This is a genomic window from Paenibacillus sp. Y916 (assembly GCF_056786435.1).
Genome location: NZ_JBXCJA010000008.1, coordinates 115343 through 173013, shown reverse-complemented (window position 1 = coordinate 173013; position 57671 = coordinate 115343). Strand labels below are relative to the sequence as shown.

Sequence of the window (57671 nt, the reverse complement as noted above, 5' to 3'; positions counted from 1 at the left end):
TATTCATTTATACTCACTTTACAAATAAATATCCGAATCCTCGAACCGTTTGAATGTACCTAGGTTTAGAAGGTTCTTGTTCTAATTTACGCCTAAGTTTACTGATATGCACCTTCACGGTTTCAATATTTCCGGTCGATTCTAAGCCCCATACATGATCATATAATTGTTCAGCACTCCACACCTGATTAGGATGCTGAACGAACAGCATTAATAATTGCGTTTCTTTGACCGATAACTCTATTAGCTCCCCGTTCAACTTAACATGACAACGATTCAGATCAAATTCTAACTCACCATACTTTAGAATATCGCTAGACTGGTCAATGCCGGATCCAAACTGATCATAGCGACGCAGATTCACCTCAATGCGTGCTTTGAGTTCACTAAAATCAAATGGTTTCGTAATATAGTCATCGCCCCCCAGTTCAAAACACTTCAATTTGTCCGAAATTCCTCTTCTGCTGCTTAAATAAATAATAGGCAAAGTTAATTTAGATCTTACTTGCCTGCATAGTTCAAAACCATCCATCTTCGGCATTTCAATATCCAATAAAATAAGGTGAGGCTGTTTTTTTTCCATCATCCTTAGAGCTTCTTCTCCATTTCCAGCAGTCACAACAAGATACCCATTCTTCTCCAAATATAACTGGATGAGTTCCCTTATCCCGATCTCATCTTCAACGATAAGAATGAGTTTATTAGCCATTATTGCCTCCTTTCCAGATAGGGAGAGCTACATAGAAGGTACTTCCTTCGTTGATACGACTATCCGCCCATACTCTGCCTTGATGTTGCTGCACAATTTCTTTAGCAATAGCTAATCCCAGCCCCGTACCACTCGATGCTTTGTGAACGACTGAGGAATCTCCCCGATAGAAACGCTCAAACAAATAAGATAGTTCCTCTTGTTCAATCCCGCATCCATTATCCTTAACCATCACGATCACTTCATCATCATGAACTCGAAACTCAATGCCAATCTCACCTTCTTCGGTAGTCGTATACTTTACGGCATTCCAGACTAAATTGGAGAAGACCTGAGCTATACGATAAGTATCTATTCGGCAAAGATCATCATTCCATTGCGGTCGATCATGGTGAGACTTAACAACGAATTTCCTATTCCCATCGGTAACGTTCTGCTCACATTGATGCAGCAAGCTTTCAGCCCATTGCTCCAGGTTAACCACTTTAAAGTTCATATTCATTTGACCAGCCTCCAATTTAGACAAGTCGAATAAATCCTGCGTGAGCCGCTCCAATACCTTGACACGATCTGAAACCATATTTAAATAACGGGTGTCATCTGAAACAATGATTCCCTCTTGTACCGCCTGCACATAACCTTGAATTAATGTGATCGGTGTTCCTAACTCATGGGAAATATTTGCTAATAAGCGTCGACGTGTTTCTGTCATATCTACTAAGTTTTCATTCGCCACAGTCAAGTTTTGATTGGCTGTAGCAAGTTCATACGTCCGCTCCACTACTTTCTCCTCAAGTAATTGGTTCATCTCAACTAGTTCCAAGTTCAATTGACGAAGATGAATCAACGTTTCCACTCGCGAAACCAATTCTTTCCGATCACATGGCTTAGTCAAATAATCATTAGCACCCACTTCAAATGCTGTAACGATATCTTGTACCTGGTTTTTAGCGGTTAACATTAATATGGGGAGATCCGTAAGTGAATATTGCTCTCGCAAAGTGCGACATACCTCGTATCCAGACACTTTCGGCATCATAATATCCAAAATCAACAAATCAATAGGCTCATTCTGAACATAATCAATAACCGCACTGCCTTCTCCTACAGCAACGACTTCATACCCTTCGAGTGCTAACTGATTCGTCAACACTTGCAGATTAATCGGTTCGTCATCCGCGATCAGAATCTTCACATTTTTCTTCTCTTTAGCCGTGATAGCTGTCACCATTGTGTTTACTTCCTCATATCCTAACATCGCAGCTTGGACAGAGGTGGCGATGTCCGATTTAGCTATCGTTGCTTCATGACTCATTGGAAGAGTAAAGCTAAATATTGAACCACGGTCCGACTCTGAATTCACTTTAATTTCACCATCATGCAATTCCACTAGTTTTTTCGTAATATTCAGACCAATACCTGTGCCAGTTGTTTCCCTCGCCGCACTGGAGTCTACTTGGTGAAATGGTTCAAAGATGGTTTCAAGTTCATTTGTAGGGATACCTATACCCGTGTCTTCCACACTAACTTCGACCCTTCCTTCTTTCAATCTAGCAGAAACCACAACATAACCGCTTGGCGTATATTTAATCGCATTACCCACAAGATTATATAAAATTTGCTGCACCCGATTCTCATCAGCATGGACCGCTGGAATATCGTAATTTACTTGATTAAGTAATTCAACAGGCTTATCTTTCACCAAAGGTTTACAAATTGTAATGACAACATTTATGACATCCGCCAATTGAACAGGTACCAACTTTAATTTCAATTCATTATTTTTCAACTTTGAAATATCCAAAATATCATTAATTAAATTGGATAGACGTCTTCCACTCATAATAATCATAGACAAATGGGATTGCACATGAGCAGACACTTCACCTGCAGCCCCATCTCGTAGCGTCTCAGCAATTCCGATTATTCCATTCAGCGGTGTGCGCAGTTCATGTGAAGTATTGGTTAAAAACTCATCCTTTAGCTCATCTGTTCGTTTGAGACTTTCCAGTGAAAGCAACTGACTTTTTTGCGACTTTAGTACCGCTTCTTCTTTTTCCTCGCGCATCATATTAAAACGGTCGCCTAGAGCAAATGACAGTAATACCATCTCTAGCAACGTCGAACCCTGCCAAGCGTACTTCGTGAATAATGTAAGTGGTATGAAACCCATATCGACGAGCAAAGAAATAGTCACCCCGACTGTAAAGACGCTCCAAGCTATAAGAAAGAAGCGTGCAGAACGGTATCCCTTACGAAGTGAAATGTATCCTGTAAACAGAATTAGAACAATGGTGAGCAAGTTAAATAGTACTGCAATATATACAACGAGCATATTAAAGTAAACGGAAAATTCCGATACTGCTAAAAACTCTTGAAATCGAATGATCAAAACTACAATGTTAGCAATGATGATGATCTTCATCAATCGATCGATTCGTGACATATATTTTTTCACTTCTAAAAAACTTATAGCGAACAGTAATCCCCCGATATTACCTAAAAACATAAAATTACTCACCGAACGACCATTCCAAAGGACTAGATCTGGCCATATGAATTGATATGCTAATCCTGTATCCGCCAAATAAAGCAATGTATTGAACGTAACAAACAACACATAATATAAATAACTTCGATTCCTTATCGAAAAGTAAAGAAATAAATTATACATGCCCATAATGATCGATACGCCAAACATGGTGCCGAATAGAGCATATTCAATGATTGATTTTTCACTATGGGCAGAAGGAGTCCATAATGTTAGCGGAATTTGCTTGGAACTCCCAGTTCCTACCAGGAGGTATATCATCTGTTCTTCGTTGTAATCCATTGGAACTTGAAATACAAAATTTCGGTGACGAATATCTCTTTCCTCAAAAGGCACAGAATTTCCAGTCGTTACCTTTCGCCAATGACCATCTGCTCCATCAGGAAGATAAAGTTGCAGCCGGTTGGTTTTGGGAGCATCAAGTTCCAATAGCCAATCTTGCTTATTCGATTGATTATGCACTTGAAAGCGAATCCAATAATCTGAAACGGAATAACCTAGATTTGGCCGACCATTGCCTTCGTATTTTTTAAATTGTGTGGAGAGAGACCCCTTGCTCACATCTTCGATTGTCCATTCTTTCGATTTATCCTCTAATATTTCGATATAAGAATCCAAAACAACTTTTTCTGTCGATTCATCCAAAGTGATTATTTCCTGCTGCGAAGCAATTGCAATACCTTGGCCAATTAGGAACAGTGGGGTCACAATAAGAAAGAATAACATACAGATCCATCTTGATTTCTGTGAATACAAGGCGATCATCGTTCTCCCTCCTATCTAAACACATATAATAATTGGAACATCATATAGAAGATACAGCCCATTTGCATTAATTTCAAGATAATTATTGTACTCGCAGGTAATAGATCATTTTTAATATCCAGAAAAAATAATCGCTTCAGCTTCGGACGTTACCCATCCAAGATCTTTAGTATCCATGATTATCATACTAAAAACGCAGCTTATAGGCTTAACCATCACCTACAAGCTGCGTTCTTTACGTTATTACCCTTTTTCCCGATCTGTATTATTGACTTGGATATTTGCCCATCATTGGTTCGCCGATTACACTCAATACCCCGTTAGTTCTAACATAAAACTCTTTCACATTTTTAATGTCTACTTCCAAATCATAGTATTTTCCAAATTCGATATCTTTACCGTCCATTACCAGAAGCTGTCCATTACCATCCACTGCAATTACTTCGATAAACGGCGCTTTTTGCAATGCGCTTTCCTTTGAATCCTCGAGCCAAATTCTCGCTTTAAATACATCAAAGTTTTTACTGTTATCAACAATAATTGTTAGATAATAAGAATGCATAGTGTTATAGGCATAGCCATATTCAAAATCACTTTTAGGTCCTCGATTTAGAATTTTGGGCTCCGTGCTTTTCAATCGGTATGCTGTTGCTCCACTAGCGTCAACATACTCTGTAGTTACAGGAGTAAAGATCGTTCCAAGCTCGCCAATTATCTCCTCAGCAGCCTCTTCTCCGCCTAGATGGATCGTCTGTGTCTTTCCATTCCAGCCCACTTCAATTCCAGTTGCTTCAGCTACTGCTCTCAGTGGCAAATAGGTTCTACCATTGTAAGTAATCGGCAATAGCTTTTCTCCTGTGTTCTCATCAATTGCCTGAAAATTCTTTCCATTTAACAAGATCGTTAGTTCAGAATTCAAATATGCCGTAATTTTTGTTAATTGACTCGCCGCAAATACACTTCCAGTGGCACCGAATAAGAATACGACTGACAATAATACGATTAACTTTTTTTGATTAAACCATTGTTTCATTGTGATTTTCCCTCCTAGTACCTTCAATTTTTTATACATACCTATGCTACAAGTTCAAGGTTAATTCTAGGTAAAGAATTCGAACTATTTTTCAAGTAGTTTCAATATTCCCTTTGAATTTTCAATCACTTCTATATCACCCATGTCACCTGGTTCGCTCCAATTCAAAAAGTCTTCGAATTCCTTTCGTTCATCTGGATCCATCTGATTGATAAACTCATCTGATTGAATCATATCTCGCAAATTGATGGATTCTGTAAAAGGGATTTCCCTAAATCCGCTGACGGTGACAAGCCCGTTTGTTTTAGGAGCATGATAGGCGGACGATAGCGACTCCAATGTATTTACGATATCGGAAATCCGCCATACTTCATCCCTCTCTATTCATTATTAAAGTGCTCACAAGCCATCCAATTAACGACAGGACAAAGAGCCTTAAGAACCGATTGTCTTTTCCAGTTACTTCTTCTCCGAAAAGACAATCTCTACATAGCCTTGACCCTCGCCCCATTCACTGTGATCATCTCCAATACCAAATGTAAATGTACCGTGATAGGAAATCCCTGCGAACTCTACCGTCCCTATTTTAAATACTTCATTCAGTATAGTTTGGGTCTCATAGCCAAGCTCTTCGATTACTTCCTTATAGGCTAAAGCCTGTTCTCGCTCATCTCCATCGAAAGTAAAAACAGCCTCCCAGTGCATCCCTTCATCATACTCCCTAACCTCGAAGTCCTCCTCTTTCCAGCCAGCCGATACAGGAAAGGGATACGTGTCCAAATGATCAATGACTGGTGGTGTTTTATCGGATTCCTTGGACTTCGTCTTATTATTAACAATCGATGCATCACTGGTTTGCCCGACAACCACTTGCTGTAAATCCCCTTGCTTATTCTTACTGGATGAGTTTGGTTTTCCTCCGCAGCCATTTAATACTGCTATGATCAATATACACGCTAAAACCAAAAATGCTTTTCTCATATTCAATTTCCCCTTTCTACATTGACGTACATAAGGATAGTCTAACAAGGTTAAGTCTAGGTTAATTATATAGAGTAAATTCCCAATCCGACCTTTACCTACATTTAACCTTGTTCGTCTAGAATAGCTTTGTGCAACAAGTCCATTACTTCAAGCATGTAAACTAATAAAAAGGAGTGTGTATTAAACTTGAGAAACAGTATTTTTTTATTTCTATGCGTCTTATTACTATTTTCGAATCTTCCCGTTGTTCAAGCACAATCAACTTCCACCTATGTAGTTAAGCCGCAATATGAGATGGTACAAAATTATAGCGAGGGATTAGCTGCAGTATTTATGAAGGATCATTGGGGGTATATCGACAAAAAGGGAAATGAAGTGATTCCGCACAAATATGATTATGCTTTGCCGTTCCATGAGGGATTAGCCGCAGTCGCAAGCGGTGGTAGCTGGGGCTTTATTGATAAGATGGGGAAAATGATCATCGAGGCACAGTTTGATATCATTGATATTCAACCAGATGATGCCGGTGGATTTAGCGAAGGACTAGCTAGCGTATCCATTAATGATCGCTGGGGATTCATCGATAAATCAGGGAGTTTCGTCATTGAACCGCAATACGATTATGCCTTTTCTTTCAGCGAGGGACTCGCCGCAGTGTCACTAGATGATCAGTGGGGATTTATTAACAAGAAAGGCGACGTTGTCATCGAACTTATATATGAATTAGCCTCGCCATTCAGCGAAGGGGCAGCTGCAGTTTACCTTATGGAAGGCTGGGGATTTATTAACAAAGAAGGCGATGCCTTTACCGGTTTTGTGTATTCCTTACCCTCCACGTTTAAGGATGGTCTTGCCCCTGTAGACGAAGGCTTTATTAACCTTGATGGTATTCTGGCCATCGACTTTTCGAAAGTACATTATTACGATATGGCAGACTCTTTCCACGATGGAATCGCAGTTGTATATAAAATCATGCAAGGAGAATATTATTATGGGTTTATGGATCGACAAGGCAGGGAAATCATTGCCCCGCAATTCCCTTTTATAAGACAGGTACATTTTCATGAAGGAATGGGTGCTATTTATGAAAATGATCGCTGGGGGTTTATCGATCGAACTGGAAAAACGATTATTCCGCCACAATTCGAAGATATCTCAGACCAATTTAACGAAGGGCTCATTGGCGTTTTCATTGATGGTAAATGGGGCTTTATCGATGCAAGCTTCCATACTCCAGCAGCAACCGATGGGAAGATTTCTGGTTGGGCGGTAGAGGAAGTCGAGGCTGCTGAGAGATTAAATCTCATTCCTAAGGGGATGAACAACAGCTACACAACTCATATCAACCGCCAGGAATTTAGTGAATTAATTGTCAATCTGTATATTGTCCTTGCGGGATTATCGACCGAAGATTGGATGACACGAATCGGAGTAAATCTCTCAAACAACGTATTTGACGATACAGATCATCAGATGGTGCTTGCCGCGCATCATCTAGGCATCGTTAATGGCAAGGGTATCCGAACGTTTGATCCAAACGGTGAAATTACACGACAGGAGGCAGCCAATATGCTGCAACGGGCTGCGCTGAATCTAGGCGTCCGGACAGCTCCGAATTTAACTCCATACACGGATCAATCCTCTATAGCAACATGGGCGATAGATGGAGTCATGTTTGTCGCTGCGCTTCAAGATACAACCGTTGGAAAAGCGGTCATGAGCGGCGTGGCTGGCAACCGGTTTGATCCTGCGGGGAAATATACACGAGAGCAGGCATATATTACAATCAAGAGACTCTTTCATTTATTTTGAAAGATGTTCATCTCGTATATGAAATAAAAAACATGTTAGTAAAAAACAGATAGAAAATTAGAAAGACGCCTTTCGGTGTCCTTGGTCGAAGAGTTCATGTGAAGATTAGGAGAAAGGAACTGCCGAAAGAGCGAGTGTTTAAGGATCATGAAAAAAAGTTGCTAGCGTGGGTGAAAAGGTACTGTCTATGGGTTACATCCGCTCTTAAAGTCGTGTTCGTTGAATCATGTTCCTTGAATCATCTTTAGCGGATGGAAGAGTACTTTAAAGGAAGAACGCAAGCTTCTCTATCCATAGCCATTCCCTTCTCTCATGCTACTTCGTGAGACTTTCAACTTTTTCTAATAGATGTAATAAGGGCACTTAAATTCTTCATATTCCCGTGAATCCTCAATATAGAAAAAGGACCCCGTTAGGAGTCCTTAGTTAATCCACATTGAACTACCTTCGACCTCTTCTACTAATTTTACCCGAACCTATTCTTGTTTTCGGCTTACTAATCGATTTCTTATTCTTAGAAGAACCAAAAATACTAGATCCACTGCCACTATCGCTTCCCTTACTAATGCTTCCCCTACTTGGGGTGCTGCCTCGGTTGAATATAGTGTCGTCAGATCGTTTGCTACTAGATGAATTGCTAGTATTTCCACGTCGCGTGATGAGCCCTTTTTTCTCCACGGTGAGTGGAGGTGTCATTTTCTTATCACTGGTCGTTGGTTTAGAATAGCTTCCCTGATTCGGTTTGTATACGTCCTTACTAGAATATCCACGATAAGTACCACTTCGCCCTAATGAATCGAACATGTTACCTATAATACTTGCAGCGATGTATCCCTCAAGGAAGCTCGAGTCATAATTCTTCTGGACATATTCCTTTGAGTCAACTTCAATCAGCGTATCCTCAGAGTTATCTGGATCCTGTTGTAAATGGTACCATTCATCATTATAAACAAGGAACATTCGCTCCGAATCTTCTGCCGAAATCTGATCCGGCTGACGATCCTCAGATAGTTCAGCAGCAACGTCAGGTACACTCTGACCTTCTGCCCGATATACATAAGATGTGGCATTGCCATCTTTATTTACGGATTCAAGCGGATACGACTTCATCGTTGTCCCTAAATCGCCCCAGCCACCCGCACCACAACCGCTCAATAGAGATACTAATAAACCAAGAACGATCAAACACTTTATTGAAAGAACTGAATGTTTCTTCACTTGATCCACTCCTAGCTTGCCCGAATGATCTTTACATCTGCCGGTATCACACTTTCGCCTTCATACATCATGAAGCGTCCATTTTGCCATTCAATCCGCAGCAGTTGATTATCATCAGATTGATATTGCCACACATGTTGCTCCCCACCTTGCATGAATGGTGCTTTCCCAGTTACAAGTACATTCCCGTCGTACTCCTCCTCCAAATGATAGGCTACATCATCCAAATCGACGATGCTCGGAACCTCATTTGGATTGTCCAACCTTCCATCAATCGGCTTATACAACGCATACTGGATATTTTCCCGTTCCTCAATATGAAAATAAGCGATATCCTGACCATCTTGCAACGTAAGTACAACCGCGTTCCGACTACGATTATGGACTCTTCCCACCACTTCGTACGTAACTAGCGATACTTCACATATATCACCTGGTGCAAGCCCCAACACATTCTTCTCTCGTATTGGCGGTTCCGGCTTAGCAAATAGATTCCCTACTCTTTTCCAAATACTCATATTCTGCGACCCCTTATCGACGTTAGTTCAACTTACAGACAAGCTGTAATGATTAGAGCTCCTACAATATGCAATGATCCAGCAAATAGTCCATAACCTAATTTACCTTGTTGTGTTCCTAGATCAAGATCCAGCTTAGCCCATCCTCTAAGTAATATACGGACAATACTTTCCAGAATGAGTAGTACAACAAAGGATATAATTGAAACAACGATCGCTTCAAGTAATACATTGGAGGTAGATATAGATACGGAAAGAATGTAACCCTGTGCGACAAGCTTCAGAATCATCCGGGTCGTTACCGCCATATTTCCCGCTTTAACTTCTTCAAAATCCTTATACTTTGTAAATAATGAGTCCACATATAGCAGAATGAACAGTAATACCGAACCTACACCTGTCCAGACCAACACTCTTAATACATATTCAAAATCCATGACCTCTTCAACCCCATTCGGCAATAAATTTCACATTATTCTCATATCAAAACGAAGGAGTTATGATCACATATTAGCTCCTTCGCCTGTCATATTACATATGTTAACTATTTATACTTATTACTGATGACTTTTTGAACTTCTTCTACTATTCTTGTTTCCCGAATTGTTTCATAAGTGCTGCAAGTTCATCTTCAACCGCTTGGTCTTTATTTAAACTTGCAAACTCATCGTCCAAAGATTTCTCGCTAGAAGTCATTTCGTTACTTGCTTCAGCTTGCGCTTCCATGTGTAACATCTTATCTTCCATACGTTTGAGTCCACTTGCCGCAGAATCCGTACTGAAGCCTGTCATAGCCTTGTTAATCTCCGTTTGTGCCTTGGCAGCATTGTAACGCGCTACTAATGTTTCTCGTTTATTCTTCATTAACGTTAATTGCTTACGCATTTCTTCAAGCTTGCTACGTAGATTATCAGCAGATGCTTTATTCTGATCATAGTTCACTTTATATTCATTCTTCTTCAACTCCGCTGCATTCTTCTCTTCCAAAGCGCGACGGGCAAGATCAATATTCTGCGCTTGTGCAGCTGTCTGAGCTTGTAGTGTACGTTTATTCACTAACGCCTCTTGTTCTTCATAGAGTTGTTTGAATTTCTTCTCGATAGCAATTTGTGCTGCTACAGCTTTCTCAGCATCTTCAAGATCTTCATGCATATCTCTAATATACTGATCCGTCATTTTGATAGGGTCTTCCGCTTTATCGATCAAGCTGTTAATATTGGACATCGTTACATCACGTAATCTTTTGAACATGGACATAAAATTCATTCCTCCCAGGAGTATGTTTTTTCTTCATACTAAGGTGTACGTGATAAAGACATAGAACGTTTCATTTTGTTCAAATAATTATCCATTCTTTCATTCACGATGGCTACGATCGACTGAATCTCTACTTTCGTAAGTTGATCATAATGTATACCTGCGGCCACGGTGACTGTCTTATCTAGCACTTCTGCAGCTTTACGCGCCAGATCCTCACTAATTGTATACTCTTTATGTCCTGGTATACTTGACGTTTGTACCTCAATCCCATCGGAAGTTCGATAAGCCGTGGATACAGCGCCAATGTGAGCAGCCCCACCTGTGATGATCAGCATCATATCCCGTCCCACTGGAACTTCAATGATTTGGATGTCATCTGGATTAAACTCAATCATATACATCCGCCTTTCGAAAGAAATATGAATCTATTATCTATTCTATAAGATTCCGCGGATTTCGTCCAAAGACTTAATATTCTCTTCCAGCATAAATTGCTCCAAACCCTCAACCAAATCCTGACCTGCACGCAAGTTCATGAAGTTATACGTACCCACCTGCACCACAGCAGCCCCTGCCATAATAAATTCAATGATGTCCGTCGCAGACACAATGCCACCCATTCCCATAATAGGTATCTTCACATGCTGTGCGACTTGGTGTACCATACGTAATGCAATTGGTTTAATCGCAGGACCAGACAGCCCAGCATAAGAGTTACGAAAAACACTTGAACGACGACGCACATCAATCTTCATCCCGGAAATCGTATTAATGAGAGATAGGGCATCTGCCCCTTCGTTCTCACACATCAGAGCCATTTCCACCAAATTCTCCGCACCTGGAGACAACTTGACCGTCAATGGTAAGCTAGTTGCCCGCCTTACTTGTCGAACGACTTCCTGCGCTGCCACCGTCTTTACTCCATAGGCTATTCCGCCTTCTTTTACATTAGGACATGAAATATTCAATTCAATCATATCTACGGCTACTCGACCTAGCGCTTGTCTTCTATTGTGATCTTCTTGGATCAGAATGGCACCCTGTATGTAGTCATCTAAACAATTACCGCCTAGATTAGCAATTCTGACGGTATCCAGTGTCTCCCAATAGGCGCATTCATGCTCTAGGAAATAGGGTACGCCTGGATTCTCAAGCCCAACACTATTTAACATCCCTGAGGGCGTCTCAAATACACGAAGCCCTTCATTACCCGCTTTAGGATGTAATGTGAGACCTTTCCCACTAATGCCACCGATCTTAGATAGATCATATAACTTACCGTACTCTCTGCCGAATCCGAAAGTTCCTGAAGCCATCACAATTGGATTTTTAAAAGGAATTCCAGCAACTTCACATGTTAAATTAATCATGTAGACATACCTCCTCTGCAGCAAACACAGGTCCATCTGTACATGCCTTTTTACGGCCATCTTTGCACGACACACTACACACTAGACATGCCCCAATGCCACATGCCATTCGGTTCTCTAGTGAAATATAGACATCTGCTGAACATTGTGATTGCTGTTGTTTCGACTGAACAGCTTTCATCATGCCATGCGGCCCACACGATAGTATCGCATCATATTGATGGAAATCGATGTCTTCAACAATGTATCCGCCAACATTTGTATACAATTTTCCTGCTACAGTATTAAAGTGATCTAATAAGTATGACTCTTTGCTAAAACCGAGATAGATGTCCGCATTCGGGATCTGTTGTGCACAATAATAGAGCGGTGCGATTCCAATCCCACCACCAACAAGTGCGACTCTCCCTTTTACCTCGGGAAACCCATTACCATAAGGCCCTTCAAGAGATAAAGAATCTCCCGGTCGAAGTCCAGCAAGTAGTGCCGTTCCCTCCCCGACCACCTGATACAGGAATTCTATCCCTCCATCCGTTCTATTAAATATACTAATCGGTCGAGAGAGTAACGGATAATTCCCCCATGCTCGCAACATATAAAATTGACCCATCTTACCTTCATAATGCCCCTCTACGTTCATCAGATACACTTGTTCAGATACCTGTTCATTGGTTATCACTTTCCCCATCCACAAACGCCTCCTATGTACCAAAATCCATTCATAATTAATACTACATTATAATTAAGTGACTTTTTTCACTAACTTCTCTAAGAATAATATTAACACATTCAGGACATAACAACATAGTTGAATTCCTCACATATTAAATAGTTCGGAGGTTGTACATATGTTCAGAAAAATTACTTTAATCATTTTGTTCTTTCTTGTCATAGCCGGAAGGCTCTCTATCATTTCACCACATGATATTCAGGCAGCGTTATCTTCCACAGAAAGTGCAATAGCAAGCTCAAGCCCCATGTCGGAACCTGTAGTTCATTCACAGAATGATCATTCTTCTTCGAAAAATTCAAAAGAACAACAGCAAAAGAATTCTTCAGCTACATTATCTGAACTATATCGGAAATTTCCTGAAACGATGAAAACTAGAGGCCCGAGGGAAAAAAGACTCGCTCTTACCTTCGATGATGTTCCAGATCCTCGATTCACACCCGTTGTGCTAGATATATTAGCTAAATATCATGTAAAGGCTACTTTTTTTGTTGTTGGCAAACGCGCAAAAGATCATCCTGACATTGTAAGAAGAATTCAGCGTGAGGGGCATGCCATAGGTAACCATTCCTATGATCATCCCCAATTCACCAAGATCTCCTTGGAACATTTTCAAAGTCAGATTAACACAACCGAGCAAATTCTTAACGAATTAATTCACTATAAGCCAAGGCTGATCCGTCCTCCTTATGGGGAAATTACTGAAGAGCAACTGAAATGGGCTAAGAAGCAAGGCTATAAAATTATTAACTGGAATGTAGATTCTCTAGATTGGAAAGGAATTGGTAAAGACGAAGTGAAGAAGAATATTCTGTCCCAGGTCGGACCGGGTTCCATCATTCTCCAACATGCAGGCGGGGGCATCGGATCAGATCTAACAGGAACGATAGAAGCCCTTCCTGAAATTATTTTGAACCTGCGAAAGAAAGGATACTCCTTCGTAACCGTTCCCGAATTACTTCAGATAAGTGTCGAGAAGATTCCGGTCCCTAAATAACGATAAAGAAGGGTAGTTCCATAAGCCATTATCATTGGCCTATAGGACTACCCTTTAAGAGGTTGTTCAAAAAGTCATCTTTTGAACACGCACTTTACGATTCTATTCCCTATTTCACTTAGTTTATGAAATACAACTCAATCTGTTGATATCCAAATACTCTTACACTTTGTTGGCTTCCCGGAATGAATATATCTATTCGATTGCCCTTTATTGCCGAGCCTGCATCCGTTGCCGTTGCAACAAATGCATCCTTGGGAAGACCATCATGACTATGTCCAGTCACTAATACTTTTGTCCCCATTGGTATAACCTTGGGGTCTACAGCGATGGTGCCTAGTTTGAGTGGATTACCGAAGTAATCAACGGCTCCCCATTTACCATTCTCACTAGCAGCAGCAGAATAGGCTGACGCTTTGACATTTAAAGTTTTGCTATAATTAAATGTTTTTCCCCATGCTTTCACCACTTTTTGATCTTCTGTGACATTTAGAATCGAAGCAGTTGAATTTACAGATGTAGCTGACACTGTCTTCTTAGCCGTTGGTATCGTTAATTTTATTCCTGGATAGATATTGTTTTCTTTCGTATTGGCATTGGCATTGATCAATTCTTTCAGATCCACACCATACTGTTGGGATAGTTTGAAGTACGTATCGCCCTTTTTCGTTACATGAACAGCTTCTGCATGAACAGGTGCACCCTGTACCACCATAGCAATTCCTATTACTGCTGCAAACATTTTAATTGTTTTAAATTTAATATTCATTGTGTTTGTGCTCCTCCTTGTATGAAAGCCTGCAAAGTTTCGGCTCAACTAATATATCACAACTTTGTAACCTTTAAATATGTAATGTTTCCCAAGTGACACTATGAACATGATTATGACGCCTTTTATCGTAAAAAAACACGGAGGTAACAATGACTTTTTCGTCATCTTTTCCTCCGTGCTGCTCTATATATCAATTCGTTTTTTTAGGCTATTTCATTGCTACAACACTTTACTAAGGAATTCTTTCGTACGAATATTCTTCGGGTTATTAAATACCTCTTCAGGTGAACCCTCTTCCATAATACGACCTTCATCTATGAATAGAATACGATCACCCACCTCACGGGCAAACCCCATTTCATGCGTAACGATGACCATCGTCATGCCTTGCACAGCCAATTTCTTCATAACTTCCAGCACCTCTCCTACCATTTCAGGATCGAGCGCTGAAGTAGGCTCATCGAATAACATAACATGTGGCTGCATCGCTAACGCACGAGCAATAGCAACACGTTGCTTCTGTCCTCCCGATAATTGATTCGGATAGACATCCTTTTTATCAGATAGTCCTACAGTTTGCAATAGATTATTCGCGATGTAATCCGCTTCTTTTGCCGACTTCATCTGAACGGTAAGTGGAGCTAACATAATGTTCTGACCGACGGTTTTATGAGGAAACAGATTGAAGTTTTGGAACACCATCCCCATTTTCTCACGTGTAGCATTGATGTCATGATTGGAAGATGTTATCGATTTACCTTGAAATAATATTTCTCCAGAGGTTGGCTGTTCAAGCAGGTTGAGACAACGTAGAAATGTACTCTTGCCTGAACCCGAAGGACCAATCACTACGACAACCTCACCCTTAGATATCTCTACATCAATTCCTTTAAGAATGTCTAATTCCCCGTATGATTTATGAAGATCTTTAACGATGATCACTAGCACTCAACCTCCTTTCTACAACTCCCAGTACCTTGGACAATGCAAACGTCATACAGAAATAAATAACCGCTGCAATAATAAATGGACTTAGTCCTTGATACGTAATATTCTTCACAACACCAGCCTGATACATAATATCAGCCATTCCGATGATGGAGATAATCGACGATTCTTTAATAATCGTAATAAATTCATTACCAATTGCCGGTAGAACAGCCTTAAATGCTTGCGGTAATATAATATGGCGCATCGCTGTGCTTCTTTTCATCCCTAACGAGCGTGCTGCCTCCATTTGTCCACGGTCTACGCCCTGAATACCTGCTCTGAATATTTCCGCAAGATATGCTGAACTATTAATCGATAACGTTATAATACCGGATTGCAGTGGCGAGAAATTAACACCAAATGTTAAGGCTATGCCGTAATGAATAATCATAAGCTGTACAAGCATTGGTGTGCCTCGTAACACTTCAACATAAGCTGAACCTAGCCACTTCAACAACCCTATATTTGTCATACGTAGTAACGAGATGAACAGACCGATAATGAAGCCAAATAATACACCTAGTGCTGACAGCAAGAGCGTATATCCGATCCCTTGTACATAATAACTTCTGTATTTCCAAGCAATATTAAATATATTCCCTGATACCTGCTTATCAGCCGCTAGAAGACTCGCTTCTTTAACCAATCGATCGATATCACCATTACTCTTCAATCGCTCCAATGTCTCATTGATCGATTGCAGTAGCTCAACATTACCTTTCTGAATTCCAATGGCTGCCAAGGAATCAGCATTTTCTGGCACAGCAGCAGCAAGAACAATCTCCGAATCAAAATACGCCTGAGCGACTGTATCTTCCATAATGATGGCGTTGATTCGTTTCGTCCGTAACTGTAAAATAAGATCCGGTATTTTTTCCAATGAAGTCAGATGAGCATTAGGAATATCCATTCCGATTTCTTCTTGAATCGAACCTTTTTGCACCCCTATCTTCTCATTCTCAAGTTCTTTCATCGTCGGGAATCGCTCTTGATCTTCCGCTCTCACCACGACAACTTGTTGTGCCAAATAATAATCATTCGAGAAGTCAATACTTTGACGACGTTCTTCCGAAGGCGTTAAACCCGAAATAACAAAATCCACTCTCCCACTTTGCAACGCAGATAGTAGACTATCAAAGCCCATGTCTTCAATGACAAGTTCAGCCCCAAGATCTTTAGCGATTTCCTTCGCAATTTCGATATCGAAACCAACAATTTGGTCTTTTCCGTCTATCGTCTTATGAAATTCATAAGGTGGAAACTCGGCACTTGTTCCAAGAACTAGTTTTTTGGTGGTCTTCGTAGTTTCTTGTTCTGCACTTACGATTTCTGTCGTCTGCAAACCCATAACTAACAGGATGATAGCACTGAGTAGAATCGCAATGATTCGATTAAATTTCTTCAACTTCCTGTCCTCTCCTTACCATTAATAAATATGACAGATCGTTAATCCGTCACAATAAAGTATTTTACAACTGAACAATCATAAGTGAAAATGTATTATTATGCAATGACATTCATTAAATCGTTAAAATAATAACTAAGCTAAATACTGTTACTAGTGCTTGGCAAACATTAGTCTAGGATGTCGCTACGTTGACGGATTATCCTTACGATCGCTGTTACCCTCCGATTTCTTGATTTTATACCGCTTAGCGGTTGAAATCCGATGGCAAAGCATATGCTTCCGAAGTAGCTTTCCTGCGGAAAGCTTGTAGGCGAACGCTATCGCTTCTTCAGGACAATTCCGTCACCTGCGCTGCTTCATACTTCCTACTCCATCCAACCTATTCTCTCTTATTATGGCTCAAGATTATTCAACCAAATAGGGCGATTCCAATTGAACAGTCAAGCTCTGACTTTTAGGTTAAGCCGATAAATAATCACTTTGATAATGGTTTAATACTTGCTTAGTAATAACAAAAGTCACTCTGAAGAGGAGTGACTTTTGTTATTAAAATTACATATGTAATGATTTTTCTAATCCATTCGCATTTGGAGTAGCTATTCTTTTTTCCCACATTTATCCTCAAATAATTCTCTATGTTCAGCCTCATACCAACCTCTAAAACAATCTGTATTATCATCAAGTCTTCTACATCGGCATTTGTTACGTCAACCAGCACCTCCAAGTATTGATATACTTGATTATAGCTATGCCCATTTATTACATTTAATATCTTGAAATTTACGGATATTGAAGTAACCCATTATTAATAGCTTATTTGTACCAAAATCATCTTGCAAAATGTACGAAATGCGCTTCACCCATGGTATGAGGCAGTAGATGAAACCTCAGAATAGAACAAAAGAAGGGATTTGGCATGAAGCGAAAAGCTTGCGGTCCGCCTTTAAATCCGCATTCCCTTCCCACCCTCAATAGTCACTTCCGCATCACGTTTAGACCCTCGTAAATATTCATATACTCACGCGCTGAGACGTCCCAGCTATAATCGCCATGGGATGCATTCTTCATTATCCGTCCCCAAGGTTCTGGCTGATGATAGAACGACACGGCACGGCGAATCGTATGCATCATATCATGCGCATTATATGCACTGAAAGTAAATCCATTTCCTTCTCCCGTAAACTCGTTATAGGCATGAACGGTGTCATTCAAACCTCCTGTCTCACGAACCACAGGGATGCTACCATACCGTAGAGCCAAAAGTTGACTAATTCCACAAGGTTCAAACTTGGATGGCATAAGGAATAGATCACTAGCGGCATAACACTTACGTGATAACCCTTCGTTAAAGGTAATCAGTGCTGAACATTTAAGGGGATATCGCTGAGCGGCTTCCTTGAACCAACGTTCGTAATAAGGATCACCCGTACCCATCATTACCAACTGAATATCGTCATAATACAACATTTCATCTAGAATCCTTATGACTAACTCTAGCCCCTTAGAGTCCACTAGCCGAGTGACCATAGCAATCAGAGGTACCTTAGGTGCTATGGGCAGACCTAATTCCCGCTGAAGTTCAATTTTATTCTCTCTCTTCAAATCAAAGTTCAACTGATAGTTAGTGTGAATGTTGGGATCATTAGCTGGATTATAACTCTGCGTGTCAATCCCATTTACGATCCCTGTTAATTTACCCCCTAATGAAGTTAGCAACCCTTCTAGTCCATATCCGTATTGGGAGGTCTGAATTTCCTTCGCATACGTAGGGCTAACAGTTGTCACATGATCAGAGAATTGAATACCTGCTTTCATAAAGCTAGCTTGTCCGAAATACTCAACACCAAGATAGTACTGATTATCCAACTCTAATAGCTCCCCCAACATTTCATATGGGAATATCCCTTGGTACAGTAAATTATGAATAGTAAACACAGTACGCATATGTGAGTAAAAAGGATCATGTCGATACTGAGCTTGAAGTAACAATGGGATCATCGCTGTGTGCCAGTCATGACAATGTAAGACATCTGCTTGGTAATCGATCTCACGAATCACCTCAAGAACGGCCCGATTGAAAAAGGAAAAGCGCTCTCCATCATCCGTATATCCATATACATTATCTCGTCCAAAATAATATTCATTATCAATAAAATAAATTGGAATACCATCCTGAATCATGACTTCAATCCCGCAATACTGATTTCTCCAACCCATCTGCACGACGATTTCACTCACAGGTATCATGCTATCACGGTATTTTTGATGGATTCCCCGGTATTTGGGTACAATAACAGCAACCTCTACCCCTTGTTGATGGAGTGCCTTAGGAAGAGAGCCAATGACGTCTGCCAATCCCCCTGTTTTGATAAAGGGTACCGCTTCCGCTGCAGCGAATAACACTTTCACAATTCATCTCTCCTTCTAACTTCTCTTTTATAAATAAGCATACTGAGCGACGGAATCGTAATGGTAAAACTCTGTTTCTGATGATGCCAAGGAACATTCTTTGTCTTCACCCAATATTCAATCTCTTCGCCTTCTCCTCCGAACTCGGTTTCGTCACTATTAAATACACACTTATATACCCCTTTTTTCAAAACACCTATGCGATATTCTCGTCTTACAATAGGTTGAAAGTTAATGAGAATGATGAGCTCATCACCTGTTTTCTTTCCTTTTCGTATATACGAAAGCACACTCTGTGATGAATCGTCTGCACTAATCCACTGATGTCCCTCCATCACATGATCCAGCTCCCAAAGTGCTTTTTCATTTAGATAGAAATGGTTCAATGCCTTCGTATAGGACTGGGTTTGACGATGTTTATCGTACGCCAACAACAACCAATCTAATTGTTCTTGATCTCTCCACTCGATAAATTGTCCGAATTCACCGCCCATGAAGAGTAGTTTCTTTCCTGGTTGAGTCATTTGATATCCAAGCAAACAGCGTAGCCCAGCAAATTTTTCCTCATAGCTCCCAGGCATTTTATTCAAAAGCGACTTCTTGCCATGAACAACTTCATCATGTGATAGGGGTAAAGCGAAATTCTCTGCATATGCATAACAAATGGGAAATGTAAGCAAATGATGTTTGGAAGGTCTATCCCAGTAAGGTTGTTCTATGTATTCCAACGTATCGTTCATCCAACCCATATTCCACTTGTAATTGAATCCTAATCCTTGGAGATCCACGGGGGAAGTAACACCCGGCCATGCACTAGATTCTTCCGCCATCATTAATGCATGGGGGTGGTAACGAAAGATCGTCGTGTTCAGCTGCTTCAAGAAAGCGATCGCTTCCAAGTTCTCCACCCCACCAGCTTCATTCAATTGATGTTGTTCTACTTGTTTATCGAAATCAAGCCGAATCATACTCGTGACTGCATCTACGCGAAGCCCGTCAATGTGAAACATATCTAGCCAGAATAAGGCATTTGAAATAAGGAATGATATGACCTCTGGCTTCCCGTAATCAAAGGACAATGTTCCCCAACCTAGCTTCTCCGCTTTAAAGGAGTCTTCATATTCGAAACAGGGCGTGCCATCAAACATCCGTAAACCATGGGCATCTTTGGCGAAATGAGCCGGTACCCAATCCATGATAACTCCAAGTCCCGCTTGATGGCATTCATCAACTAAGAACATAAATTCATGTGGAGTCCCAAAACGACTACTTACTGCAAAAAATCCTGTTCCTTGATATCCCCATGATAAATCGTAAGGATGTTCGCTCAAAGGCATAAATTCAATATGCGTATATCCCATTTCTTTCACATACGGAATGAGTAAGTCGACCATTTCGGAGTAAGAATATAATGTACCATCCTCCTTCTGTCTCCAAGTGCCTAAATGAACTTCATATATGTTAAGTGGTTTTTGAAAAGGTTGTCCTAATTGTTGACACCATGCGGAGTCATTCCATTGGTATCCATCCACCGAAGACACTACAGATGCTGTAGCTGGTCTAACTTCTGCTTGAAATGCATAAGGATCTGCTTTGAGGAAACTTTCTCCTTCTGGACCCGTGATTTGATATTTGTATAATGTTCCAACAGTTACATCTGAGAAAAAGCGACTCCATAATCCGGTTTTGGGCATCTTATGTAATAAATGATTTAAGCCATTCCAACCATTCATATCTAACGCTAATCCCACGTGAGTTGCGCGTGGTGCCCATACGGTAAATCGGACACCATGAAGTCCATTTTCTATGGTTGGGTGTGCACCAAGGAAACGGTAACTATGGTTGGATGTTCCTTCATGAAACAAAAAACTATTTTGGTCTGAAATCAATTCCAGCGTACTGTTCTGATCCATCAACTTATCACCTTCTTATTCAATTATAGTCATCATTACCCCTAGCCTATTCCAATCAGAGTGAAAATATGAATGATATTTAATTATTATCCTTGTAATATTTCATGATTATTTCAATATACTCCTTTCATGTGGGATTAAAGAGCTTTACGTATTACTACATTGCACAACAATTAGGAGGGAACAACTTGATTAGAAAAGAATGTATTGCTATGTTACTTGCGGGTGGAGAAGGTCGCAGATTAGCACCTTTTACAGCGGAGATGGCCAAACCAGCAGTGCCATTTGGCGGTCATTATCGTATTATTGATTTTCCTCTTAGTAACTGCGTTAACTCCGGAATTAAAACAGTTGGTGTTCTGACCCAGTACGAGGCAAACTCATTACATGATCATATTGGCATTGGTGAACCTTGGGGATTACACAACAACGAAGGCGGCGGCGTTTCACTTCTGCCATCTTATAGAACGGGGACTGATTATTCAGGTACAGCAGATGCTATTTACAAAAATATCGATTATATCGATCGTTACAATCCTGAACATGTGCTCATTCTGTCCGGAGATCATATTTATCACATGGATTATAACGAAATGTTACTGCAACACAAGAGTAAGAATGCACAAGTCACCATTTCTGCTATGGAAGTTCCTTGGAAGGAAGCTAGTCGTTTCGGTATTTTAGGCATAGATAGCGATATGCAGATCAATACTTTTAAAGAAAAACCAGCACAACCTGACAGTAATTTAGCCTCTATGGGAATTTATATTTTCAAATGGGAATACTTAAAACAACTATTAATCGACGATGCTTCTAAACTGACTTCTTCTCATGACTTTGGAAAGGACATCATTCCAACGATGTTATCCAAACAAGATCTCCTATTCGCCTATAAATTTGATGGATACTGGAGAGATGTAGGCACGATTGATAGCCTTTGGGAAGCGCATATGGATCTATTGGATGATAATGTTGATTGGGAACTACATAAGAGCAACTGGCCTATGTACAGTCGTCCCTGGCACACAAAGATAAGTCCCCCGAAGAATAAATCCGGGAAAATTTCAAACTGCATGATGTCTGACGCTTGTACTTTAGATGGAAGTGCTGAGAAATCAGTCGTTTTTGGCGGGGTTGAGATCGGTAAGAATTCAGAAGTTAGAGATAGCGTCATTATGCCCAACGTTAAAATCGGGCGTAATGTTACTATAGAATATGCAATTATTGGCGAAGGAGCCGTTATAAAGGATGGTTCTGTTATTCAAGGTTCTGCAAACCATTTGTTTGTCGTTGGACCTCGGGAGATCATATTTCAAAAGTCGATTGTACCCACATTACGAACACAACCTGTCCGTTTGCTTAAGGAAGCATATGAGAACTCTGCGCTTCTTCGTGCTGAATTGTTGTAATTCAAACATGATGATCTTTTAATAAATACAAGTAAGAGCGAATTCCTCTATTGTGAGGATTTCGCTCTTACTTGTTGTCCTTGAGTTCCATCATATTCAATCTAAACAGATTCAGCCACTAATGGTAACATAACCCTAACGGTGGTACCCTCTCCCAGAGCACTAAAGATTTCCAGCGTTCCTTGATGTTGTTCCACAAGTTGTTGGGATATCGCAAGCCCCAAGCCGGTTCCTCCATTTAAAGGATTCACTTGGAAGAAGCGATCTCGCACTCTGTTAAGATGTTCTTCACTAATGCCCAAACCGTTATCTTGAACATCCACTTCCACTTGCCCAGGATAACAATTTAATACAATACGGATATCGCTATTTTCTTCTGAGAATTTAATAGCATTGTCAACGAGGTTCAAGAAGACCTGTTTGAGGCGGTTACCATCTGCGAATACGATCGGATTCTCATCCGATTCTAGAACAAGCTTAATAACCTTCTTCTCCGCTTTTGTCCACATATTCAACATAATTTCCTGAAGTAACTCTTTGAGAACAACTTCCCCAACGACAAGCTTCATCTCATTTTGCTGAAGTTTGGAGAAGTCCAATATTTCTTCAACTAAGCCAATTAGCCGTTCCGTCTCTTTAGAAATAATCTGCATGCCGATCTCAGTCTCTTCAGGGTCATATCCTCCTGAAGTGACAGTCTCACTCCATCCCTTAATGCTCGTTAGGGGTGTTCTTAACTCATGAGAAATGGAGGAGATGAAATCATCTTTGATCTGATTACCCCTAATAATTTCTTCAGCCATATGATTAAGTGTGCTTGCCAATTCACCCAATTCATATTTGTAATCGCCTTTTACTCGGACCTTATACTTCCCCTTGGCCATTTGTGCTGACACCGCAGTAATGTTATTCAGAGGCCTAACGATTGAGTTCGCAAGTCCTAAACTGAATGCAAGTACGACAGCTAATACTGACATCCCAATTCCGACCGATAGCATAGTTACATTCAATAACTTATCATTTAAGGTTTTTAATGACGTGGTATACCGCAGAACAAAAGTATCTTCTCCACCAATTTGTATCAGTTTACTCACGGACATGACATCTTCATTCGTTGAAGGTTGACGCCCTATCCATCTACCTATATTTCCTGAAATAGCTTGAGGGATATCACTCGTCGTTATCGTTGTATCTGGATTAAATTCGGTTGTATTGATAAGTACCTTGCCCTTTGTATCCAAAATTTGAAGTTCGGTATAGTCCAACTTAAAGTTGGCTAGCATGTCTGATAATAAATCAATGTTATCTTCCTCATAGAGCAGAAACTTCTGATAGAATCTTTCTGAATTTCTTACAGAGCTAGATATATGGCTGTACACACTATCATAGTAATACGTTCTTATTGCTAACAGAAAGATGACTTCCACAAGAAGTAGTGCCGTGAACACTACAATGAAATAGTGTAAGACGATCTGTCTGCGTATACCTTTCTTAGTCATTGGACATAGCCCTTCCATTTATAACCATGTCCCCATACGGTTTGTAGATATTCTGGTTCTGAAGGGTTTTCTTCAATCTTTTGACGTAATCGACGAATGTTCACATCCACAATCTTCGGATCTCCCATATATTCTCTTCCCCACACATGATCTAACAATACATCCCTACTTAGTGGAGTCGTTTCTTTCTCTAGGAAAAATTGAATCAGTGAAAATTCAGTTGGTGTTAGTTCAATAACGATACCGTTCTTCTTGAATTGTTTCGAAATTAAGTCCAACGCGAAAGGTCCCGAGTTAAAACTAACTTTTGCTGAATTCTGCCGATGAACACTTACACGTCTCAATAATGATTGAATACGAGCAATAAGCTCTGTTGGACTAAATGGTTTGCTGATATGGTCGTCAGCACCTACAGATAGTGCATACACTTTATCTTGCTCCTGCACTTTGGCTGTTAAGAAGATGATCCCAATCCGTTCATTTGTCTCTCTAATTCTTCTACACACTTCGAATCCATCAATCCCAGGAACCATAACATCTAGAAGTGCAATATCGATATCTGGTATCGTTGTTAATTTGTCAATCGCTTCATAACCATCTGCGGCTTCAACAACTTCAAACCCATTCCGCTTTAAATTAATGACGATAAAACTACGAATAGATTCTTCATCCTCCAAAATTAACACTTTACTCATTCGCGGCTTCCTTTCCTTTCGATTGGAGCTACATCCGTCTCCACTTTTTTATTTTTATTTAGCTCGAGATCTATGTCATAACTTTTATATGCAATCACTTTATCGCTAGCACGAACCAATAACTCCCATGTGCTATGGTCATTGTTCCACTCTTGTTGCGTAAAGAATTTGATCTCAGCTACCGTCTTATCTGTATCTAACATCTTAAATCTTAAATACTCATCTTTATTAGATTCGTTATCAATCGTAATGTTGTGATGCCATTCTGGCGAGAAGAAATTCAGCATAAATCTATTCTTATGATCATGATATTGCTGTCTAACAAAACTCATTCCTTCTTCTCCATCCCATTGATAGTAAGAGAAGAACCAAGGTATCTCTTCAAAGCTATAGTGTTCCCACCCTATGGGTGTCTCTAAGACACCAACCTCAATAATACCATCAGAATTGACGTCTTCACTGTAAATCTGGATATCTTTATACGTCTGATCCATATTGAGAACAGGAATTAACTTATTCTCCTCCATGACAATAACTTCAGTATAGAAATACCCCGCGCCTGATCCACTCGCCGCGTCTAATATGATCCCTTTCTTATCTGTGAACACATTTCCTGCGACAACCTTGTAATAATTATTAAGCAATGGTTCCATTTCTAATTTATCTATTTCAACAAAATCGTCAGCAGCATATTGATAAACTGTCATTCGAGCATACTCATTTCGTTTCAACGATACGATCGTAAGGTCATTCAGACCATCTTCATTCAGGTCATCGATGACGAAGTGGGTATATGAAAAGTCATGCACTTTATCAAGAATACCAGCATTATAACTATATATAACGAGCCCACTCTGCTGCTCCTCTTCACCTCTTGAGAATCCAGCAACTATATCGATACTACCATCATTCGTTATGTCCAGAAATTGCAATGATTCAAGTACTTTACCTTCACCATCAAACGTTACTTGTTGGACCCAAGTTCCATTCTGATCCTCAAAAATAGAACCATGTAACGGAACTGCTGGATCGTTCGTCTGATAGAATACAACAACTTCCTTTTTACCATCATTATTGAGATCAACGAAACGTATAAGACTTGTATTATCATTCTTACGAGCACGAATCAAATCCGCCCCAAAGGGAAGTTGAGTTGTAATGAAAGAACGCAACGACTCATTCTCTGCAGAAATCTGTGGTGTCTTCATCAGAGAAACCGGATCACTTATAATGCTGCAACCTCCAAGAATAAAAAGGGTCAAGCAAGCAGCACACGCTCGAATTAAGCTTGATTTGTACACCCACATCACTCTTTTCTATATTGACACTCATTGATTTATATCATGTTCTTCTCTTGCTGTGTGAGACGACGACCTTTAACGTCAAACATTATTTTACCTTTAGAAAGACCAATAATTCTGCTTCCATATCTCTCCGCAAGTTCAAGGGGAATGACAGTTAATACCGTTACTCTCTCTTCTTTGCACAACGTTCTTAACTGTTCAAGCACGCTTTCAACCGATTTGGGATCTAGTCCGACGACGGGCTCATCTGCAAGTATAACCTTCGCTCCATGTACAAGAGCGCGTGCAATAGCAACCCGTTGACGCTCACCACCGCTTAATTGCCCCATCTTTAAATGAGCCTTCTCCAGAAGACCCACGTTCTCGATAACGTCCATTGCACCCATATAGTCATCTGAACGAACCATACCTGTCAACATACGCCACCATGGTGTCTGATTAGATTGACCAATGAGTACATTTTTTAGAGCTGTACGTTTCGGACTAAACTGCGGGCTTTGTTCTAAGTATGCCCATTCTTTTTTGAATTTCATTTTGCCAACTATCCCGAGACTAAGCACATCAACCCCATCTACATCGAAAGTTCCTTGATCCCATTTCATATCTAACGACAGGCAGCGAAGCAACATACTTTTCCCGCTACCACTAGCGCCCACTATCGTAATCAATTCCCCTTTATGGAATTGGATATTCACATCATGAAGAACAACATCTTTTTGTGCCCCAACAAATTTACTCAGACGTCCTATAGTAATCATCAATATGACACTCCTCTTAGTCCTTTCCTATTAGTGTATTGGAAAAGACGATAGATTTCCATGCGAACAAACATTCTATAGCTATACTATTTCGACGGACGATACCGAAACCCTGCTATTCCAAACAATAAACAAGCTGACTTAGCAGTACAAGCACCAGCCCACTAACAATTAATTTCTTAAAGCCTAAAGCTCCTAGTACCTTTTCTGCCACGATCATCATCCCAAAGGATCCTATATACAGTGCGGCTGAATTCAAACCGTTCATCATTTCTGATACGCCCATCTGGTCTAATAGAATGGCTAACAACCGAAGAAGCCTCCCTTGCGTTATTCCTGTAACTACAATGACAGCGATGAGTATGAGATAATGAGAACGTGTTACTTGGTGATGCCGGAAGTTTAGTCATGTTAGTATCGATCGACACGCTGCTGCCTCCCTTAAACTATTCCACATTATAGTGGACAATAACGATCTGAACAAGCGATAATAAAAGAAGTGTACGAAATGATGGAAAGGTATGAATGACATGGATTATAAAGTAAATGTTGATGTATCATCGATCTATGAACTCATGGCAAGTTTTATGGTATATACTTCAAAAAAGTGGACTGACAACATGGATATTGGTCCTGATTGGATTCACCAGGTAGATAATCAACTTTCAGCAAACGTACGTACCGCATTAACTCCGGTTTCTTCTTGGCCATTCTCTGATTTTGATGTGTTGTATATCTGGATCATCCATAGACAAACAGGTGACAATGTTGATCCTTTTCTTGAACAAATACATCATTGTAGTGCCGAATCCCTATTCAATATAGCGAATCCATATCTGCCTACCTTGTCTATTGACGATATAAGACGGATACGTGATGACTATGTACCTTTGTTAAAACTATGGTATCTTCACTATTTCAAAGACATTGAACACGAGATTAAACCTCTTCTCGAAGAAGATGCTTTGGAAAAGAAAACTCTATTGACCAAAATGGATCCCGAGAATTTAATTGAATACGCTTCCGGTGGTCTCATAGTTGAGGATATGCAGGATTTAGAAACGATTGTGCTCTTCCCTACAGTTCATAATCGTCCTATTAATACGTTTTGTTTCTATACGAATATGCTACTTATTCAATATCCTGTAGATGTACCTGAAGATAATGAAGAAGAGCCACCTATGTGTCTTACTCGTATGACCCATGCCCTTGCTGATCACAATCGACTTCGTTTACTTCGATATGTCGCAGATCAACCCAAGTCGCTTGCTGATATGCACCGGGACCTGAAGCAACCTATGGAGTCACTGATGCACCATCTCATGATTCTACGAGTTGCCGGATTCCTACGTATTCATCTCAGCGATCGCAACAACGACAAATTCAGTATCCGTCCCGATGGTGTAGCAGAACTTCGAATGTTCTTAGAATCATATATCCAGCTTTAGGGGTGAAATTTATTGAATACGCGTCAACAAATTCTATTTGATCTGGATGATACACTCATTCATTGCAACAAATATTTCGGAGTTATTCTCGATCAATTCCTTGAGTTAACACATAACTGGTTCAGTGATTATGAACTAACAACCGAAGATATTCTACAGAAGCAAATTCAGATTGATATCGCTTCGGTGCAGGACGTTGGGTTTAAAAGCGGTAACTTTCCTGAATCACTCATCCATACTTACCGTTACTTTAGTTCTAAATTCCAGCGGCTAATTCATCCTCATGAGGAAGATCAACTCTTTCAGTTGGGCCTTAGCGTATACGATCTAGAGGTAGAGCCCTATCCAGGAATGGTTGAGACACTCGAATTACTTAAGAGCAATGGTCATCAACTGCATCTCTATACAGGCGGAGAGACAGTCATTCAACAACGGAAGATTGATCAAATGAATTTAAGATTGTATTTCGATGATCGCATTTATATTCGTGAACATAAGAATACAGATAGTCTTGAGCAAATATTACGAAGTGGGCACTTCGATCGTTCATCCACTTGGATGATTGGTAATTCCCTTAGAACCGACGTCATGCCTGCATTAACTGCAGGAATCTGTAGCATTCATATTCAAATTTCGAATGAATGGGAGTATAACATTATTGAACTGGAAAGAACTCCTAATCAAATCCTTTATACAGCTAACTCCATTGATGAAGTCCCTCGATGCATCGCCCATAAAATAGATCTTGAAATGAAACAACGGACCCTAGGTTAAAGGGGTCCGTTGTTTGGGGCTATGGCTCTACCATGAGTTCGCCTGTCTCCAAGCTCTTTATAAGAAGTTTACCTTCACTTGGTGTTCCATCCTCCAAGGAAAGCTTCAACTTCCCTGTCTTCCCCTTCTCAATAAGTGCTTTCACTTGTGTATCGGTTAATACTCGCCCACAATTTTCTTTCCAGATGACAAACTTACAACCTTCTTTATAATGAGAGCAGCCATAACCTTTACGCCCCATGAATATCATCCCACCACAACCAGGTCGTGGACACTTGCCAATGATTTGTGGAGCCCCTGTAGAAGACTCAGTATCTGAGGTTGAGCTTGCTTTAGTGGCTACTTTGTTTCTCTTCGCAGAAGCTGATTTCCCACTAGCTGCTTGAGTCTTCGTGGTAGTTCTCTGTGTTGAGGGCTCACTCTCAAAAGATGTCTTATCCGCTCGAGATTGCACACGAACCTTGTCCACGATCATCGTAGCGAATTTCTTCACATTGCCCATAAATTGCTGATCAGACGCAGTACCACGAGATATCTCGTTCAATCGCCGTTCCCACTGCCCTGTCATTTCAGGCGAAGTTAGAAGTTCAATACCCGCACCGCGAATTAATTCGATAACCATGCGACCTTTTTGCGTGAGTTCAATTCTTTTGCCTTGCATCCCTACATAGCCTACCCCCTTCAGCCGCTCAATGGTAGCCGCTCGAGTTGCTGGCGTTCCTAAACCAGAGTCTTTCATGGCATCACGTAACTCTTCGTTCTCAATCTGCTTGCCCGCACTTTCCATCGCTTTGAGAAGAGTTCCTTCTGTAAAGTGCTTAGGCGGTTGAGTATCCTTCTCTTTTACGATTGCATCTGTGCATGTAACACTATCATTTCGCATAATGGAGAATGGTTCATTTACTTCATTTTCCTCTTCGTCGTCTTCTTCCTTATCCTTTGCGTTCGACTTCTTGACAACTTCCTTCTTTTGATCGGAAATGATGATCTTCCAGCCTAAACTTAATAGCTCTTTAACCGTTGTTTTGAACATCTCGCTTTCCACTTCCGTCATCACGGTATGAACCTTATATTCAGCCGCTGGATAGAATTGTGATAGAAAACGACGCACGATGAGATCATATAACTTCTGTTCGTCTGGACTAAGATTGGTTGCCTTACGATGAGTAGGCATAATTGCATGATGATCCTCTACTTTTGAAGGATTACAAATCGCTTTATTACCAATATGAACTAAGCTACGATCTGCCCCCGCCACCAAATCGGAGTACACTGTACCTTGTAGAACAGACAATGTTTTATGCATTTCCGGTATGTTCTGTTCAGTCACGTAGTTTGAGTTCGTCCTTGGATACGAAATGACTTTGTGCTTCTCATAAAGTGCTTGCGCAATATCTAATGTCTTCTTAGCTGAGAATGAGTATTTCCCGTTAGCCTCACGCTGGAGAAGAGTCAAATCGTATAACTTATTGGGATGCTCTTTTGTTTCTTTTACTTCATAAGAAGCTATCACTCCATCTTGCCCCTTAACTTTAGCTGCTAAAGCCTCCATCTTAGGCTGATCCGTCATTCGTTCTCCTTGCCACATTCCTTTGTACGTAACTTCGTTTTGCGTGAAATGGGCTTCCAAATCAAAGAACTTTAATGATGAGAAGGCTTCAATCTGTTTCTGCCTATCGTAAATTAACGCTAGAACAGGTGTCTGTACCCTCCCTACGGATAACAGCACATTATGCTTCGTCGTAAACGCCCGAGAACCATTCATCCCAATCAGCCAATCCGCCTCACTACGCGCCCTTGCCGCTTTGGTTAAGTTCTCATACTCGGACCCCTCTTTTAACTCGGCAAATCCTTTCCTGATCGTTTCAGGAGTTAAATCCGATATCCAGAGCCTTTTGACAGGCTGAGTTAATTTCAAGTGACGCTGAATGAGTGAGAATATATGCTGACCTTCTCGCCCAGCATCGCATGAGTTAATAAGCAAATCACTTCGTTTAGCTAGTTCTTCAATAACTTTAAGTTGATCAAGTGTTCTTGCATTAGGCACCAACATAAATGGATCAGGAATAATAGGGAGATCTTTGATATTCCATTTCTTATACTTTTCATCATATGCATCTGGCTCTGCTAGTCCAATTAAATGACCTATGGCCCACGTAATAATATATTGTTCTCCTTCTAAATAAGAACGATAGTTTTTTGCCTTGGGCTCAATTGCGGCAGCTATATTTCGACCCATATCCGGTTTCTCCGCAATAATGAGTGTCTTCAATAGATTGTCACTCCTTACATACTAATTCATTCACTTTTAGAGGTTGTTCAAAAAAGTCCTCTTTTGAACTCACACTTTTAATATATCGTATCATATAAAAGTTATGTAAACTATGTTATTTCTCAATCTATGAAATCTGAGGTTTTGGTAACCTGTGTTAAACTACCAATAAGAATAATATTTTTTATGTATATTCTTTTGAATATTTTAGCGAATTTTGTCGATTAATATACTGTGAAAAATGTAATTAAATAACTTTTATTCTATTGGAAAATCTATCAAAAGAATAATAAGTGGTTTTATATTACTTTTTAGTTGACAACAGACTACAATTAGGAATAAAATTCAAAAGAAGAATAGCATAAAAAGTCGAATAATAGTTTTTTTGTCGAATTTTATGTTTTACTATAAAGGGGGAAATGAATATGTTAAAAGCAACAGGAATTGTAAGAAAAGTAGATGAATTAGGTCGTATTGTTTTACCTATAGAATTACGTAGAACACTAGGTATTGAAATTAAGGACGGATTAGAAATTTATGTAGATGGAGATCGTATTGTACTTAAGAAATATGAGCCTTCTTGTATCTTTACAGGAGATGCAGAGAACCTTGTTTATTTCAAAGGTAAAATGATTAGTAAAACGGCTCTTGAAGAAATGATGGAAGTATATAATCAGAATTTCTCCAAGTAGAACCATTTAATCTGATATAATTGAACAATAATAGGGCTGCCCCCTAAGACCACATTCTGGTTCTTAGGGAGACAGCCCTATTTCATATTACTTTCGTATATAAGTACAGAAATGATGATCATAGTGATTCTTGTCATCTCGGATTCCACGTGTTTCCTCAGTTAAAGTCCAAACAGACCAATCTGTCTCTGGAAAAACAGTTTCACCTTCAAAGTCAGCATCTATTCTTGTCACAAGCAGTCGATCCGCAAGGGGCATCCATTGTGCATAAATCTGAGACCCACCTATGACCATTAACTCCTGATCTTGTACAAAGTCTAACACCTCTTCTACCGTACGAATAACATGCGCACCTTGTGCTGTATAGTTCGGGTCACGTGTCATGATAATATTCATCCGATCCTTTAAAGGCTTACCACCGAAGGATTCCCATGTTTTCCTCCCCATTACAACTGGTTTCCCAATCGTTTGCTGTTTGAAGAAAGCCATATCATGTGGTAGATGCCAAGGCATTCCGTTGTCTTTCCCCACAACACCATTTCGTCCCATTGCCCAAATCATAGTAACAGTCATGTCTGTTCACCCTCCCCTTCTATATAGCGACTGGAGCTTTTATTCCAGGATGATATTTGTAATCAATGAACTCGAAATCTTCGAAGCAGTAATCAAAGATAGAATCCGGTTTACGTTTAATTTCCAATGTTGGGAGATCATAAGGCTCGCGTTGTAGCTGTCTGTCCACTTGCTCCATATGATTACAATAGATATGCACATCGCCACCAGACCAAATAAACTCTCCAACCTCTAGTCCGCACTGCTGAGCCACCATATGCGTAAGTAGTGCATAACTCGCAATGTTAAACGGAAGCCCTAAGAACGTGTCTACAGACCGCATGGTGAGCATACAGGATAACTTCCCGCCAGCTACGTAGAATTGGAACACAAAGTGACATGGAGGTAGCTTCATATTATCAATTTCGCCCACATTCCACGCACTAACAATATGACGCCGTGAATCAGGGTTATTCTTAATCGCTTCAATGACGTTTGCCAGTTGATCAATTTTCTCACCGCTAGTCGATTCCCACGCTCTCCATTGAGAACCATAGACTGGACCTAATTCACCATTCTCGTCTGCCCATTCATCCCAGATCGAGACGCCATTTTCTTGCAAATACTTTGTATTCGTGTCCCCACTAATAAACCATAGCAACTCATGGATGACCGACTTCAGATGAATTCTTTTAGTCGTTAACAAAGGAAATCCTTTGGATAGATCGAAGCGAAGCTGGCGACCGAATACGGATACCGTACCCGTACCTGTCCGATCTTCTTTTGGTGTACCATTGGCTAAAATATCCTGTAACAATTCTAAATAGTTTTTCATTGTTAATACGCACCTCACAATTATTCTATATCTGTAATTTTTTTATGATCCAACATTATACGACTACATTCATTATCATCATAAACACATCGTTTAATAGATCATCTATACTTACTTCTATTATAACTACAATCCGAACCCACTGTCACTTTAATAACTACTCCAGTATTCTGTATCTCTCGAAGGCGTTGAACGATGACTACTCTCTTCTTCCCTTCCCAACTAATGCAGTTCTTTCTTACCTGTTTTTATTTGTAGCTTTTTAATACTAGGAAATATTTTATGCATTGAATAATAATTATAAAGGATCCTCAATATGTTCCGCTCTAGATCCTCCAACACACTCTCATCTCTAAGCTATTTTATTAATAGGCTGCCATGCCAGCACATTGCCCTGGCTAAATGTCCGTGGTGATCCAGTCTTAAGGCAGGTCGCTTTAATCAGTCCATTGCGAATAGAATTCACCTCAATACGACGCTGCGTGATCTTACCTGATCGGTCCATATATACAATTTCAACGACTTGACCGACATATTTTACTGGCATGACATTCACCCCTTTTCTCGAACGTTCGTTCTTATTATATGCGAATATACGTTCTTTATTCAAGTAAATAAAAAAAAAATATCATTTTATATGGTAACATCTACCTAGTTCTGATAGACTAAGTTTGTCATATATTATCATATTTAAGGGAAATAAAGCATGCGGATGGCTATAAGTTTATTAAGCTTTTTGGCTTGTGGTATGTTGATTATACTAGGGGTAGTATCTTTGATTAGGAAAAAGGGAACCTCCAAAAAGATGTTTCTATATTCGCTGGCTAGGTGATGTGCTCCCATCATAGTAGACAGTAGAAAAGACAAAAACACCTCCTGCCCCTGCAGCCAGCAATCAAAGTGTCACCCTGCTGTTGCGCGATGGCGAAAAGATAACGGGAGTAGCGGAAGTATCAAATGATCCCGAACGCGCCAAGGTACGGACGTCAGAGGGTCCAGTGTGGGTACCTTGTGCGGATATACAAAAGGTTTCTAAGGTAAAAAATATGTTTCAGTAAATTAATGGCCACATGGGTGATTGAATCTCTGTGGTCATTACCTTTCTCGCTCTAATCTTTAAGTTAATAATTACCGCCTGATGAGTCTGCAGGAATAGACGAAACCTACCGGACATCCCGGGATGGTCGCGGAAGTCCGCCCCACGGTCGCAGTGCACGGTGCCCGTATTACATAGATATTTGATCTTGGGAGCTGTTCGATTTGGATATAATCCGAAAAATTGAAGAACTCCGGTTAGAATTGAATAAACTATCTATGATTAAACAACTGGCTGACCGGGAAATCATAGAAACTAGTCAGCGTTTAGATGAAGCACTGAATCAATTCACCATGCTTAAGCAGAAGCCTATAAAATGAAATAAGGGAGTCGCGCAAGCGGCTCCTTCTTGGATTTAGTTCAAGAAAACTATACCCATCAAAAAAAATCCTTAGATGGTACTACTTCTTTAAACATAAAATCGCTATCAGACCACGATAACTGAGCGCGTCCAAAAGTCGGCCCTTTGAAATATTCCATCTTTATATCGCACTTCTTACCAGCTTCTAGCCAAATTCGACCTGTCAACTCTCCATCTCCCTGGAGCTCCCAATGATCAATTATTAACTCTTTATTGATCCATAGTCACGCACCATCATCTGAGTAAATATGAAAAGTGTAGAACAGCAGAAAAAAAGGAGGAACGTAATTACGTTCCTCCCTTCTGATAATATTTATGCTTATTATTTTTTACGAGGAGCTATCGCGTGAATAGGATTACCAAGACCTAACTCAGCAGCTTCCATCACGATTTCACCCAATGTTGGATGTGCATGAATTGTCAATGCGATATCTTCCAAAGTAGCACCCATTTCAATAGCTAAACCAAGTTCAGCAATCAAGTTGGAAGCTTCAATACCAGCAATATGGCATCCTAGTACAAGATCTGTACCTTCTTCAGAGATTAGCTTCACGAAGCCGTCTGGGCTATTCAGAGATAGAGCACGACCGTTACCGGCAAATGGGAATTTAGCTACAACAACTTTGTAACCTTTTTCCTTCGCTTCTTTCTCAGTATAACCAACACTAGCACATTCAGGATCCGTAAATGCTACTGCAGGAATACATTTGTAATCAACAACAGATGTAAGACCACCAATCACTTCCGCAGCTACTTTACCTTCATATGAAGCTTTATGAGCAAGTGCAGGACCTGCAACGATATCACCAATAGCAAAGATATGCGGATAGTTAGTACGTCCTTGATGATCTACCTTCACTAGACCACGATCATCCATTTCGATACCTACAAGATCAAGACCAAGTTCACCATCCGTATTCGGACGACGACCAACGGTTACAAGTAAGTATTCAGCAGTAACTTCCTTCGTTTCTCCACCAACAGAATATTTAACTGTAACATCTTTATCTGTTTGTGTAGCACTTTCTGCCTTCGCACTTGTAATAATCTCAATACCTGTTTTCTCCATACTCTTCACAACTAGCTTAGTCATATCCGGATCGAAGCCGTTTAGAACGGATTCCAAGCCTTCAATGATCGTAACCTTCGTTCCAAACTTCGAATACATTTGACCAAGTTCTGCTCCGATGTATCCTCCGCCAATAACAATCATCGTTTTTGGAATTTCAGGTAAGTTCAACGCTTCCGTAGAAGACATGATACGACCACCGAAAGGAAATGGTTTAAGTTCGATTGGACGAGACCCTGTAGCAATAATACAGTTCTTGAAACGGTAACGTGGGGATTCGTGATCGTTAAAGACACGAGCTTCGTTCTCATTGATGAACATACATTCACCATTGAATACTTCTACTTTATTCCCTTTAAGTAGACCAGCAACTCCACCAGTCAATTTCTTAACAACACCATTTTTATATTCTTGCGTCTTAGAGAAGTCTACCTTCACATTATCAGAAGTCACACCAAATGCTTCGCCATGTTGTGCAGACTCATATTGATGAGCAGCAGCGATCAAAGCTTTGGAAGGAATACATCCACGGTTAAGACATACACCGCCGACTTCAGATTTATCTACGATAAGTACCTTCTGGCCAAGTTGAGCAGCTCGAATAGCTGCTACATAACCACCAGGACCTGCACCAATTACTAATGTATCGATATCTAGAGAAGCGTCTCCTACTACCATGATTAAACCTCCATTACTAGCGACTCAGGATTATTGAGTAGCGATTTAATATAGTTCATGAAATGTTGTGCAGTAGCGCCGTCAATAATACGATGGTCGAAGCTTAAGGACAATGCCATTACTTTGGCTGCCACAATTTCGCCGTTCTTAATTACTGGCTTGTCAGAAATACGACCTACACCCAAGATAGCAACTTCAGGGAAGTTAATAATTGGAGTGAAGAACATACCACCAGCAGAACCAATGTTGGAAATTGAAATCGTGCTACCTCTCATTTCGCTCGCGCTCAATTTACCATCGCGTCCACGAATTGCAAGGTCAGTAATAGCTTCAGCAATCATCCAGATGCTCTTACGATCAGCATCTTTAATAACTGGAACGATCAAGCCTGTAGGCGTATCCGTTGCAATACCGATGTTGTAATATTTCTTGTATACAATTTCATTACTTTCTTCATCAATCATCGCGTTAAGAGCAGGGAATTGACGACTTGCGGCAACCAATGCTTTTACGATAAATGGTAGATAAGTAACTTTGATTCCTTTTTTCTCTGCGATTGGTTTCATACGAGTACGGAAATCAACCAGATCAGTTACGTCTACTTCGTCCATAATCGTAACATGTGGAGCGGTATACGCTGATTTAACCATCGCATTCGCAATCGCTTTACGAATACCCTTGAATGGAACGCGTTCTTCTTCAAGACTAACATTACCCGCAACAGTTGTTGTGCTGGATGCTTGTGATGTAGCTTCTTCAGATGCACTAGCGGCTGCTGGTGCTGCAGTTGCCTGACCACCATTCTTGAAGGATTCAACATCTTCCTTCGTAATTTTACCATTCGTACCTGTACCCGTTACATTAGAGATATCAATCCCTTGCTCACGAGCGAATTTACGAACGCTAGGTGTAGCTAGAATGTCTTTATTAGGAGCGACTGGAGCAGCTACATCAGCAACTACTGCTGGTGTAGAAGTTGTATCCGCACTACCTTTTGCAACATCTGCTTCTTGTGTAGATTGTGCTTCAGCAGGAGCATCTTCTTGATGAGGGATATCGCCTTCAGCATCAATAATTGCAACGACATCGCCGATACGACATACTTGTCCGTCCTTCGTTAGTACTTCAAGTACTGTACCATTCACTGGACTTGGAACTTCAATGACCGCTTTGTCATTCTGTACTTCCATGATGATATCATCATCCGTAATTTTATCGCCTTGCTTGATATGCATTTTAATAATTTCACCTTCATGTAAGCCTTCGCCTAATTCAGGGAAACGATATTCAAATTTAGCCAATGTGTTTACCTCCTTGTTTGTGCAGGAACCATTTTAGAATTCCATTACTTTGTTTACTGCAGTAATAATACGAGCTGGTGTTGGAAGCCAAGCATCTTCAATTTGTGCAAACGGATAAATGGTATCCGGACCCGCCACACGAAGAACTGGAGCTTCAAGGTGAAGAATAGCTTTCTCGTTAATTTGTGCAATAACTTCCGCTGCAATACCCGCGCTCTTTTGAGCTTCTTGTACAACAATTGCACGATTTGTTTTCTTAATAGATGTAACGATCGTATCGATATCAAGCGGACTCAATGTACGAAGATCAATGATTTCAGCTTTAATTCCACTCTTCTCCAACTCATCCGCTGCTTTGGTAGCTGTATGAACTGTCATACCATAAGATATGATCGTTACATCAGAACCTTCGCGAACGATGTTCGCCTTACCTAGTTCAACGGTATACTCACCTTCTGGTACTTCTGCACGGAATGCATGATACAAATTCAAGTGTTCCATGAAGAATACTGGGTCATTATCGCGAATTGCAGCAATCAAGAGACCTTTTGCATCATAAGGGTTGGAAGGTACTACTACTTTTATACCCGGAGTTTGAGTAATTAAACCTTCTAAAGAATCCGTGTGCAGCTCAGCTGCCTTTACTCCACCACCGAATGGTGTACGGAATACGATCGGAGAATTATAACGTCCTCCCGAACGATAACGCATACGTGCAGCTTGAATTACTATTTGATCCATTGCTTCAAAGATAAATCCGATGAATTGAATCTCTGCAATAGGACGGAATCCTTGAATTCCTAGTCCAACCGCCATACCACCGATTGCTGATTCAGCGAGTGGTGTATCAAATACACGATCTTCTCCGAATTCTTTTTGCAAACCTTCTGTTACACGGAAAACACCACCAACATTCCCTACGTCTTCACCGAAGATTAGTACATTCGGATCACGCTCTAACTCAACGCGCATCGCATCGCGAATCGCTTCTTTCATGTTCATTTGTGCCATCGCTTCATTATCCTCCTTAAACATTCACATTCAAATAAAAGTCATTTATTAAAAATGGTACGGATCTATTTTTATTCGAAATCAGCTTTTTGTTCTTCAAGATGTTGCGGTGTGTGTTCAAACATAGTGTCAATCAAGCCTGAAACCGTCATTTTTTCAACTTGTTCTGCTTTCTTGATCTCTTCATTTACTTTCGCTTTCGCTTCTTCTCTTACGCGAGCAGTGTCTTCTTCATTCCAAAGACCCTTCTTCTCCAAGTATTTAGCAAAGCGTACAATTGGATCTTTAACGCTCCATTCAGCTTCCTCATCTTTCGTGCGATACTTAGATGTATCATCAGACAAAGAGTGCGGACGGAAACGATACGTAACTGCTTCGATCAATGTAGCGCCTTCTCCATTACGACCGCGTTCAGCAGCTTGTTGAACAGCACTTATGACAGCAAAAATGTCCATACCATCAATTTTGATTCCTCTAATGCCTGCGGCAACTGCTTTGTGCGCAATTGAAAGTGCAGCGGTTTGTTTAGAGAATGGAGTAGTGATTGCATAACCATTGTTCTGTACAAAGAAAATAACAGGAAGTTTATATACGCCTGCAAAGTTCAATCCTTCATAGAAGTCACCTTCAGATGAACCACCGTCACCCGTATAAGCGATTGCCACTTGTTTCTGCTTCTTTAATTTGAAGCCCATTGCAATACCCATTCCGTGAAGGATTTGCGCACCAATAATAATTTGTGGCATTAATACGTTAACACCTTCTGGAATTTGACCTCCATGTTGGTGACCACGTGAGTATAGGAATGCTTGATAAAGCGGTAGACCATGCCACACTAACTGTGGAATGTCACGATATCCTGGACATATAAAGTCTTCTTTCTGAAGAGCGAACTCACTACCAACCATAGTCGCTTCTTGACCAGATACAGGAGCGTAGAAACCAAGTCGGCCCTGACGTCCTAAATTAACTGCGCGATCATCCCATGTACGAGTAAATACCATGCGATACATAATTTCTTTCAATTGATCATCGGTAAGATCCGGCATCATATCTTTATTAACAATTTCACCATCTGGAGAAAGTACAGATAATGCCTCTACTTCCTCTGCATACACTTCATAAGGAACCTTACTCATTTTCTTCACCTCGACAAAATAATTTGATTTATCATGTGCACCTGTTATAGGATTATTATACACCTGTTCTATACGTTCGTCAAAGGAAAATGCTAGTTAATTTCATTATTATTGATTTTTGTATATATAACAGGGTAATATAAGTAGTATAACAGTCAACATTTGTTCACTTCATTGTCTCTTAACAATTTTATCTTATCACTTTACTTATTGCAAAAATACACTATGAGAAAAGGGGATCATTCATGACCGATTCACGGTATTTGAAAAGAACCATAATTAAGGATCATATAACCAGTAGCTTCTTAAATGAAACACGTAACCTCCGTATTTACTTCCCACCTGGTTATAATGAGCTTGTAAGTTATCCTGTTGTTTATTGCCAAGATGGAGAAGAATTCTTCAATTTCGGGAGAATTGCCACTATTGCCAATCGCCTCATTCTCGATGAAGGTGCAGAACCTTTCATAATTGTAGGTGTTGAAGTGGACACATCGGTCCGAACGGCAGAGTATGCACCATTCGGGGACAGATTCCACAACTATATGAAATGCTTCGCTGAAGAGATTATTCCCTATGTAAGTGGCAAATATCCTGTAAGAACAAACCCAGATGACATCGTGATCGCAGGTGATTCCCTCGGTGGAAGCGTATCTCTTCATATAGCACTTCAATACCCACATCTGTTCACCAGAGTTCTTAGCCTGTCTGGTGCATACTATGAAGCATCTCAAGAAATCATTGCTTCTCAACAAGATTTGTCTTGGTTGAACATCTACATGATTGTCGGCCTACAGGAGAATGAGTTCCAGACCGATACCGGAGTATACAACTTCGTTCAACTTAACAGGGACACACAGAATCTGTTACAATCCCGTGGAGCACAAGTCCACTATGAAGAGAAAGACGGTCGACATCTTTGGGGTTTCTGGCAGAAGGAATTACCAGAAGCACTGTTATATTTCCTACAAGAATAAGGTTTTCCCTGCAACCGTGAATCCTAATACTCTTCTTTCTATAGAAGGAGAATTAGGGTTCATTCTTTCCGCTCCTCAATGATTACGCTTTCACTTTATCTTTAAAAAATGGCATGTTGTGACATGCCCATGGGTGGAAGATCGAAAAGATGACTTTTCGAACTTCCTCTTTAATTGCGAGTTCAAAAAGTCAAATTTTCAGCACCGAGAAGATTGGATGAAGATAGGGAGTGAGGAGCGGAGCGTAGGCAGTACCTACGTGAGCACCGGAAAGACCGGCTGAATCCAATATTCGATGTCGAATACACTCCTTGCTATGCTTCGTGATCAAAAGATGACTTTTTGAACTTCCTCTATGTGAAATTATAACTTTTCTTGCTTTATCTTGTCTAGTAATACTGTACAACCAGCGTCCATTAACGCGTATACCTCTTCAAAATTCCCTGTAAAGTATGGATCAGGCACTTCGCGTAAAGTCTCATTAGGTAATAAATCCATATAACTAATAATCTGAGCGTCTTCTCCTCCTTTTACTTTTCGGAGGTTAGACAGATTGGATTGATCCATACATACGACATAGTCGAAATTTGTAAAGTCTTCGCTTGACACTTGTCTTGCGACCATCCCTTCGTAACTAATACTCCGTTCATCTAATAACTTCCTAGTTCCTTCATGTGGAGGATGACCAATATGCCAATCCCCTGTTCCTGCGGAATCCACTGTAATCCGTTCATCTAATCCATGGATCTTAATTTTATCACGCAGTACAGCTTCAGCCATTGGTGAACGACAGATGTTACCCAAACAAACAAATAGTACGTTAATCATACAATCCTCATCCTTTTTTTGAATTCTGCTTCCCTTTAATTGTACCAACAATACTTAACATTTGTACAACCCTGCAATCTCAATTATACTTATTCCTAGGTTTCTCACTGCATTTAGAAGATAACTACATTGGAGGATCAATAACATATATGATACAGAAAAGAGTAATTATTTTCTCAGGAGGTCAACTCTATCCAGAGTACTTGAATGAGATTAAAGAAGATGACTTCATTATAGGTGCAGATAAAGGCGCATTATTTCTAATACATAATCATATTCACCCTCATTTATCTGTCGGTGATTTCGACTCCATCACACTACAAGAACAAGAAATCGTTTCTTCATCAAATGGTACAATGATTGCCTGCGATGCTTTTGACAAGAATCTTACGGATACTGAATTGGCCTTTGAATTAGCGCTGGAACAACAGCCTACTTCTATTTTACTTGTCGGGGGAACAGGTACTCGTCTCGATCATACTCTAGCTAACATTCACTTGTTAAATAGAGCATTAGAACATCATGTCTCACTGGCTATACTAGACAACCACAATTATATTACAATGACCAATTCTACTATTGAAGTCAAAGATCTAGGTTATACCTTTGTATCTCTACTGCCCATGACATCTGAAGTAACAGGAATTACATTACAAGGTTTTGTCTATCCTTTAGATCATGCCACTTTACGTCAAGGACAATCCCTCGGAATCAGCAATCGGCTTTCTAGCAATATCGGAAACATTACTGTCGAATCTGGATCACTACTTGTTATTCAAAGCAAAGATTAATAACTACATTTTTGTAACTATTCTTAATCTATAAGATACAAGCCGATAACACCTACTATAACTGGGTATATCGGCTTTTTTGTTGTTTTTATATGAACTCTAGCAATCTAACATTAAATTCTAATTAAATTTTAATAAAGTGGCTCTAACCATTGATATATTCAATCTTTTATGCAAAACACTAAAAATTAGGAGGTTACAAAACTGTTATACTTGGTCTCGTACCCAGAACAACAACAATAGAAATCAACTAACGGAGGTATTACAATATGAAAAAACAGACATGGACACATAGATTAGCAGTCGTAGGAATTTGCTCATCATTAGCTCTTACAGCAGCGGTAACGGTGGCAAGTCCAGTAGTCGAAGCAGCAACCACATCAACGGCAGCAACAACCAAAGCCAACAACATCGCTAACTACGGTAAAACCTTTTTGAAAACTCCCTATAAATTTGGGGCTTCAACTTCAACGACTAAATACTTTGATTGCTCATCTTTAATGAAACGAATTTACGGTAAATTCGGAGTGAATCTACCTCGTACATCTGTTGCTCAATCCAAGATGGGGGTTGCCGTTTCCAAAGCTAATCTTAAAAAGGGAGATTTATTATTCTTCTCAACTGGAAGTAGAGCGAACGGAAAGAATGTAACTCATGTTGGTATGTATGTCGGAAATGGTAAAATGCTTCATACTTATGGTTCACCAGGTGTAATGTACACAGATATTAATAAGGCTCATTGGAAGAACACTTATTTAAAAGCACGTCGCGTTCTTTAGTATGTAATTGAATCTATCAAAACTTGATAAGAGTCACTTCATATTCAATATCTTATATTTCAACAGAGACGGCTATCGTTCTTGAAAAAGGCCAGCATAGCCGTTTCTTCTTTTTGCGCGTCCATTTTCACTCTGCAACTAACATATAGCCTATTCCACGTGAGGTTCGAATCATTTTATGGCGATGACCTTTATCAATCTTTAATCTCAAGTAACGTATATACACATCAACCACATTGGTCCCAAGCGAATAATCATATTTCCATACTAACTTCAGAATCTCTTCCCTACTACATACTTGATTCACATGTCTTGCTAAATACAGCAATAGATCATACTCTTTGGGTGTTAATTCAATACTCTGAGTATTACGCTTAACCCGACGACTTCTAGGATCAATATGAAGTTCACCTATCGTGATAGGTAGATCATTCTCATCATTTTTAATTTCTAGCAGATTAAATAGATTCCGTATTCGAACGAATACAATCTCCGTCTCAACAGGCTTCGTTATATATTCATTGGCTCCCGCAGCGAACCCCTCTACAATGTTCTCACTAAGCATCATGTTGGACAGAATCATGATCGGGAAGAAGCCCATCTTTGTTCGTAACTGCCTAATCACACTTAATTCATTCCCCGTACTTCCATAATCTAGTATTAACATATCAACCTCACAGATATCAACGTATTCCACTACCTCGTTATCATGACCTACCACGATCATTTCATATTTCTCTACCTTTAATGCTTCAATAATGGGTACAGCAGATTCGCCTTCATAATTCACGTAAAGGATCGTTTTATTCACAGATTCCCACCCATTTTCCGCTAAAATGACAACGCATATGACGCTATCCCCTTAGTTTTCTCCAAAAAGAAAAATCCATCCCTCAATATTGAGGGATGGATCGTCATGGATGTTCTCATTTCATTAACTGATTAATATTATGCGTTCTTGGAAGCCCACTCTTCTACATTCCATTCTTTCGTTACCCAGTCTGCATAGAACTCTGGTTCATGGGATACTAGAACAACGGTTCCTTTAAACTCAGTAAGCGCCCGCTTCAGTTCAGCTTTAGCAAGAATATCTAAATGGTTCGTAGGCTCATCGAATAGAATCCAGTTCGCTTCACGCATCATTAACTTACATATCCGAACTTTAGCTTGCTCTCCACCACTCAACATAGCTAATGGACGTGTAATATGGTCATTTTTGAGACCTACACGCGCTAAATGCGAACGTACTTCACTTTGAGTGAGTGATGAAAATTCATTCCACACGTCATCAAGAGGCGTGATTTTGCCAGCAATCGCTTCCTGCTCGAAGTATGCCGGTTGCAGATATTCACCTAGATATGTTCTACCGCTTAGCGTAGGTATTTTACCGAGAATGGTCTTGAGCAATGTAGACTTACCTACACCATTACAACCAACGATAGCAATTTTATCGCCACGTTCAATCAGCATACTCATCTTCGGAAGTAGAGGGTGAGTATAGCCAATTTCGAAATCAATCCCTTCGAACACGGTCTTAGCACTTGACCTAGATTCTTTGAAATGAAATGTTGGCTTGGTAGCTTCTTCAGGTTTTTCAATTCGATCCATCCGATCCAACTGCTTCTCACGACTCTTCGCCCGAGTAGAAGTTGAAGCACGTGCCTTATTACGATTAATAAACTCTTCTTGTTTCTTAATGTATTCCTGCTGTTTCTCATATGCATCGAAATGCTGATTCTTATTCATATCAGCCATCTCAAGGAATTTCTCATAATTCGCAGTGTATCTTGTTAATTTAGTAAATTCCAAATGATAAATAATATTCACGATTTGATTCATGAAGTCTGTATCATGTGAAATCAGCATAAAGGCATGCGGATAGTTCTTCAAATACTGTGTCAACCATTCAATATGTTCCACGTCCAAATAGTTCGTAGGCTCATCAAGTAGTAACACTGTCGGTTTCTCAAGCAATAACTTCGCAAGTAATACCTTCGTTCGCTGTCCACCACTTAAAGAAGCTACATCCCGATCTAAACCAATGGCTGTAAGCCCAAGACCTTGGCTCATCTCTTCAACTTTGACATCAAGCAAATAGAAATCACCAATTTCCAACTGTTCTTGGATGTCTCCCATTTGCTCTAGAAGTATTTCTAGCTCTTCTGGAGAAGCATCACCCATTTTGTTCGTAATCTCGTTCATTTCCTCTTCAAGTACCAATAGAGGTAAGAAAGCATCTTTGAGAACATCACGAACCGTTTTACCCGGTGTTAACTTCGTATGTTGATCCAAATAACCAAATTGAACTCGCGGAGTCCATTCCACTTTTCCGCTATCTCTGAGCAATGTACCCGTTAGGATGTTCATCAATGTCGATTTACCAACTCCATTGGCGCCTACAAAACCTACACGCTCCCCTTCCAACAATCGAAAAGAAACATCTTTAAACAACGTACGCCCACCAAAATTATGGGATAGATCCTCTACAGTTAATAAACTCATTTCTACTCTTTAACCCCTATCTATAATAAAAATCATTTGATTCCATATGTTTGACCGTCAAGACTTCATTATAACATAAATAGAGGGTGTGACGAAACTATCATTTCTTATTCATTTTACTTTGTTAATGTGTTCCATTTGGCGCGTAATCATCATACGAAGATTTATTTGCATCATAGAAAACGACATCGCCATCTTGCAAGATGAATTGAACACCATAAGGATCGGTAATGATTCGGTCTCGCACTCCATCTGTACCATCAAAGCCTTCCATATCCCACCACTGGTTATTTAACGGTCCATGGATATATTGCAGATGGGGTTTCTTTAAATCTGCGTTTCGAATCATTTCAATATTGAAATTGACAGAGATATAACCTTTACGTAAAAAGATCGGTGAAGCTTCATCTAGTCGATTCGATCTGCCATAAGCGGCCAAGTCGGTTCCTTTGGCAACGACATAGGCTGCAGCCGGTAAACTGTATTCTCCGTACCACTGTTGATTGGAAGCATTCGTTCTAGCTGGACTTGCACTTGCATTGTCGGGCCTGTTAAATGTGTTAATGAATGTACGTAATGGGGATGGAAGTATTTCAAATCCATATCCACCTACATACGTCTCTTCTTTTGCTCTTTTTTGGAATGCTGCTAAATACTGTGGCCTTGTGATCGACCAACCCGTATTCATATCATATATCGATCCGGCTGTGTTCACGATGTCAGCAACAGGAACATTGCGTAAGCGTTTATCAAGGATGATATTTCGACGATCTAAATCCGCAGCCGATCCGATCTTCACGAACTTTGCAGTGTCCGAATGGTAGTACAGATCAACTTCAATTCGTTTCGCAGGTGTTGAAGCATCGTTATCCTGGAAGTAAAAAGTCGGCGTGATCTGAATTGCATCCTTATCTTCACACTTGGAATCTATTTATTTCGATAACCGACTGTACAATCCAAAGGGATATACCCATTTACTGCTGCGTCCTTCTCTGAGGTGAATACCTCCTCAGTTGTAAAAGAAGACACGCAAGCATTTCGATAGTAATAGTATTTACGTCCGTTCGCGATAATCCCGTTGTATACAGGTTGTTTCACGACACGGCTACCTCCCAATGCGTAGTTGTTATAATATTTCTCTCCCATTGGAATTCCTTGTACGAATGCCAATACTCCGACATCATCAATTGTGTTATTCCATTCTTCTTGGCTTATGAGGGGAATCGTAAAGGTATATGCTACTCCGAGACGCTTGGAGAAATTGTTATATTGATTGATATAAAATTCAAGGTCTTGTTGTAGCAAGTTCACAATCGAGGTTCTACGTACTTGATCGAACGTATCGGAATTATGTAAGAGTGATATAGAAGTCTCTGAAGCAATTTCACTTCGAAAACCTTCAAACCATTTTTGATCTCCATTCCGGTTAACATTGACATAATCATCTAGTGTAAAGGCAAATGTATTTCCGTCTTGGTCCGCATAAGAATATGGTTTTTTAGGACTCCATACATGCTGGACTTCTTTCTCTCCCGAAGCATTACTATACTCATCCCAAGAATACACATAGTAGCCATCGTAGCCGACGATCATTAATGCTGGAACATAGTTCTTCAGCACACCTTGTCCATCTCGATCATTAAAAATATTGAAATTTAAATACAGCGTGTTGAAGAACGTTTGTACTGCTTCATCTTTATTGATTTTCACATTTTTTATCGTTTCATATTCCGTCTCATCTCGATGATGACCATTGCTTAACAACGCTTTGGCCGCATCTTGTGTCGCCGTATCAATTGCCCTGTTATATCGCATTTCGGTAATCAGGTTTTGGCGATGATGATCAAGATTAATATTATTGAACACAAAGTAAGGTAAAAGGATCAGAACAGAAAATATCGCAAGTTTAGTAATAGTCTTCATTGAGGACCATGCCTCCATATGGAATTACTATTGTTTCATTCGGGCTGTTGATACCCGCTGTAAGGAAGTCATTCATCAATGTTCCCATCGTTCGATTCGTATTTTTGACGGTCACATCGAAGAAGTCGCCGATTTTTAATTTATAAATCCGGGTAGGTGAATCTACAGGCTCACTTGAATTTATAGGAAATATTTTCTCATTGATTTGAGCATTAAAGAATTCCTCATAATGAACGTTGAATCCATCCTGGAACACACCATCATCACTGTACACAGGATCGTATCTCTTATGTCGATGAACCATTTGGATATCGTAGGTGTTCCCCGTTAAAGCCATTTGATCTACAAACTCTTTGTACATCGTAGGGGTCATATATCCCTTATCACGGACAGAATCCACAAAACGGGTAACTGAGTTGAGAACGACAACCTCAGAAATATCATCTTGTTTATTCAACGCACTGGATACAGGCCATATTAAGAGAAGAACAATCGCTATAATCGCAGCAAATACTTTTGCAACTGAATTGGACAAGATGAACATCCCCTCTAATTAAAACGTAACATCCTTAATACACCTTTAGAATCTCTTACATATGTAGGAGTATATTTTTTATTAAGATCAATAGCAGACACATTCAGTGTAGTTGGATCTAATGAACTGGAATAAATTAAACCATTCACTTCAATATCAACCCCAATCTCACTTATCGAATAAAGAGACTGCCTTACTTCAGCTCCGCTAACAGAATACTCCGTCGGTACCTTCAGAGTAGAATGCATATTTTTATCAGATAGCGTATTCATCTCGTACGTTTTCTGTATCGTATCCCCAGTCGTTATAAATAAGTATAAGGATACGGACAGAGACACAATGAACACAGAAACAGCAAAACTAAGACCAATGGCGTCAGATGCATTATTTTCAATATCGATTATAATCACCTTCTTTTATTGTTAGAAAGGAGATGTATCGTATACATCTCCTTTCATATATTGAATGAGTACTATTATTTCTGTTTGAAGGTAATACCACGAATGACATTGCTGTTATCCTTCACTACATTTGCTTCAAATTTACCGGATGGATTCACATAATCATTTTCGGATTCATTGCTAGCATGAGCAATAGTACCGGATGGCGCGGTTCCTTTAACAACAGATCCGTATCCGGGGTTTCCTGCTGGAGTTACAGTATCAATCGTTTGAAAGTACCATGAACCAAAATCGTTTTTACCTGTTTTAACTTCCACACCAAACTGACCTTTATCTTGAAACTTACGCAGAGCATTCAGCACCTGACTTCCTGATACCGTTGTGTTGTCATACACGGTAAAAGACGCTTGGGACATTTCAGTTTGAATATCAGCAAAGTTATTTTGTGCTGATTTGGTTGCTTCCTGTGCAGAGATAAACAGAACTACGACAATTGTGATCAAAGCAATGGTTAGAAAGATACCTGCAGATACTTTTAAAGCTGTTGAAGCGTTATTCATAATTTTTCCTCCTAAGTGTTTTTAATGGTGATCTTGTTTATAGTCTATTGATTTGATCGTAGTACACTCCCATTTGGGTAAAGCTCATATAAATCAATGGCAGTACTAAGTAGAGAAAAATAATGGCATACAGTGGTGCAAATCCAATCATTCTACCCCAACTAGCTTTTGAATCAATGGTTCGCTCGTAATTTTGTTTGCGCTGCTCATAATTGTAATTCCTCTCCGATTCGAGATCATCGAATGCTAGTTTAATAGGAATTCTTTCAACAGCTAACTGTAGACTTTCCACAGTCCTTACCAACGGTACAAAAGGTGCATCGTTCTTCAACTTTTCAAGTGCAGCATCTGCCCCACTCTCGAAGTTAATCACGCAGGTGTGAAGAGGTGCTTTAAATATGGAAGAGAATCGCTCCATCCATTCCAGAATGATCTCAACGGATACACGGTCAATTTCAGACAACATTGCAATAATAGTATGAAACTGATCCACTTCGTTTTGCATATCCATCGCTCTCATCTTCTTTTGGAAGATTAATATCCAATAAGGGATCTGGTATCCTGCCCAACCCATCCATACACAAATTAATATTTCCCACCATTTTAAATATTCAGAATCGATCTTCTGAACTTTTCGAATAATTCTCTCCACTGAAGAATTGAGAAGTGTATCGTTTGTAGCAACCTTCTGATCCAATTTCACCCCTTGAACAATACGTTCCTGTAACTGTTCTTTGCTCGCTCCCTTTACCTGCATAATGATGTTACTATCAAATTCAGTGAGGGATTGGGCATCCAGCAGGTCTTGATCTGACATTTTCCCAAATAAAGAACCGTTAGAAGTAGGCGCCTCCATCACATTTTTGATTGCAATGGAATGCATCGTTACAAAAGAGAACAACAACCCGAGTGCAAACACTAGGCTTAGTAAAAGACGGTGAAGAATATGCCAGTTCAGCGGATACCCAGCATTGGCATCTTTCAGCAACCTACTTATTTTGAAATATTCCGGTGAACTCTTAGTAGGTGTTAAACGAAATACTAACCAATCAACAATAGGTATTCGTAGAACTACTTTTTCCCATGGTCGCTTTCTCTCCACAGCAACATAAGTACCTTCTTGTTGATCTTGCATCTTTTTTAGCAATACATAAGAAAGCAATACTGTTGCAAAACAAACAATTTGAATAATAAAACCCATTTTGCTTGCATAAAACTCCTGCATAGCTGGAAACATCTTACCCGCCCATAATTGGATCGGCTTAGTGAAAATAATAGGTACTAATGCAATCACTGTAAGCCCCGAGAATAAATAATTGAGCTTAGATCGTTTTAGAATTTCTAAATTTATTTCCTCATTCAGTTTGTTTAAATTTTTCAAGTAAAGAGATCCTTCATCTACTTCCTTATCTCCAAACTCTTTCACTAGATAGGATAAACCGGCAAAAGATTTCAAAAATCGGTTCGGTGCAGAATGATAGTATTTCTCCAGTTTTTCCTCAGGACTTTCTCCATCATCTTTGATGATCTCATGGACCTTCCTTGCATGAAGACTTGCCTCAGAAGTTGTTGCATCAGCTGCTTCAATTAGAGCTTCTTCGATCATTCCGTATTGGTGATAGTGATAACGGATATCTTTATTAAGATCTCTCAGCTGTACTAGCAGACGATCTTCTACTCTATGAATAAAGGTATCGATCAACATGCCATTTACGACTAAGGCACTCAATAACAACATAAAAACAAAAGTGATATCTTGATTGATAAACAATAGAAGCAACACTGCTGCTGACATGATGCCCAGTGTTGAGAAAACAATCTTCATCGTCTCTCGGCGCATCGTCATTTCATCGTAAGAATGAATCGATTGCAATCTACGTCTTATTTTCAGAACGTATGCGCGAAGTATCGGCACCTTATAGTAGGCAAAGTATGAATCCTGCATTAAATGGTTAAATTTACTTTTCCAATTTGGTTTATTTGAACCCACAAGATCTTCATAACTTTTAAATACTTCACTGGAACCATTTCTATCGGCCCTTCTAGCCAAAAGCTTGACAATCATAAATAGGATGATACTAAGGGAAATAGAAAGTATTAATATGGTTAATGCAATAGCTTTCATATCCACATCTTCTACCCCCAGAATTCTTCCATAAATTGTTGAAAATCAACTTGTTCTGATGATGACATCAATTCCATCATTTCATGCCTATTTCTCTCTGAAATTGAATTTACGGCTATATACTCACCATTCCTATACTCAATGATATTAGATTCAGCAAATACTTTGCGATCTGTACTACGGTCATAATATTCGGTAGTGGCTTGATAGAAAGCTTGAACCCGTTCTTCAGCATTGCTGATGCTATCAAAGTCGACTTGTATGTTATTTTGCTCTAAAGGAATACACTCTGTAATGCGAGAAATATATCTACTTCCATCCGGATCTTTGGATAGATGGATATTAAAGTTGATGACTCGAACGACTTCCTCCTCCGCAATCCTTTCATCATTAAACACATTCGTTTTTAACAATGAATTGCGAAGTGAATAAATCAGATTCTGGAAAGTCTTCGCATGATGAGTGAAGATTGTAAATAAACTCGCAACTTGCGTCATTTGAATCATCCAAGCAGCCACTCGATCTGTCGCTACTTCCCCAAGTATATTTACAGTGCCATCTGTTTTCTTTTGCAGATCAAGACCATCTTGACCAGAGATCGTATCTGTTTCTCTAAAGGTCAGGATATTTCGTCGCTTGTAAATTTTCCGAAGATGTAATTCAAAGGACATTTCTTGTACGCGCAATGTATAAGTGGCGTTAATATACTTAACGAGAGCCATTAATAACGTCGTTTTCCCGCTCCCTTGTGAACCTGTAATTGCTGTTACTCTCCCTCCTTTGATCAGAACAATAAGAAGGTTGATAACTAGTTTGCGATTTCCGATGTTATTATTAATCAATTGATCTAATGTTGCACTTTGAGTATCAAATTTTCTGACAAAAAAGGCCCATGATTCAGCGAAAGGTGGCCGAACAACGACAATTCTAGACCCATCTTTCATTTCATTTACCTTAAATCCGTTATGTTCAGAAAGTTGACCAGGGTTTTTGTACTTGTAAATGTTCTGACATACACGGATTAATTCACTTTCAGAGCCAAAGCTTAGGAAGGATAGATGAATGGACTTCCCTTTGAAAAATATCCAAACACTATCATGCGCCATTACATGTTCATTTTTATTGATCTGGTCTGCAAAGTGGATCATGCCATCATCGGGATCAAGTTGATTCAGTGGCGTTCCAGATACCCCTCCGGATACGCCATCAATCCGCATATCACGAATTTCATCAATTACACTAAACCCTTTGAATTGTTGATAAATCCTTTGAACGATAATATAGAGCTTGTCTTCAAAATTAAGAGGAATAGATTCTTTTTGGTAGACCTCATCAATCTCCTCGGGGGTAATGATGTATGATTCAGATTCAGCATCTTTAAAAACATTTTTAAGTTCTGCCAGTCTATGCGTATCAATCCATTCAGTAAGTGCATTAAATCTATGTTTTTTCTTATAGTGGTATAACATAATCTCAAATTTGTCTTGATGTGATAACTCCCGTTTATTATCAAAGGGAATAACCCAGTTAATATTCTCTTCATTCAGGCTATAGTTCTTAAGAAATAAATCAAACATCGTTTCTTTCACGTACAGCTTGTCCTGTAGGTCCCCGTGCGTGCTACCCTTGAGTGACTTTTTGAGTAGTAGCATTTGGTTAGTACGTCGGATATACTCCTCTTCAGACAAACCTAAGTGTTCGAGATTCGTCTTTGTCATATCATCAAAGGCTGCTCTCATGTAGTCAATCATCCCACCAATCGTATATTTTTTGTCTAACTGATGGGGGTCAATACGTAATTGTCGGTTATCCGTAAGCTTAAAAAATACAACAATCCCTACAAGAAAAATAATGATGATTATGAAAGAAATATTGATTAAGGAGCCTAGACTCATTTCTTATTTAGGCCCCCTTCTCACTAAAAATCCTCGTATCAATATCGACCGCATCCATGATTCCCTTAGCCAGTTTTCTTACTTCGACCATGAATAAATAATTATCATGATTGGCTCTCACATTTTTATTTCTCAAGAAAAACTCGACTACTGATTTGTCATTACAAGCATCCAAAAAACTGGAAGTATGGGGAATGGTGAAGATCGGTGCTTCACATTTAAACAATCTTTTGATGTTTGCCGCCGTGTATTTGGATTTCCTATCATATTGCCCAAGAACGATAATATAATTCTTATCCATTAGGCAATCAGGAATTTCATTGAAGAACTCGGTCAACACATTGATATTTTGATTAAGGCTTACTACGACTAGGTCTGTCATAGACAAGACGGATTTAGTCAACATGTTCTTCGTTCCACTATTCACGTCTATGAATGATAAGTCGTAATACGATTTAGCAGCATTAAGAATAGAGCCTATGACTCCATTTACTGCTACGTACATTTCTTCTGAAGGCTTTGATGTTCCTACGATTAGATCTAATCTGTCTCGCAAAATAGGAATAGCGTAGTCTTTCACATTGGTAGGCTCGAGTCGATTACTTTTAGCTAATCTCTCAAGGGCATCGATTCCTACATTGGTATAATCCTGATTCACATCATAGTTAAGCTTTCTTTCCTTTAATAATGTACTTTCTAATGTAGACATTTCCCAATGAGTATGACTTATCAGTATTTTTGTTAAATACTCAATACCGATCAACATAGACACCGCGATCATATTACCAGTATTCCCCGTTTGTCCGTGACGATTGCTCCAAAATGCAACTTGTCCCATATCTATGACCTCCTCATTGCAATCTTCATAGCTACTTTCATGTCCTTAGCTTCTAGACCAGTAATTTCTTTACTAATCCGACGTACAACATGTTTATAATTCCTAGAGAGTTTGCGCATGTTTATTGTTCCGTTATGTTGATTATTGATTTTCGTCGCATAATCGATTTCGTCAAAGATGAGTTCGAAGGGTTCATCAGACCATCCCAGTGGTAAATTAGATAACACGGTTTCTAAGTAATCATCTGCGATATTGGAATCAACATTATTTACAATGATTTTTGAAAAGAGATCGATACTTGATTCTCTTTGTTCATCAAAAAGTGATTCCAATATGCCAACAGTCTTCTCAATGCTCCATTTCTCAGTAGTTGTAGCAACATATTTGTTCTCAATCTTTGTTAGATCATCTCCATTTAAAAAATTAGGAGTGCTGCAGTGTATAATGACATGATCATATCGAGTGTTATCAGATAACGATGTTTCCAATTCACTAAAAGTGGAATAGCCTGAACATACATCAAACCCACCGAACTCGATTAGTTTCATCTTCGGGTCTGGGATTGGTGTACCGTAATAGATAAATCTTTCTACCGTAGTATCGACAAGGAGTGTCTTTCGACCTGAACTTGTAATGACTTTACTTATATATTGAAGTAAGTCACTAATGTCTGATGCCCCCACAAATAAAGCATATTTCACTTAAAGTCTCCTCTCCTTATTTAATTAGTTGTTGTTCAAATACATCCATCTTTTCAGAGTTAGTCATAACTTGATGATCCGTCATATAATTGGGTTGAACGACCTCTTCTTTTGGAGTAAGATCCATATGATTGGTAGGTTGTTGCAATATCACACTGCCATTTTCTATCTTCATTTTGTCAATTTCATTCATTTTGGAAAGATTCAATTCTAAGTTTCTTCTAACTGACTTTTTCAGTTGCTCACTTGCTTTTACCAATACGTTAGGATCTGATTGAATCAAGTCAATAACTTGTAAATTCACTGGATAGTTCTCAATTGCCTTTTGCTGCATGAATGGGTCTACATAAGTAGTCGCATATAATTTTGCACTATTGAGGTAGGCGTCAACCGTTGCGCTGGACATGGCTAAAATTTCGGATTCATTGACGTTATACCATATGGTCGTTCCAGATACGTCATTGACTTTTTTCTTCGATAACACGATGAAATCTTCGCCTGTAGGAAAAGCTATACGGACATCAACATACTGTCCCTTTTGGATCTTTGTTGGTAAATCCATCACCATGTATTCTTGCACACGGAGATCATTTGGCGTTGCACCTTCTTCAAATACCATGGACTTAATTAAAGGTGTATTTAAACCTACATCTAGCTTTACTATTTTACCTATCAAGTCTTCCTTAGTTTGGACTATATTGGCCGGCGCTTCCGTCTCTGGTATCTGTATTATTTTTAGATCTTCCTCAGTCAATTTCACACCGGCAGATAGCTGCTTTGAAGTGACTATTACTTTTCTCATGATCGCTTGTTGATCTTGAAGTAAGGTCTCAACTTCTTTCAATTTAGTTTCATACTCAACTCGGAGCAATTTTTGATCATTTGCTTGTTGATTGATCATATATATTGCACCACCGGAGGCTACAATCCCCATGGTGATTGCCCCGACAAGCCCGGCAACTATAAGATTTTTAGTACGCTGCCTTATCTTCGACACAGATATACACCCCTTACTTAATGATTCACCCTACGCATCTAAATTAGCTTTTGCCTACGCTACGCTACGCTCCTTGCTCCTTTCTTCATACAATATCCCGAAGATGAAAATTTGATTTTTTCACTAAAGCACTCAGATCTAACTGCGCAATAATATCTCTAGATAAAGACCTAACGCTTTCATAGAATGAGAATGCCGGTTGTTGTTTATTCAAATGACGACTTCTGTGTATAAAAGGTAATACGGCCTTCATATTCCACGCATCAAGTAAGCCCGTTGAGTACGGAATCCCATGAATTGAGCCGTTAAATCCAAATCTTTTCTTTATATTCTGAATCGTACAGTAACAATCACCGTCATATCTTCCTATCGCAACAATATATGGTTTATCCTGTATTGCTGCAGGTAGCTGGTTACCAGAGAAAAACTTCTCCAGAGATTGAATATTTTGTGTCAGACTAACAACAATCAAGTCTGCAGCAGACAACAGTGCTCCGTCTCCCCTCAGATCCAGTTCTTCGTTCCCACATCCAGCATCCATAAGTACTAGGTCATAATATTCATTTGCACAGGAAAGAATGGTCGGTAATAATGATGTTCTATAACCAGGTAACGTTCCTTCCCTCTTCGCATTTCCAGCAACAAAATCTAATCTGTCAAACATTAAAGGAATGGTATAGTCACGAATATTTCCCTTGTTAAGTCTCCGATTTAAACATAATCGCTCTAATGCATCCATCCCACTATCTTTATTTGATATAAATGAATGATCTAAAACTACCTTCCCACTCTGAAACGCTCCCTCAATACGTTCACCTACTGCGCCCCCGTGACCTAGCAATAACCGCGCTCGATATTCCAAACCAATCATTGATGCAACAGAAACGGTATGCGCCGTGCTTCCACTCCCCCCCTGAAGAGGACTCCAAAATGCAACTGTACCCATAATGTTTCCTTTCCGCGTCTAAGACGCATGCTTTATGATATATTGGATATTCCACAAACGTTAGGAAAATAAACATGCATATGTTAACATCACCGGGAACCTACCCCAAAGCGAAACTTCTTCTTTTTCTTTAGTATGGGTATGTACCGGTGTAATACTTCGGACAGCACTTCATCCGTTTCTTCATCTATATCAAAAGGATCTTTATGCAACGGTAAACTATACACTTTCATGGAATCTATCTGCTTGCGAAGACGTTTCACTGCATCTGGTTCAGCTAGAGGCATACAATAGACCCATTTGTTCTGTCGATGTCGTGTTAAACTACTAATAGCCTCCTCCATATCTTGCATACGCCACTCTGAACCCCAACCTACAATAATTGGGATATCAGCACGTAGAAATTCTTCCAGTCCATCACTCTCTTGAAACGATCCCAAATCCAAAACGATATAATTGTAATTCTCACCTAATAATTCAATGATATTAGTTCTAGTACTCTGTCGATAATAATCGACACCTTCTACAGAGAAACAATGTT

At 39.7% G+C, this 57671-nt stretch carries 55 protein-coding genes and 1 pseudogene (1 of these 56 cut by a window edge); 10 read left to right on the top strand and 46 right to left on the bottom strand.

Annotated elements, in window-relative coordinates; all coding sequences use genetic code 11:
- Positions 1-13: 13 nt before the first annotated feature.
- The 5 genes from AC1TO9_RS17335 to AC1TO9_RS17315 form a co-directional block, all read right to left on the bottom strand.
- A complete protein-coding gene (locus tag AC1TO9_RS17335) occupies positions 14-709 on the bottom strand; it encodes a response regulator transcription factor (RefSeq protein WP_482059965.1) in 696 nt (231 codons plus the stop codon).
- On the bottom strand, positions 702-4025 hold the full coding sequence (locus AC1TO9_RS17330) for an ATP-binding protein (RefSeq protein ID WP_482059964.1): 3324 nt from the start codon (positions 4023-4025) through the stop codon (positions 702-704). Before AC1TO9_RS17330 ends, AC1TO9_RS17335 begins: the two co-directional genes overlap by 8 nt.
- A 265-nt stretch (positions 4026-4290) precedes the next feature.
- Positions 4291-5058, bottom strand: coding sequence for a stalk domain-containing protein (locus AC1TO9_RS17325; protein ID WP_482059963.1), 768 nt, complete (start codon positions 5056-5058; stop codon positions 4291-4293).
- Positions 5059-5142: 84 nt separating this feature from the next.
- Positions 5143-5397 carry a hypothetical protein gene (locus AC1TO9_RS17320; protein ID WP_482059962.1) on the bottom strand — a complete coding sequence of 85 codons (255 nt, stop codon included), beginning with the start codon at positions 5395-5397 and terminating at the stop codon, positions 5143-5145.
- 120 nt (positions 5398-5517) lie between these two features.
- Positions 5518-6039, bottom strand: coding sequence for a hypothetical protein (locus tag AC1TO9_RS17315; RefSeq protein ID WP_482059961.1), 522 nt, complete (start codon positions 6037-6039; stop codon positions 5518-5520).
- Positions 6040-6228: 189 nt separating this feature from the next.
- Here AC1TO9_RS17315 and AC1TO9_RS17310 point away from each other — a divergent pair, with 189 nt between their 5' ends.
- Positions 6229-7854, top strand: a complete 1626-nt coding sequence (locus AC1TO9_RS17310; RefSeq protein WP_482059960.1) for a WG repeat-containing protein — start codon at positions 6229-6231, stop codon at positions 7852-7854.
- A 441-nt stretch (positions 7855-8295) separates the two neighbouring features.
- Here AC1TO9_RS17310 and AC1TO9_RS17305 read toward each other — a convergent pair whose 3' ends face one another.
- From AC1TO9_RS17305 to AC1TO9_RS17275, 7 genes are all read right to left on the bottom strand, one after another.
- Entirely contained in the window at positions 8296-9072 is a 777-nt protein-coding gene (locus AC1TO9_RS17305) for a DUF4247 domain-containing protein (RefSeq protein WP_482057106.1), read from the bottom strand.
- A gap of 11 nt (positions 9073-9083) precedes the next feature.
- Positions 9084-9590: a DUF4178 domain-containing protein gene (locus tag AC1TO9_RS17300; RefSeq protein ID WP_482057107.1), complete on the bottom strand. Its 507-nt coding sequence runs from the start codon at positions 9588-9590 to the stop codon at positions 9084-9086.
- 32 nt (positions 9591-9622) lie between these two features.
- Positions 9623-10027 (bottom strand): DUF350 domain-containing protein, encoded by a 405-nt coding sequence (locus AC1TO9_RS17295; RefSeq protein ID WP_482057108.1) that lies wholly within the window; start codon positions 10025-10027, stop codon positions 9623-9625.
- Between the two features lie 148 nt (positions 10028-10175).
- Entirely contained in the window at positions 10176-10847 is a 672-nt protein-coding gene (locus AC1TO9_RS17290; RefSeq protein WP_482059959.1) for a PspA/IM30 family protein, read from the bottom strand.
- Between the two features lie 38 nt (positions 10848-10885).
- Complete coding sequence (lpdD, locus tag AC1TO9_RS17285) at positions 10886-11245, bottom strand: prenylated flavin chaperone LpdD (protein ID WP_482059958.1); 360 nt, start codon at positions 11243-11245, stop codon at positions 10886-10888.
- A 42-nt stretch (positions 11246-11287) separates the two neighbouring features.
- On the bottom strand, positions 11288-12220 hold the full coding sequence (locus AC1TO9_RS17280; protein WP_482057111.1) for a dihydroorotate dehydrogenase: 933 nt from the start codon (positions 12218-12220) through the stop codon (positions 11288-11290).
- A complete protein-coding gene (locus AC1TO9_RS17275) occupies positions 12213-12908 on the bottom strand; it encodes a dihydroorotate dehydrogenase electron transfer subunit (RefSeq protein WP_482057112.1) in 696 nt (231 codons plus the stop codon). Before AC1TO9_RS17275 ends, AC1TO9_RS17280 begins: the two co-directional genes overlap by 8 nt.
- Before the next feature lie 160 nt (positions 12909-13068).
- Here AC1TO9_RS17275 and AC1TO9_RS17270 point away from each other — a divergent pair, with 160 nt between their 5' ends.
- Positions 13069-13947, top strand: coding sequence for a polysaccharide deacetylase family protein (locus AC1TO9_RS17270; RefSeq protein ID WP_482059957.1), 879 nt, complete (start codon positions 13069-13071; stop codon positions 13945-13947).
- A gap of 118 nt (positions 13948-14065) precedes the next feature.
- Here the strand turns inward: AC1TO9_RS17270 and AC1TO9_RS17265 are convergent, their stop codons facing one another.
- From AC1TO9_RS17265 to glgB, 5 genes are all read right to left on the bottom strand, one after another.
- Positions 14066-14716, bottom strand: a complete 651-nt coding sequence (locus AC1TO9_RS17265; RefSeq protein ID WP_482059956.1) for a 3D domain-containing protein — start codon at positions 14714-14716, stop codon at positions 14066-14068.
- Between the two features lie 222 nt (positions 14717-14938).
- The gene (locus AC1TO9_RS17260; RefSeq protein WP_482057115.1) at positions 14939-15661 is read right to left on the bottom strand and encodes an amino acid ABC transporter ATP-binding protein; all 723 of its coding nucleotides are present in this window, start codon (positions 15659-15661) and stop codon (positions 14939-14941) included.
- The gene (locus AC1TO9_RS17255) at positions 15648-17114 is read right to left on the bottom strand and encodes an ABC transporter substrate-binding protein/permease (protein WP_482059955.1); all 1467 of its coding nucleotides are present in this window, start codon (positions 17112-17114) and stop codon (positions 15648-15650) included. The genes AC1TO9_RS17260 and AC1TO9_RS17255 overlap by 14 nt, the downstream gene beginning before the upstream one ends.
- Positions 17115-18092: 978 nt before the next feature.
- Positions 18093-19526, bottom strand: coding sequence for a glycogen synthase GlgA (glgA, locus tag AC1TO9_RS17250; protein WP_482057117.1), 1434 nt, complete (start codon positions 19524-19526; stop codon positions 18093-18095).
- Positions 19523-21442 (bottom strand): 1,4-alpha-glucan branching protein GlgB, encoded by a 1920-nt coding sequence (gene glgB / locus AC1TO9_RS17245; protein ID WP_482059954.1) that lies wholly within the window; start codon positions 21440-21442, stop codon positions 19523-19525. The genes glgA and glgB overlap by 4 nt, the downstream gene beginning before the upstream one ends.
- A gap of 185 nt (positions 21443-21627) precedes the next feature.
- Here glgB and AC1TO9_RS17240 point away from each other — a divergent pair, with 185 nt between their 5' ends.
- Positions 21628-22848: a glucose-1-phosphate adenylyltransferase gene (locus AC1TO9_RS17240; protein ID WP_482057119.1), complete on the top strand. Its 1221-nt coding sequence runs from the start codon at positions 21628-21630 to the stop codon at positions 22846-22848.
- A 101-nt stretch (positions 22849-22949) separates the two neighbouring features.
- Here AC1TO9_RS17240 and AC1TO9_RS17235 read toward each other — a convergent pair whose 3' ends face one another.
- The 5 genes and pseudogenes from AC1TO9_RS17235 to AC1TO9_RS17215 form a co-directional block, all read right to left on the bottom strand.
- The gene (locus tag AC1TO9_RS17235) at positions 22950-24347 is read right to left on the bottom strand and encodes a sensor histidine kinase (protein ID WP_482057120.1); all 1398 of its coding nucleotides are present in this window, start codon (positions 24345-24347) and stop codon (positions 22950-22952) included.
- The gene (locus tag AC1TO9_RS17230) at positions 24344-25042 is read right to left on the bottom strand and encodes a response regulator transcription factor (protein ID WP_482057121.1); all 699 of its coding nucleotides are present in this window, start codon (positions 25040-25042) and stop codon (positions 24344-24346) included. Before AC1TO9_RS17230 ends, AC1TO9_RS17235 begins: the two co-directional genes overlap by 4 nt.
- On the bottom strand, positions 25039-26343 hold the full coding sequence (locus tag AC1TO9_RS17225; RefSeq protein WP_482059953.1) for an FG-GAP-like repeat-containing protein: 1305 nt from the start codon (positions 26341-26343) through the stop codon (positions 25039-25041). The genes AC1TO9_RS17230 and AC1TO9_RS17225 overlap by 4 nt, the downstream gene beginning before the upstream one ends.
- Positions 26344-26378: 35 nt before the next feature.
- A complete protein-coding gene (locus tag AC1TO9_RS17220) occupies positions 26379-27104 on the bottom strand; it encodes a phosphonate ABC transporter ATP-binding protein (protein WP_482057123.1) in 726 nt (241 codons plus the stop codon).
- 121 nt (positions 27105-27225) lie between these two features.
- A pseudogene (locus AC1TO9_RS17215) lies at positions 27226-27468 on the bottom strand (MFS transporter); the annotation flags it as partial.
- A gap of 166 nt (positions 27469-27634) precedes the next feature.
- Between AC1TO9_RS17215 and AC1TO9_RS17210 the strand changes: the two are divergent.
- Positions 27635-28552 carry an ArsR/SmtB family transcription factor gene (locus AC1TO9_RS17210; protein ID WP_482059995.1) on the top strand — a complete coding sequence of 306 codons (918 nt, stop codon included), beginning with the start codon at positions 27635-27637 and terminating at the stop codon, positions 28550-28552.
- A gap of 12 nt (positions 28553-28564) precedes the next feature.
- Positions 28565-29326 (top strand): HAD family hydrolase, encoded by a 762-nt coding sequence (locus AC1TO9_RS17205; protein ID WP_482057125.1) that lies wholly within the window; start codon positions 28565-28567, stop codon positions 29324-29326.
- A 19-nt stretch (positions 29327-29345) separates the two neighbouring features.
- Here AC1TO9_RS17205 and AC1TO9_RS17200 read toward each other — a convergent pair whose 3' ends face one another.
- Positions 29346-31598 carry a type IA DNA topoisomerase gene (locus tag AC1TO9_RS17200; protein WP_482057126.1) on the bottom strand — a complete coding sequence of 751 codons (2253 nt, stop codon included), beginning with the start codon at positions 31596-31598 and terminating at the stop codon, positions 29346-29348.
- A 425-nt stretch (positions 31599-32023) separates the two neighbouring features.
- On the opposite strand from AC1TO9_RS17200, the gene AC1TO9_RS17195 reads away from it, so the two are divergent.
- Positions 32024-32290: an AbrB/MazE/SpoVT family DNA-binding domain-containing protein gene (locus AC1TO9_RS17195; RefSeq protein WP_482057127.1), complete on the top strand. Its 267-nt coding sequence runs from the start codon at positions 32024-32026 to the stop codon at positions 32288-32290.
- An 87-nt stretch (positions 32291-32377) separates the two neighbouring features.
- On the opposite strand, the gene AC1TO9_RS17190 is transcribed toward AC1TO9_RS17195, so the two are convergent.
- From AC1TO9_RS17190 to AC1TO9_RS17180, 3 genes are all read right to left on the bottom strand, one after another.
- On the bottom strand, positions 32378-32863 hold the full coding sequence (locus AC1TO9_RS17190) for a dihydrofolate reductase (protein WP_482057128.1): 486 nt from the start codon (positions 32861-32863) through the stop codon (positions 32378-32380).
- Positions 32864-32882: 19 nt separating this feature from the next.
- On the bottom strand, positions 32883-33677 hold the full coding sequence (gene thyA, locus AC1TO9_RS17185) for a thymidylate synthase (RefSeq protein WP_482057129.1): 795 nt from the start codon (positions 33675-33677) through the stop codon (positions 32883-32885).
- A 352-nt stretch (positions 33678-34029) separates the two neighbouring features.
- Positions 34030-34224 carry a hypothetical protein gene (locus AC1TO9_RS17180; RefSeq protein WP_482057130.1) on the bottom strand — a complete coding sequence of 65 codons (195 nt, stop codon included), beginning with the start codon at positions 34222-34224 and terminating at the stop codon, positions 34030-34032.
- Between the two features lie 713 nt (positions 34225-34937).
- Here AC1TO9_RS17180 and AC1TO9_RS17175 point away from each other — a divergent pair.
- On the top strand, positions 34938-35093 hold the full coding sequence (locus AC1TO9_RS17175) for a Spo0E family sporulation regulatory protein-aspartic acid phosphatase (protein ID WP_482057131.1): 156 nt from the start codon (positions 34938-34940) through the stop codon (positions 35091-35093).
- 58 nt (positions 35094-35151) lie between these two features.
- Here AC1TO9_RS17175 and AC1TO9_RS17170 read toward each other — a convergent pair whose 3' ends face one another.
- The 5 genes from AC1TO9_RS17170 to pdhA form a co-directional block, all read right to left on the bottom strand.
- The gene (locus AC1TO9_RS17170) at positions 35152-35352 is read right to left on the bottom strand and encodes a PA14 domain-containing protein (protein WP_482057200.1); all 201 of its coding nucleotides are present in this window, start codon (positions 35350-35352) and stop codon (positions 35152-35154) included.
- Between the two features lie 104 nt (positions 35353-35456).
- On the bottom strand, positions 35457-36881 hold the full coding sequence (gene lpdA / locus AC1TO9_RS17165) for a dihydrolipoyl dehydrogenase (protein ID WP_482057132.1): 1425 nt from the start codon (positions 36879-36881) through the stop codon (positions 35457-35459).
- Positions 36882-36883: 2 nt separating this feature from the next.
- A complete protein-coding gene (locus AC1TO9_RS17160) occupies positions 36884-38182 on the bottom strand; it encodes a dihydrolipoamide acetyltransferase family protein (RefSeq protein WP_482057133.1) in 1299 nt (432 codons plus the stop codon).
- Positions 38183-38215: 33 nt separating this feature from the next.
- Positions 38216-39193, bottom strand: a complete 978-nt coding sequence (locus AC1TO9_RS17155) for an alpha-ketoacid dehydrogenase subunit beta (RefSeq protein ID WP_482057134.1) — start codon at positions 39191-39193, stop codon at positions 38216-38218.
- Between the two features lie 71 nt (positions 39194-39264).
- A complete protein-coding gene (gene pdhA, locus AC1TO9_RS17150) occupies positions 39265-40332 on the bottom strand; it encodes a pyruvate dehydrogenase (acetyl-transferring) E1 component subunit alpha (RefSeq protein WP_482057135.1) in 1068 nt (355 codons plus the stop codon).
- Positions 40333-40577: 245 nt separating this feature from the next.
- On the opposite strand from pdhA, the gene AC1TO9_RS17145 reads away from it, so the two are divergent.
- Positions 40578-41309 (top strand): alpha/beta hydrolase, encoded by a 732-nt coding sequence (locus AC1TO9_RS17145; RefSeq protein ID WP_482057136.1) that lies wholly within the window; start codon positions 40578-40580, stop codon positions 41307-41309.
- 363 nt (positions 41310-41672) lie between these two features.
- On the opposite strand, the gene AC1TO9_RS17140 is transcribed toward AC1TO9_RS17145, so the two are convergent.
- Positions 41673-42137 carry a low molecular weight protein-tyrosine-phosphatase gene (locus tag AC1TO9_RS17140; protein WP_482059952.1) on the bottom strand — a complete coding sequence of 155 codons (465 nt, stop codon included), beginning with the start codon at positions 42135-42137 and terminating at the stop codon, positions 41673-41675.
- Positions 42138-42286: 149 nt separating this feature from the next.
- Between AC1TO9_RS17140 and AC1TO9_RS17135 the strand changes: the two genes are divergently transcribed.
- Together AC1TO9_RS17135 and AC1TO9_RS17130 are read left to right on the top strand one after the other, a co-directional pair.
- Positions 42287-42928: a thiamine diphosphokinase gene (locus AC1TO9_RS17135; protein WP_482057138.1), complete on the top strand. Its 642-nt coding sequence runs from the start codon at positions 42287-42289 to the stop codon at positions 42926-42928.
- Between the two features lie 269 nt (positions 42929-43197).
- Positions 43198-43707, top strand: a complete 510-nt coding sequence (locus tag AC1TO9_RS17130) for a C40 family peptidase (protein ID WP_482059951.1) — start codon at positions 43198-43200, stop codon at positions 43705-43707.
- A 127-nt stretch (positions 43708-43834) separates the two neighbouring features.
- On the opposite strand, the gene AC1TO9_RS17125 is transcribed toward AC1TO9_RS17130, so the two are convergent.
- The 14 genes from AC1TO9_RS17125 to AC1TO9_RS17060 form a co-directional block, all read right to left on the bottom strand.
- A complete protein-coding gene (locus AC1TO9_RS17125; protein WP_482059950.1) occupies positions 43835-44518 on the bottom strand; it encodes a response regulator transcription factor in 684 nt (227 codons plus the stop codon).
- A 137-nt stretch (positions 44519-44655) separates the two neighbouring features.
- Positions 44656-46209 (bottom strand): ABC-F family ATP-binding cassette domain-containing protein, encoded by a 1554-nt coding sequence (locus tag AC1TO9_RS17120; protein ID WP_482057141.1) that lies wholly within the window; start codon positions 46207-46209, stop codon positions 44656-44658.
- Positions 46210-46333: 124 nt separating this feature from the next.
- Entirely contained in the window at positions 46334-47008 is a 675-nt protein-coding gene (locus tag AC1TO9_RS17115; protein WP_482059949.1) for a hypothetical protein, read from the bottom strand.
- Between the two features lie 128 nt (positions 47009-47136).
- Positions 47137-48132: a hypothetical protein gene (locus AC1TO9_RS17110; RefSeq protein WP_482059948.1), complete on the bottom strand. Its 996-nt coding sequence runs from the start codon at positions 48130-48132 to the stop codon at positions 47137-47139.
- Positions 48116-48667 (bottom strand): hypothetical protein, encoded by a 552-nt coding sequence (locus AC1TO9_RS17105; protein WP_482057145.1) that lies wholly within the window; start codon positions 48665-48667, stop codon positions 48116-48118. The genes AC1TO9_RS17110 and AC1TO9_RS17105 overlap by 17 nt, the downstream gene beginning before the upstream one ends.
- Positions 48668-48681: 14 nt before the next feature.
- The gene (locus tag AC1TO9_RS17100) at positions 48682-49077 is read right to left on the bottom strand and encodes a hypothetical protein (RefSeq protein ID WP_482057146.1); all 396 of its coding nucleotides are present in this window, start codon (positions 49075-49077) and stop codon (positions 48682-48684) included.
- A 65-nt stretch (positions 49078-49142) separates the two neighbouring features.
- Complete coding sequence (locus AC1TO9_RS17095; protein ID WP_482057147.1) at positions 49143-49628, bottom strand: ABC transporter permease; 486 nt, start codon at positions 49626-49628, stop codon at positions 49143-49145.
- 37 nt (positions 49629-49665) lie between these two features.
- Positions 49666-51759 carry a hypothetical protein gene (locus tag AC1TO9_RS17090; RefSeq protein WP_482059947.1) on the bottom strand — a complete coding sequence of 698 codons (2094 nt, stop codon included), beginning with the start codon at positions 51757-51759 and terminating at the stop codon, positions 49666-49668.
- Positions 51760-51764: 5 nt separating this feature from the next.
- A complete protein-coding gene (locus AC1TO9_RS17085; protein ID WP_482059946.1) occupies positions 51765-53648 on the bottom strand; it encodes a pilus assembly protein CpaF in 1884 nt (627 codons plus the stop codon).
- A gap of 7 nt (positions 53649-53655) precedes the next feature.
- Entirely contained in the window at positions 53656-54486 is an 831-nt protein-coding gene (locus AC1TO9_RS17080) for a CpaE/TadZ family protein (protein WP_482059945.1), read from the bottom strand.
- 2 nt (positions 54487-54488) lie between these two features.
- A complete protein-coding gene (locus AC1TO9_RS17075) occupies positions 54489-55187 on the bottom strand; it encodes a hypothetical protein (RefSeq protein ID WP_482057151.1) in 699 nt (232 codons plus the stop codon).
- Positions 55188-55203: 16 nt separating this feature from the next.
- On the bottom strand, positions 55204-56184 hold the full coding sequence (locus AC1TO9_RS17070; protein WP_482057152.1) for an SAF domain-containing protein: 981 nt from the start codon (positions 56182-56184) through the stop codon (positions 55204-55206).
- 85 nt (positions 56185-56269) lie between these two features.
- On the bottom strand, positions 56270-57130 hold the full coding sequence (locus AC1TO9_RS17065) for a hypothetical protein (RefSeq protein ID WP_482059944.1): 861 nt from the start codon (positions 57128-57130) through the stop codon (positions 56270-56272).
- An 89-nt stretch (positions 57131-57219) separates the two neighbouring features.
- On the bottom strand, positions 57220-57671 hold the 3' end of the coding sequence (locus AC1TO9_RS17060; protein WP_482059943.1) for a serine/threonine protein kinase. The gene runs 1027 nt beyond the window's last position; the window shows 452 of its 1479 coding nt (coding positions 1028-1479); its start codon lies off the right edge, out of view; it ends in the stop codon at positions 57220-57222.

Coding starts and splice junctions, on each gene's coding strand:
- thyA (WP_482057129.1), bottom strand. CDS start 33,677: ATGAAAAACTATTTAGAATTGTTACAGGATATTTTAGCCAATGGTACA.
- AC1TO9_RS17335 (WP_482059965.1), bottom strand. CDS start 709: ATGGCTAATAAACTCATTCTTATCGTTGAAGATGAGATCGGGATAAGG.
- AC1TO9_RS17290 (WP_482059959.1), bottom strand. CDS start 10,847: ATGTCCATGTTCAAAAGATTACGTGATGTAACGATGTCCAATATTAAC.
- AC1TO9_RS17265 (WP_482059956.1), bottom strand. CDS start 14,716: ATGAATATTAAATTTAAAACAATTAAAATGTTTGCAGCAGTAATAGGA.
- AC1TO9_RS17280 (WP_482057111.1), bottom strand. CDS start 12,220: ATGATTAATTTAACATGTGAAGTTGCTGGAATTCCTTTTAAAAATCCA.
- AC1TO9_RS17300 (WP_482057107.1), bottom strand. CDS start 9,590: ATGAGTATTTGGAAAAGAGTAGGGAATCTATTTGCTAAGCCGGAACCG.
- AC1TO9_RS17130 (WP_482059951.1), top strand. CDS start 43,198: ATGAAAAAACAGACATGGACACATAGATTAGCAGTCGTAGGAATTTGC.
- AC1TO9_RS17145 (WP_482057136.1), top strand. CDS start 40,578: ATGACCGATTCACGGTATTTGAAAAGAACCATAATTAAGGATCATATA.
- AC1TO9_RS17065 (WP_482059944.1), bottom strand. CDS start 57,130: ATGGGTACAGTTGCATTTTGGAGTCCTCTTCAGGGGGGGAGTGGAAGC.
- AC1TO9_RS17295 (WP_482057108.1), bottom strand. CDS start 10,027: ATGGATTTTGAATATGTATTAAGAGTGTTGGTCTGGACAGGTGTAGGT.
- AC1TO9_RS17135 (WP_482057138.1), top strand. CDS start 42,287: ATGATACAGAAAAGAGTAATTATTTTCTCAGGAGGTCAACTCTATCCA.
- AC1TO9_RS17220 (WP_482057123.1), bottom strand. CDS start 27,104: ATGATTACTATAGGACGTCTGAGTAAATTTGTTGGGGCACAAAAAGAT.
- AC1TO9_RS17325 (WP_482059963.1), bottom strand. CDS start 5,058: ATGAAACAATGGTTTAATCAAAAAAAGTTAATCGTATTATTGTCAGTC.
- AC1TO9_RS17190 (WP_482057128.1), bottom strand. CDS start 32,863: ATGACTGTTACTATGATTTGGGCAATGGGACGAAATGGTGTTGTGGGG.
- AC1TO9_RS17120 (WP_482057141.1), bottom strand. CDS start 46,209: ATGAGTTTATTAACTGTAGAGGATCTATCCCATAATTTTGGTGGGCGT.
- AC1TO9_RS17230 (WP_482057121.1), bottom strand. CDS start 25,042: ATGAGTAAAGTGTTAATTTTGGAGGATGAAGAATCTATTCGTAGTTTT.
- AC1TO9_RS17140 (WP_482059952.1), bottom strand. CDS start 42,137: ATGATTAACGTACTATTTGTTTGTTTGGGTAACATCTGTCGTTCACCA.
- AC1TO9_RS17095 (WP_482057147.1), bottom strand. CDS start 49,628: ATGAATAACGCTTCAACAGCTTTAAAAGTATCTGCAGGTATCTTTCTA.
- AC1TO9_RS17315 (WP_482059961.1), bottom strand. CDS start 6,039: ATGAGAAAAGCATTTTTGGTTTTAGCGTGTATATTGATCATAGCAGTA.
- AC1TO9_RS17155 (WP_482057134.1), bottom strand. CDS start 39,193: ATGGCACAAATGAACATGAAAGAAGCGATTCGCGATGCGATGCGCGTT.
- lpdA (WP_482057132.1), bottom strand. CDS start 36,881: ATGGTAGTAGGAGACGCTTCTCTAGATATCGATACATTAGTAATTGGT.
- AC1TO9_RS17195 (WP_482057127.1), top strand. CDS start 32,024: ATGTTAAAAGCAACAGGAATTGTAAGAAAAGTAGATGAATTAGGTCGT.
- AC1TO9_RS17210 (WP_482059995.1), top strand. CDS start 27,635: ATGGATTATAAAGTAAATGTTGATGTATCATCGATCTATGAACTCATG.
- AC1TO9_RS17275 (WP_482057112.1), bottom strand. CDS start 12,908: ATGGGGAAAGTGATAACCAATGAACAGGTATCTGAACAAGTGTATCTG.
- AC1TO9_RS17270 (WP_482059957.1), top strand. CDS start 13,069: ATGTTCAGAAAAATTACTTTAATCATTTTGTTCTTTCTTGTCATAGCC.
- AC1TO9_RS17180 (WP_482057130.1), bottom strand. CDS start 34,224: ATGCCAGTAAAATATGTCGGTCAAGTCGTTGAAATTGTATATATGGAC.
- AC1TO9_RS17235 (WP_482057120.1), bottom strand. CDS start 24,347: ATGACTAAGAAAGGTATACGCAGACAGATCGTCTTACACTATTTCATT.
- lpdD (WP_482059958.1), bottom strand. CDS start 11,245: ATGATTGAGTTTAATCCAGATGACATCCAAATCATTGAAGTTCCAGTG.
- AC1TO9_RS17330 (WP_482059964.1), bottom strand. CDS start 4,025: ATGATCGCCTTGTATTCACAGAAATCAAGATGGATCTGTATGTTATTC.
- AC1TO9_RS17085 (WP_482059946.1), bottom strand. CDS start 53,648: ATGAGTCTAGGCTCCTTAATCAATATTTCTTTCATAATCATCATTATT.
- AC1TO9_RS17080 (WP_482059945.1), bottom strand. CDS start 54,486: ATGGGACAAGTTGCATTTTGGAGCAATCGTCACGGACAAACGGGGAAT.
- pdhA (WP_482057135.1), bottom strand. CDS start 40,332: ATGAGTAAGGTTCCTTATGAAGTGTATGCAGAGGAAGTAGAGGCATTA.
- AC1TO9_RS17110 (WP_482059948.1), bottom strand. CDS start 48,132: ATGAAGACTATTACTAAACTTGCGATATTTTCTGTTCTGATCCTTTTA.